Origin of the sequence: Mycobacterium colombiense, assembly GCF_003284975.1 — a bacterium.
GTDB lineage: Bacteria > Actinomycetota > Actinomycetes > Mycobacteriales > Mycobacteriaceae > Mycobacterium > Mycobacterium europaeum_A.
The window spans coordinates 55,208-111,938 of the sequence record NZ_QMEU01000004.1; the positions used below are offsets into that span (position 1 = coordinate 55,208).

56 protein-coding genes (2 of these 56 cut by a window edge) are annotated in these 56,731 nt (G+C 67.3%); 25 read left to right on the top strand and 31 right to left on the bottom strand.

Annotated features, from left to right (window positions below):
• The 9 genes from DQP58_RS02830 to DQP58_RS02865 all read right to left on the bottom strand — a co-directional run.
• Nucleotides 1-1,044, bottom strand: the beginning of a protein-coding gene (locus tag DQP58_RS02830; RefSeq protein WP_112706986.1) for an ATP-binding cassette domain-containing protein. The gene continues 1,839 nt to the left of window position 1, outside the view; the window shows 1,044 of its 2,883 coding nt (coding positions 1-1,044); the start codon lies at nt 1,042-1,044; the stop codon falls past the left edge of the window.
• A 46-nt stretch (nt 1,045-1,090) separates the two neighbouring features.
• Complete coding sequence (locus DQP58_RS02835; RefSeq protein WP_112706987.1) at nt 1,091-1,918, bottom strand: mycofactocin-coupled SDR family oxidoreductase; 828 nt, start codon at nt 1,916-1,918, stop codon at nt 1,091-1,093.
• A gap of 17 nt (nt 1,919-1,935) precedes the next feature.
• The gene (locus DQP58_RS02840; RefSeq protein ID WP_112706988.1) at nt 1,936-4,764 is read right to left on the bottom strand and encodes an RND family transporter; all 2,829 of its coding nucleotides are present in this window, start codon (nt 4,762-4,764) and stop codon (nt 1,936-1,938) included.
• Nucleotides 4,761-5,204, bottom strand: coding sequence for an MmpS family transport accessory protein (locus tag DQP58_RS02845; protein WP_197497969.1), 444 nt, complete (start codon nt 5,202-5,204; stop codon nt 4,761-4,763). Before DQP58_RS02845 ends, DQP58_RS02840 begins: the two co-directional genes overlap by 4 nt.
• Before the next feature lie 199 nt (nt 5,205-5,403).
• Entirely contained in the window at nt 5,404-5,829 is a 426-nt protein-coding gene (locus DQP58_RS02850; protein WP_112706989.1) for a hypothetical protein, read from the bottom strand.
• A 35-nt stretch (nt 5,830-5,864) separates the two neighbouring features.
• Nucleotides 5,865-6,038, bottom strand: coding sequence for a hypothetical protein (locus tag DQP58_RS26690; protein WP_165827779.1), 174 nt, complete (start codon nt 6,036-6,038; stop codon nt 5,865-5,867).
• A gap of 31 nt (nt 6,039-6,069) precedes the next feature.
• Nucleotides 6,070-7,560, bottom strand: coding sequence for a hypothetical protein (locus tag DQP58_RS02855; protein ID WP_112706990.1), 1,491 nt, complete (start codon nt 7,558-7,560; stop codon nt 6,070-6,072).
• Nucleotides 7,561-7,708: 148 nt separating this feature from the next.
• Nucleotides 7,709-10,144 (bottom strand): glycogen/starch/alpha-glucan phosphorylase, encoded by a 2,436-nt coding sequence (locus tag DQP58_RS02860; protein ID WP_112707052.1) that lies wholly within the window; start codon nt 10,142-10,144, stop codon nt 7,709-7,711.
• 254 nt (nt 10,145-10,398) lie between these two features.
• The gene (locus DQP58_RS02865) at nt 10,399-10,722 is read right to left on the bottom strand and encodes a DMT family transporter (protein WP_112706991.1); all 324 of its coding nucleotides are present in this window, start codon (nt 10,720-10,722) and stop codon (nt 10,399-10,401) included.
• Nucleotides 10,723-10,779: 57 nt separating this feature from the next.
• Here DQP58_RS02865 and DQP58_RS02870 point away from each other — a divergent pair, with 57 nt between their 5' ends.
• From DQP58_RS02870 to DQP58_RS02885, 4 genes are read left to right on the top strand one after another with little or no spacing between them, the layout of a single operon-like run.
• A complete protein-coding gene (locus DQP58_RS02870) occupies nt 10,780-11,697 on the top strand; it encodes an alpha/beta hydrolase (protein WP_112706992.1) in 918 nt (305 codons plus the stop codon).
• On the top strand, nt 11,694-12,131 hold the full coding sequence (locus DQP58_RS02875; RefSeq protein ID WP_112706993.1) for a DoxX family protein: 438 nt from the start codon (nt 11,694-11,696) through the stop codon (nt 12,129-12,131). The genes DQP58_RS02870 and DQP58_RS02875 overlap by 4 nt, the downstream gene beginning before the upstream one ends.
• A 60-nt stretch (nt 12,132-12,191) precedes the next feature.
• Complete coding sequence (locus DQP58_RS02880) at nt 12,192-12,998, top strand: SDR family NAD(P)-dependent oxidoreductase (RefSeq protein ID WP_112706994.1); 807 nt, start codon at nt 12,192-12,194, stop codon at nt 12,996-12,998.
• Entirely contained in the window at nt 12,995-13,960 is a 966-nt protein-coding gene (locus DQP58_RS02885) for a phosphotransferase family protein (protein ID WP_112706995.1), read from the top strand. Before DQP58_RS02880 ends, DQP58_RS02885 begins: the two co-directional genes overlap by 4 nt.
• Nucleotides 13,961-13,976: 16 nt before the next feature.
• Here DQP58_RS02885 and DQP58_RS02890 read toward each other — a convergent pair whose 3' ends face one another.
• Nucleotides 13,977-14,222 (bottom strand): hypothetical protein, encoded by a 246-nt coding sequence (locus tag DQP58_RS02890; RefSeq protein WP_112706996.1) that lies wholly within the window; start codon nt 14,220-14,222, stop codon nt 13,977-13,979.
• Nucleotides 14,223-14,393: 171 nt separating this feature from the next.
• On the opposite strand from DQP58_RS02890, the gene DQP58_RS02895 reads away from it, so the two are divergent.
• On the top strand, nt 14,394-15,077 hold the full coding sequence (locus tag DQP58_RS02895; RefSeq protein WP_112706997.1) for an MspA family porin: 684 nt from the start codon (nt 14,394-14,396) through the stop codon (nt 15,075-15,077).
• 13 nt (nt 15,078-15,090) lie between these two features.
• Here the strand turns inward: DQP58_RS02895 and DQP58_RS02900 are convergent, their stop codons facing one another.
• The 4 genes from DQP58_RS02900 to DQP58_RS02915 are packed head-to-tail and all read right to left on the bottom strand — an operon-like array spanning nt 15,091 to nt 19,534.
• Nucleotides 15,091-16,386, bottom strand: a complete 1,296-nt coding sequence (locus tag DQP58_RS02900) for an acyl-CoA dehydrogenase family protein (protein ID WP_112706998.1) — start codon at nt 16,384-16,386, stop codon at nt 15,091-15,093.
• 21 nt (nt 16,387-16,407) lie between these two features.
• The gene (locus tag DQP58_RS02905; protein WP_112707053.1) at nt 16,408-17,550 is read right to left on the bottom strand and encodes a CaiB/BaiF CoA transferase family protein; all 1,143 of its coding nucleotides are present in this window, start codon (nt 17,548-17,550) and stop codon (nt 16,408-16,410) included.
• Complete coding sequence (locus tag DQP58_RS02910) at nt 17,547-18,323, bottom strand: enoyl-CoA hydratase/isomerase family protein (RefSeq protein WP_112706999.1); 777 nt, start codon at nt 18,321-18,323, stop codon at nt 17,547-17,549. Before DQP58_RS02910 ends, DQP58_RS02905 begins: the two co-directional genes overlap by 4 nt.
• Before the next feature lie 2 nt (nt 18,324-18,325).
• Nucleotides 18,326-19,534, bottom strand: a complete 1,209-nt coding sequence (locus tag DQP58_RS02915) for an acetyl-CoA C-acetyltransferase (RefSeq protein ID WP_240629550.1) — start codon at nt 19,532-19,534, stop codon at nt 18,326-18,328.
• A gap of 402 nt (nt 19,535-19,936) precedes the next feature.
• Here DQP58_RS02915 and DQP58_RS02920 point away from each other — a divergent pair, with 402 nt between their 5' ends.
• The gene (locus DQP58_RS02920) at nt 19,937-20,893 is read left to right on the top strand and encodes an LLM class F420-dependent oxidoreductase (RefSeq protein WP_112707001.1); all 957 of its coding nucleotides are present in this window, start codon (nt 19,937-19,939) and stop codon (nt 20,891-20,893) included.
• Between the two features lie 17 nt (nt 20,894-20,910).
• Here the strand turns inward: DQP58_RS02920 and DQP58_RS02925 are convergent, their stop codons facing one another.
• From DQP58_RS02925 to DQP58_RS02945, 5 genes are all read right to left on the bottom strand, one after another.
• On the bottom strand, nt 20,911-21,570 hold the full coding sequence (locus DQP58_RS02925; RefSeq protein ID WP_112707002.1) for a nitroreductase family protein: 660 nt from the start codon (nt 21,568-21,570) through the stop codon (nt 20,911-20,913).
• A 14-nt stretch (nt 21,571-21,584) separates the two neighbouring features.
• A complete protein-coding gene (locus DQP58_RS02930; protein ID WP_112707003.1) occupies nt 21,585-23,102 on the bottom strand; it encodes an Hsp70 family protein in 1,518 nt (505 codons plus the stop codon).
• A gap of 183 nt (nt 23,103-23,285) precedes the next feature.
• Nucleotides 23,286-23,588, bottom strand: a complete 303-nt coding sequence (locus DQP58_RS02935) for a hypothetical protein (protein ID WP_133259335.1) — start codon at nt 23,586-23,588, stop codon at nt 23,286-23,288.
• 101 nt (nt 23,589-23,689) lie between these two features.
• Entirely contained in the window at nt 23,690-25,951 is a 2,262-nt protein-coding gene (locus DQP58_RS02940; RefSeq protein ID WP_112707005.1) for a carbon starvation CstA family protein, read from the bottom strand.
• A gap of 54 nt (nt 25,952-26,005) precedes the next feature.
• Nucleotides 26,006-27,535 carry an ATP-dependent DNA ligase gene (locus tag DQP58_RS02945; RefSeq protein WP_112707006.1) on the bottom strand — a complete coding sequence of 510 codons (1,530 nt, stop codon included), beginning with the start codon at nt 27,533-27,535 and terminating at the stop codon, nt 26,006-26,008.
• A 112-nt stretch (nt 27,536-27,647) separates the two neighbouring features.
• On the opposite strand from DQP58_RS02945, the gene DQP58_RS02950 reads away from it, so the two are divergent.
• Both DQP58_RS02950 and DQP58_RS02955 read left to right on the top strand, forming a co-directional pair.
• Nucleotides 27,648-28,415 (top strand): SDR family NAD(P)-dependent oxidoreductase, encoded by a 768-nt coding sequence (locus tag DQP58_RS02950; RefSeq protein WP_112707007.1) that lies wholly within the window; start codon nt 27,648-27,650, stop codon nt 28,413-28,415.
• A 132-nt stretch (nt 28,416-28,547) separates the two neighbouring features.
• Nucleotides 28,548-30,737, top strand: a complete 2,190-nt coding sequence (locus tag DQP58_RS02955) for an acyl-CoA dehydrogenase (RefSeq protein ID WP_112707008.1) — start codon at nt 28,548-28,550, stop codon at nt 30,735-30,737.
• 61 nt (nt 30,738-30,798) lie between these two features.
• Here the strand turns inward: DQP58_RS02955 and DQP58_RS02960 are convergent, their stop codons facing one another.
• A complete protein-coding gene (locus DQP58_RS02960; protein WP_112707009.1) occupies nt 30,799-31,134 on the bottom strand; it encodes a Zn-ribbon domain-containing OB-fold protein in 336 nt (111 codons plus the stop codon).
• A gap of 50 nt (nt 31,135-31,184) precedes the next feature.
• Between DQP58_RS02960 and DQP58_RS02965 the strand changes: the two genes are divergently transcribed.
• The 3 genes from DQP58_RS02965 to DQP58_RS02975 all read left to right on the top strand — a co-directional run bounded on the left by DQP58_RS02965 (nt 31,185) and on the right by DQP58_RS02975 (nt 34,992).
• Nucleotides 31,185-32,378, top strand: a complete 1,194-nt coding sequence (locus tag DQP58_RS02965) for a thiolase family protein (protein ID WP_112707010.1) — start codon at nt 31,185-31,187, stop codon at nt 32,376-32,378.
• 22 nt (nt 32,379-32,400) lie between these two features.
• A complete protein-coding gene (locus DQP58_RS02970) occupies nt 32,401-33,858 on the top strand; it encodes a FadR/GntR family transcriptional regulator (protein WP_112707011.1) in 1,458 nt (485 codons plus the stop codon).
• A 141-nt stretch (nt 33,859-33,999) separates the two neighbouring features.
• Entirely contained in the window at nt 34,000-34,992 is a 993-nt protein-coding gene (locus DQP58_RS02975) for a sensor histidine kinase (RefSeq protein ID WP_112707012.1), read from the top strand.
• A 67-nt stretch (nt 34,993-35,059) separates the two neighbouring features.
• Here the strand turns inward: DQP58_RS02975 and DQP58_RS02980 are convergent, their stop codons facing one another.
• Nucleotides 35,060-35,281 carry a hypothetical protein gene (locus DQP58_RS02980; protein ID WP_112707013.1) on the bottom strand — a complete coding sequence of 74 codons (222 nt, stop codon included), beginning with the start codon at nt 35,279-35,281 and terminating at the stop codon, nt 35,060-35,062.
• A gap of 358 nt (nt 35,282-35,639) precedes the next feature.
• A complete protein-coding gene (locus DQP58_RS02985; protein ID WP_205869318.1) occupies nt 35,640-35,891 on the bottom strand; it encodes a hypothetical protein in 252 nt (83 codons plus the stop codon).
• A gap of 248 nt (nt 35,892-36,139) precedes the next feature.
• Here DQP58_RS02985 and DQP58_RS02990 point away from each other — a divergent pair, with 248 nt between their 5' ends.
• Nucleotides 36,140-36,646 (top strand): homocitrate synthase, encoded by a 507-nt coding sequence (locus tag DQP58_RS02990; RefSeq protein ID WP_112707014.1) that lies wholly within the window; start codon nt 36,140-36,142, stop codon nt 36,644-36,646.
• 59 nt (nt 36,647-36,705) lie between these two features.
• Here DQP58_RS02990 and DQP58_RS02995 read toward each other — a convergent pair whose 3' ends face one another.
• Nucleotides 36,706-38,184, bottom strand: a complete 1,479-nt coding sequence (locus DQP58_RS02995; RefSeq protein ID WP_112707015.1) for a cytochrome P450 — start codon at nt 38,182-38,184, stop codon at nt 36,706-36,708.
• Nucleotides 38,185-38,297: 113 nt separating this feature from the next.
• Between DQP58_RS02995 and DQP58_RS03000 the strand changes: the two genes are divergently transcribed.
• On the top strand, nt 38,298-38,933 hold the full coding sequence (locus DQP58_RS03000; protein ID WP_112707016.1) for a TetR/AcrR family transcriptional regulator: 636 nt from the start codon (nt 38,298-38,300) through the stop codon (nt 38,931-38,933).
• 30 nt (nt 38,934-38,963) lie between these two features.
• Nucleotides 38,964-39,893: an SDR family oxidoreductase gene (locus DQP58_RS03005; RefSeq protein WP_112707017.1), complete on the top strand. Its 930-nt coding sequence runs from the start codon at nt 38,964-38,966 to the stop codon at nt 39,891-39,893.
• Here the strand turns inward: DQP58_RS03005 and DQP58_RS03010 are convergent.
• Nucleotides 39,828-40,865, bottom strand: a complete 1,038-nt coding sequence (locus DQP58_RS03010; protein ID WP_112707055.1) for a DNA polymerase IV — start codon at nt 40,863-40,865, stop codon at nt 39,828-39,830. The genes DQP58_RS03005 and DQP58_RS03010 overlap by 66 nt on opposite strands.
• Entirely contained in the window at nt 40,862-41,470 is a 609-nt protein-coding gene (locus tag DQP58_RS03015; protein WP_112707018.1) for a TetR/AcrR family transcriptional regulator, read from the bottom strand. The genes DQP58_RS03010 and DQP58_RS03015 overlap by 4 nt, the downstream gene beginning before the upstream one ends.
• A 59-nt stretch (nt 41,471-41,529) precedes the next feature.
• On the opposite strand from DQP58_RS03015, the gene DQP58_RS03020 reads away from it, so the two are divergent.
• From DQP58_RS03020 to nrdE, 4 genes are all read left to right on the top strand, one after another.
• Nucleotides 41,530-42,117 (top strand): NAD(P)H-dependent oxidoreductase, encoded by a 588-nt coding sequence (locus DQP58_RS03020; protein WP_112707019.1) that lies wholly within the window; start codon nt 41,530-41,532, stop codon nt 42,115-42,117.
• Between the two features lie 504 nt (nt 42,118-42,621).
• On the top strand, nt 42,622-42,861 hold the full coding sequence (locus DQP58_RS03025; RefSeq protein WP_083064357.1) for a redoxin NrdH: 240 nt from the start codon (nt 42,622-42,624) through the stop codon (nt 42,859-42,861).
• A gap of 31 nt (nt 42,862-42,892) precedes the next feature.
• The gene (gene nrdI, locus DQP58_RS03030; protein WP_112707020.1) at nt 42,893-43,345 is read left to right on the top strand and encodes a class Ib ribonucleoside-diphosphate reductase assembly flavoprotein NrdI; all 453 of its coding nucleotides are present in this window, start codon (nt 42,893-42,895) and stop codon (nt 43,343-43,345) included.
• A complete protein-coding gene (nrdE, locus tag DQP58_RS03035) occupies nt 43,315-45,492 on the top strand; it encodes a class 1b ribonucleoside-diphosphate reductase subunit alpha (RefSeq protein WP_112707021.1) in 2,178 nt (725 codons plus the stop codon). Before nrdI ends, nrdE begins: the two co-directional genes overlap by 31 nt.
• Nucleotides 45,493-45,504: 12 nt before the next feature.
• Here the strand turns inward: nrdE and DQP58_RS03040 are convergent, their stop codons facing one another.
• On the bottom strand, nt 45,505-45,972 hold the full coding sequence (locus tag DQP58_RS03040) for a VOC family protein (protein WP_112707022.1): 468 nt from the start codon (nt 45,970-45,972) through the stop codon (nt 45,505-45,507).
• Between the two features lie 27 nt (nt 45,973-45,999).
• Between DQP58_RS03040 and DQP58_RS03045 the strand changes: the two genes are divergently transcribed.
• From DQP58_RS03045 to DQP58_RS03055, 3 genes are all read left to right on the top strand, one after another.
• Entirely contained in the window at nt 46,000-46,830 is an 831-nt protein-coding gene (locus DQP58_RS03045; RefSeq protein WP_112707023.1) for an AraC family transcriptional regulator, read from the top strand.
• A 78-nt stretch (nt 46,831-46,908) separates the two neighbouring features.
• Complete coding sequence (locus tag DQP58_RS03050) at nt 46,909-47,637, top strand: TetR/AcrR family transcriptional regulator (protein ID WP_112707056.1); 729 nt, start codon at nt 46,909-46,911, stop codon at nt 47,635-47,637.
• 154 nt (nt 47,638-47,791) lie between these two features.
• Nucleotides 47,792-49,330, top strand: coding sequence for a flavin-containing monooxygenase (locus tag DQP58_RS03055; protein WP_112707024.1), 1,539 nt, complete (start codon nt 47,792-47,794; stop codon nt 49,328-49,330).
• Here the strand turns inward: DQP58_RS03055 and DQP58_RS03060 are convergent.
• On the bottom strand, nt 49,327-50,247 hold the full coding sequence (locus DQP58_RS03060; protein WP_112707025.1) for an SDR family NAD(P)-dependent oxidoreductase: 921 nt from the start codon (nt 50,245-50,247) through the stop codon (nt 49,327-49,329). The two genes, DQP58_RS03055 and DQP58_RS03060, sit on opposite strands and share 4 nt — an antisense overlap.
• Nucleotides 50,248-50,348: 101 nt before the next feature.
• On the opposite strand from DQP58_RS03060, the gene DQP58_RS03065 reads away from it, so the two are divergent.
• Nucleotides 50,349-50,921 carry a TetR/AcrR family transcriptional regulator gene (locus tag DQP58_RS03065; RefSeq protein ID WP_112707026.1) on the top strand — a complete coding sequence of 191 codons (573 nt, stop codon included), beginning with the start codon at nt 50,349-50,351 and terminating at the stop codon, nt 50,919-50,921.
• Here DQP58_RS03065 and DQP58_RS03070 read toward each other — a convergent pair.
• Both DQP58_RS03070 and DQP58_RS03075 read right to left on the bottom strand, forming a co-directional pair.
• The gene (locus DQP58_RS03070) at nt 50,893-51,438 is read right to left on the bottom strand and encodes a TetR/AcrR family transcriptional regulator (protein ID WP_112707027.1); all 546 of its coding nucleotides are present in this window, start codon (nt 51,436-51,438) and stop codon (nt 50,893-50,895) included. The genes DQP58_RS03065 and DQP58_RS03070 overlap by 29 nt on opposite strands.
• The gene (locus tag DQP58_RS03075; protein ID WP_112707028.1) at nt 51,422-51,868 is read right to left on the bottom strand and encodes an SRPBCC family protein; all 447 of its coding nucleotides are present in this window, start codon (nt 51,866-51,868) and stop codon (nt 51,422-51,424) included. Before DQP58_RS03075 ends, DQP58_RS03070 begins: the two co-directional genes overlap by 17 nt.
• A gap of 181 nt (nt 51,869-52,049) precedes the next feature.
• On the opposite strand from DQP58_RS03075, the gene nrdF reads away from it, so the two are divergent.
• The 3 genes from nrdF to DQP58_RS03085 all read left to right on the top strand — a co-directional run bounded on the left by nrdF (nt 52,050) and on the right by DQP58_RS03085 (nt 54,896).
• Nucleotides 52,050-53,024: a class 1b ribonucleoside-diphosphate reductase subunit beta gene (nrdF, locus tag DQP58_RS03080; RefSeq protein ID WP_205869319.1), complete on the top strand. Its 975-nt coding sequence runs from the start codon at nt 52,050-52,052 to the stop codon at nt 53,022-53,024.
• A gap of 244 nt (nt 53,025-53,268) precedes the next feature.
• On the top strand, nt 53,269-53,427 hold the full coding sequence (locus tag DQP58_RS26695; protein ID WP_165827780.1) for a hypothetical protein: 159 nt from the start codon (nt 53,269-53,271) through the stop codon (nt 53,425-53,427).
• Between the two features lie 1,043 nt (nt 53,428-54,470).
• The gene (locus DQP58_RS03085) at nt 54,471-54,896 is read left to right on the top strand and encodes a DUF3349 domain-containing protein (RefSeq protein WP_112707029.1); all 426 of its coding nucleotides are present in this window, start codon (nt 54,471-54,473) and stop codon (nt 54,894-54,896) included.
• Between the two features lie 19 nt (nt 54,897-54,915).
• On the opposite strand, the gene DQP58_RS03090 is transcribed toward DQP58_RS03085, so the two are convergent.
• Complete coding sequence (locus tag DQP58_RS03090; RefSeq protein WP_112707030.1) at nt 54,916-55,956, bottom strand: NAD(P)-dependent alcohol dehydrogenase; 1,041 nt, start codon at nt 55,954-55,956, stop codon at nt 54,916-54,918.
• Nucleotides 55,957-56,073: 117 nt separating this feature from the next.
• Nucleotides 56,074-56,731, bottom strand: the 3' portion of a protein-coding gene (locus tag DQP58_RS03095; RefSeq protein WP_112707031.1) for an iron-siderophore ABC transporter substrate-binding protein. Its footprint extends 437 nt past the window's final position; 658 of the gene's 1,095 nt are visible here — the last part of the coding sequence; its start codon lies off the right edge, out of view; its stop codon occupies nt 56,074-56,076.

The window sequence follows — 56,731 nt, forward strand, 5'->3', positions numbered from 1 at the left end:
CGCGCCCAAGCCGACCTCGCCGAGAAGCCGGGGGATGTCGGTGGTCTTGCCGGGCGGCAGTCCCCAGACCACGTCGTCGGCGACCCGCGTGCCCAGCACCTGGCTTTCCGGGTGCTGCATGATGACCGCGGTGCCGCCGAGCTCACCGAGCCCCACCGCCCCGGGACGCTCGACGACGCCCGATGTCGGTTCACGCCCGGCCAGGATCAACATCAGCGTGGTTTTCCCGGACCCGTTGGCCCCGGTGACCGCGATGTGCTCGCCCGTCCGCACGTCGAGGCTGACCGCTCGCAACGCGTCGTGGTCGGCGTGCGGGTAGCGCAGCCGCACCCGCTCCAGGCGCACCGGGACCGGCCGGATCGGGCCGCCGCCTGCCGGCGCGTCCAGCTTGTGCACGTCGGGAATCCCACGCAGTCGCTCCAGCACCCGCGACAGCGCCCACCAACCGACCAGCGAAGCACCCACGATGACGAAGACGGCGTAGCCCAGCACGAGCCACTGCCAGTAGTGCAGCGCCTCGGCGAAGAACTCCTTGAACTGTTGCGCCGGCGCGCGCAGCTGCGCGACCCGCGATACGACCGCGACGGCGCCGTCCACGGTGGCGCTGGCGGCGTGGAAGGCGAGCTGGCGGAAGCGGGTCAGGACGGTCAAGGCGGCGACCATGCCGGCGCCGACGACGACACCCGCGCCGAACGACACCGCGATCACCGTCGGTGTGCCGCGGCGGTGGCGCTTGACGGTTCCGGCCAGCCCACCGACATAGGCGCAGAGCGCGATCGCTCCTACGCCGCTCAGGCCGACGACCAGAAAGCCGATCACACCGGCGGCGACCGTCGCGGCGATCAGAACGCGGATCCGGTAGCGGTAGGCCAGCAGCCCGGTCGGCACGCTGCCGAGCAGGCCCAGCCCCCCGCCGTGCGGAAGGACGACCGCGATGATGGCGATCGCCGCGCATAACGCGCCCATCACCGATGCCTGCGCCAGCTCGCCGGGTCGCAGCGATCCGGCCCGCGTTTTCGGCATCGCAGCGCCGGGTGCCTTCACGACACGATTATGCCCGTCGCCGGCGGGGCGCCCGTTGCGTCTCTTATCAAATCTTCAGGTAGCCCTTGTCCGCGGGAATTTGCGCGGCCGTCACAAGCGACGAGGCGTCGCTGGCGAGCCACAACACGATGTCGGAGACCAGGTTCGGGTCGGCCAGCGAGTCGGTGGGCAGCGCGCCGGGCGAGAAGCTGTGGATGTAGGTCTGGTTGTCGGCGAAGAGCTGCCACATCGAGGGGTCGTTGCCCATGGGCGTGTCGGTGCCGTAGGGGTGCACCGAGTTGACCCGGATGCCGTATCCACCCAGTTCGACCGCCAGCGAGTTCGTCAGCCCGACCACGCCGAACTTGCTGGCGCAGTAATGACCGCAGCCCGGTACGGCCTTGATGCCCGCGGCCGAGCTGATGGTGATGATCGAGCCGCCGTTGCCCGCCTGAATCATCGCCGGCACAGTCGCTTTGATGGTGTTCCAGACTCCGGTCAGGTTGGTGTCGAGGACGTCCTGCCATTGCTGCGCCGAAATCTCCCACAGCCGGCCCCAATTGAGCACGCCGGCGTTGGCGACGACGATGTCCAGGCGGCCGAATTGGGTGATCGCGTCTTCGACGAGCCGTTGTTGCCCCGCCGCGTCGCGGACATCGACCTGCGCGGCCAGCATCTTGCGGCCTTCGCTTTCCACCAGGCTCGTCGTTTCGGCCAGGTCCTCCGGCGTCGAGGCCGGGTAGCCGTTGTTCGCCGCCACCGGGCCGCACGCGTCGATGGCGACGACGTCCGCCCCGGCCCGGGCCAGCCGCACGCAATGCGAACGGCCCTGTCCGCGCGCGGCGCCGGTGACGAACGCGACCCGGCCGGCCAACGGTTTGTCGTTGTCGCTCATGCTATCTCGGCCTTCCATTAACCCTGCGGCAGCGGGCGGGGACGCACCAGTGTCGGCCACCAGAACCACGGTCCCAGGATCCGCAGGATGGACGGCACGACGAACGAACGCACGATGAGGGTGTCGAGTAGCAGGCCGATGCACACGGTCGATCCCACCTGACCGATGGTCCTCAGATCGCTGGTGAGCATGGCCAGCATGGTGAAGGCGAACACCAGACCGGCCGAGGTCACCACGCCGCCGGTGCTGCCGAGCGCGCGGATGAGGCCGGTGTGGATCCCGCCGTGCAGCTCCTCTTTCACCCGGTTGATCAGCAGCAGGTTGTAGTCCGATCCGACGGCCACCAGGATGATGAACGTCAGCGGCAGCACGAGCCAGTGCAGATGCAGGCCGACGAGGTGCTGCCAGAAGAGGATGGACAGGCCGAACGCCCCGGCGTAGGAGAAGGCCACGGTGCCGGGAATCACCAAGGCCGCCACCAGGCTTCGCGTGATGAACAACATGATCAGGAAGATCAGCACGAAGGCCGCGATCGCCGCGATCAACAGGTCCGACATCGCGTATTGCTTGATGTCTTTGTCGTTGGACCCCGAGCCCCCGATATAGACCCGGGCGCCGGCCAGCGACGTCTCTTTGAGGATCGTCTTTATCGCGTCGGGGAACTGCTCGACGTGCTCGACCCCTTCGGGGCCCATCGCGTCACCCTCGTGGGTGACGATGAAACGAGCGGCTTTGCCGTCCGGCGACATCATCAGCTTCATGCCCGCCTTGAGGTCCTCGTTGTCGAAGGCCTCGTGCGGGATGTAGAAGTAGTCGTCGCTGCGGGACCTGTCGAAGTCGTTGCCGACGTTGATCGAATCGTCGAAGGTCTGCTCGGTCTGGATGGACTGCAGGTCGGCCGAGCCGTAACTGTTGACCAACTTCAGCTGCAGCGCCTCGGTGTCGTCGGCGGTGGCCTTCAGTTGGGCGATGATCTGCGGGAAGGCCTTGTCCACCTCCGCGAGGGAGATTTCGGCCTTGTCGATGTCTTCGGCCAAGTGGTCGATGTGATCGATGGTGTCCCACAGCGATCGGAACGCCCAGCAGATCGGAATGTCGAAACAGTGTTTCTCCCAATAGAAGTAGCTCTTGATGGGCCGGAAGAAATCGTCGAGGTTCGACACTTCCTCGTTCATCTCGTTGCTGACCCGTTTGAGGTCCTCGACGGTGAGCACCGTCTGGTGCAATTCGTCGGACACCTTCTGGAAGAAGCCGATCTCCCTGCGTAACACCGCCACGGAGTGCGCCTGGATCTCGGCCTGCGCATCGGTGTTGGAGTTCTGCTCCCTGTTGAACGGGAGTTGCTGACCGTTGCCGCTGCCCTGCGTGGTGAACAGGTAGGGAATGCTGGCGTGCTCGAGCGCCCGGCCTAACGGCCGCGTCATGCCCTGCACCATCGCCACGCCACGCAGCCGGATCAGCGCCCTGGCGACGCGGTCCAGCGAGATGAAGTCGGCCGAGTTGCGCATGTCGTGATCCGTCTCGACCATTAGCATCTCAGAGAACAGCTTGCTCTTGGGGAAGTGTCGATCGGCGGCCTGGAAACCGAGATTCGCAGGCGCACTGGCAGGTTGGTACTGGCGATCGTCGTAGTTCTGCCGGTAGCTCGGCACGAAGATCGCGCCGAGCATGACGACGGCGGAACTGGCCACCAGGATCGGCACCGGCCAGCGCACCACGCTCGCACCGATGCGCCGATAAAGCCGCCCGTGGACGGTGGTTCTCGGGTCGAACATCCCGAACAGGCTGCCCACGGTCAACACCGCCGGGCCCAGCGTCATCGCCGCCGCGATAGTGAACAGCATGGTGATCGCGACGGCCGGCCCCATGGTGTGGAAGTAGTTGAGCCGCGCGAACGTCAGGCAGTAACAGGCGCCTGCGATCGTCAGTCCGGAGCCGATGATGATGGGTGCCACGCCCTTGTAGGCGATGTAGAAACTGTCCTCCCGGCTCTCGCCGGCCTGGCGCGCCTCGTGATATCGGCCCATCAGGAAGATGCCGTAATCGGTCCCCGCCCCCAGGGTCAGCGCGATGACGATGTTCACCGCGAACGACGACAATTCGATGTACCCGTAATGCCCGAGGGTCGACACGATGCCCTTGGCGACAAGCATTTCGATGAGGACGCCGAGCAGGGGCACCAGCAGCGTCGACGGGGTCCGGTACACCAGCAGCAGCATCACGACGATGAGGATGATCGTGACGATCGTGACGTTGTTCAGGCTGGCATTGGCGATGGTGAGCGTGTCGGAGGCCAGCGGAGCCGCGCCGCTGACGTAGACCTTGAGGCCTGGCGGCGGCGTGTCCTTCTTGATGATGTCGCGGACGGCGTCCACGGACTGGTTGGCCTGGATCTGGCCGATGTCACCGGCGAGACGAAGGAGCACATAGGTGCACTTACCGTCGACGCTTTGCGCCCCGGCCGCGGTGAACGGTTTGCCCCACAAATCCATCACGTACTGGACGTGTTTGGTGTCGTTCTGCAGGCGGCGCATCAAATCGTCGTAGTACCGGTGATCCTGGTCGCCCAGTCGCCGGTTCGCCTCGAACACCACCATGGTCAGGTTCGTGGAGTTGGATTCGTGGAACTTTTCGCCGATGTGCAACAGCGCCCGCTGCGAGGGCGCGTAATGCGGGACCATCGGCCCGGCGAGCTCTTCGGCGACCCGTTCCACTTGGGGCATAAAGGTATTGGTGGTGACCGCGAGCAGGCCCCAGAAGAAGATGATCGGAATCGCCAGGGCGCGCACCATTTTCGGGATGAACGGACGCTTGACCCTGGGCTCCTCGAGGCGATGCTCGGTCATGCCGACTTGACCCTGCACTGGACGTCGGCGTCCTGATGGTCGCCGGATTGCTCGTCGCGGATGACGCCGTCCACCAACATCCGGCAACCGACCTGACCGCCGTGGACGTGCACCGAGATGCTGCCGGACGCCACCGTGAGCGTGGTCGTCTCCGTGTGGGACCACGGCAGGGTGGTGATGTCGACCTGATGCGGATGGCCGTCGATGTCGACGTAGACGAGTTTTCCGCCCTGGCCGGCGTCGCCGAACACCTCGTAGGTGATCCGCTTGATATTGAACTCCTCGGGTGCCTGCGGACCGTTGACGGTGATGACCGGCTCCGGTTCGGAGAACTGATGCACCTTGTACATGCAGAGCAGGCCCACGCCGACCGCGACCACGGCGACCAACGGCATCCAGGTTCGCGCGAGGACGGTCCGACCGACGAAACGAGGGCTCATTCGATCACCTCTCGCGACCCGGTCCGGACATCGTGATCGTGCCCCCCGCCCTCGTGCCCGCCAAATAGTAGACGGTCATGTGCTCAATTGACACATCATGGTGCAAAGACTCCGGACAGCGCAACCCGGACACGACCTCGAAGGCCAGCTGGCCCACCCGGGCGCCCGGTGGGCGCAGCACGCCCAGTCTCGTCGTGCGTCAGGCCAGCTTCTTCAGCCGCCGCCGCAGCCGCGCGCTGCGGCGAATCTGAATGGCCAGGTTTGTCGAGGTCAACATGGGGATCACCCCGAGGAATGTGCGCTCCGAGGGCGTCGCCCCATGCAGATGGTAGAGACTGCCGAAGACGAAAAAGCAGCCGAGCATGAACAACGCGCCCGGGATGCACAGGGTCATCAACGAACCGCGATCGGCAACGACCTGCTTGGCGTAGTCCACCTCGGCCGGGGACATCGATTCGCCTTTGCGGACCTTGTGCAAAACCGCTTTGGCGCTGCCGATCTCTTCACTGACCGGAGCAGTCGTTCGGCGCTCCAAGCGATTTACGTGCACGGCGGCGACGGCGGCCAGCGTCACGGCCAGGACGAGGGTGACCATGGTCAGCAGACCATAGAAGTACGTGCTCATTTTCAGTCCTTGCTCCGCTGTTGGACTTCCGAAGACTAATCTCGGTCCCTGATCACGTCCCGGATGACCAGTCCGAGCAGGACGATCAGGCCCAGCGGCACCAGGAGCTTGAAGACGACCGAGGCGTGGCTGTACAGCAAGCAGTAGGCGATCGTCCCGATCACCACCATGGTGAGCAGGATGGCGCGATTGATCTTGTCCGTACTCATTGCAGGAACCTAACTTCTCGGCGGCGAGACCTCAAAACCCGAAGTCGCCACCACCGCCGGAATCGGAACCGCCGCCGCCGAAGTCCGAACCGCCCCCGAAATCGGAGCCGCCGGAATCCCAGCCGCCGCCGGAATCCCAGCCACCGTCGAACCCCACGTCACCGCCGCCGGAGTAGGTGGCGTCGTTGCCCGCGAATCCGACGTCGGCGCCACCGGAGTCCTGGTAGCCGCCGGTGAACCCCACATCGGCCGGCGCGCTGTCGTAACCGGTTTGCTGTCCGCCGTCGTAGCCGTAGCTGTTCGCATCGGCGAACGCGGAGTCGCGGCCGGCCTCGAAGCCGCGCTCGTAGTTGCCGCCCCAATGATCGTCAAGCAGCGCGTCCATCAGCAGCACGTCGGTCAGCGCCCACGTCCAGCCGGGACCCCAGAACGCGTACGGGTAATAGCCGGGGTAGAAGAACATCCCGTTGTGGTAGCCACCGCCGTAGTAGTACGGGTAACCCGGCTGCGCGGTGGTGCTGTAGTTGTTGTTGTTGATCGTCACCGTTTCGCCGGTGTCGGGGTCCTTGGTGCGCACCGTGGCCTGCTTGCGGTCGTCGGCCGGGACCGAGGTCACTGCGGCGACGTCGGGCTGGCGTGGGTCGAGCTTCCGGTTGGCCTTGTTGACCGTGGACTCGACCACCCGCAAATGCGCCCGCGCGGCGCCGTAATCGCCTTTCTCGTAAGCCTTTCGGGCGTCGTACAGGCTTGCGTTGGCTTTGAGCGACTCGGCGCTGACGTCGACGCCGTCGGCGGTCAGCACCGCGTTGTCCAGGTCACTGACGTTCGACGTGGCCGTGATCAGTTCCTGCTTGATCTCCTCGCGCGCCTCGGAATCCTTGCGATGCTTACGGTTTCGGCTGACGGCGAACCAGAACAGGCCGGCCATGGCCAGCGCGATGCCGAAGATGACCAGCGTCACCTTCAACCACGCCCACTCGTCGTGCTTTTCATGCGCGACCGGCGACGTGGTCACCGGTCCGGCGGGGCCCGCGTTGGCACTCGCCAGCTTGCCGACGAAGGCGCTCGTGGCGCCGTACGGGTCGTTACGATGTTCCCTCGCCGACTGATTCATGAACTGGTCGACGTTGTCCGCGATCGCCTTGGGCACGTTGTAGGCGCGCACGTGGTAGCCGCGAGCGTCGATGACGAGGATGACGCCGCTGAATTCGGCGTTACGGCCCAGCATGGCGGTGTGTACGGCGTCGGCGGTGGTCACCCCGCTCTGCGCGGGCGACACTGCCGCGACCCACACCGGAGGGCCCGCACTCCACCTCCACGAGCTGGTGAGAATCTGCTCGTTCAGCCTGTCGGGGTGCTGCAGCGGTGGTCTGGCACCCGGATCGACCACCACATGCGTCTGGGCGTCGAACCTGCTCACCAGCTGGTCCGTGTAAGTGTCGGCCGAAGCGCTCGGCACCAACAGCACGGCCAGTGCCACGGTCAGCGGCACCAGGACAAGGCTGCGGAAGCGTAAGGTCACATCTCTCCTGCCACGAGTCGTTCTCTCGATCGCGGGGCCGCGACAACGTCCCAGTGCACCCTGCTCGTGAGCGCCCACCCTAGCCCGTTTCGGGCGGCTCTGCCGCGGGGCGGGTTGGGCCGGTCGCGACCGGACTACCCGGCCGGCGCTAGATCTTGACCGTCAGCGGCCAGACGTTCCAGATCTCGTCGCAGTACTCGGTGATGGCGCGATCGGACGAGAACTTGCCGCTGCGCGCGGTATTGAGGATCGACATCTTCGTCCACGACTCGCGATCCTGCCACGCCGCGCCGACCCGTTCCTGACAGTCCACATACGACGCGTAGTCGGCGCACACCAGGAACGGATCGTCGTAACGCAGGTTGTCCACGACGGGCTTGAACACCTCGGTGTCCCCGCGCGAAAACGTCCCCGCGGCAATCAGATCCAGCACAGCGCGCAGCTCGTCGTCGCCGTCGATGTAATCACCCGGGCGATACCCGTCGGCCTTGACCGCCCCGACTTGCTGCTCGGTGAGCCCGAACAGGAAAAAGTTCTCCGGCCCGACTTCGTCGCGCATCTCGACGTTCGCCCCGTCCAGCGTGCCGATGGTCAGGGCCCCGTTGATCATGAACTTCATGTTCCCGGTGCCCGAAGCCTCCTTGCCCGCGGTGGAGATCTGTTCGGACAGATCGGCCGCCGGGTAGATCAGGTGGGCGTTTTGCACGTTGAAGTTCGGCACGAAGGCCACCTTGAGGAACCGGTTCACGTCCGGGTCGGCGTTCACGGTTTTGGCGACCGCGTTGATGAGCTTGATGATCCGCTTGGCCAGGAAGTATCCGGGCGCGGCCTTGCCGCCGAAGATGAAGGCCCGCGGCGGGATCGACAGGCCCGGATTCTGCTTCAGGCGGTGATACAGCGCGACGACGTGCAGGACGTTCAGGTGCTGGCGCTTGTACTCGTGGATGCGCTTGACCTGGACGTCGAACATCCAGTCCGGGTTCAGTTCGACACCGGCCACCGAGTGGACGTATCTGGCCAGGCGGGACTTGTTGTTGCGCTTGATGTCGCGCCACTCGCGCCGGAAGGCCGCATCCTCGACGAACGGCTCGAGCCCGCGCAGCCGGCCCAGATCGGTCAACCAGCCGTCGCCGACCGTGCGGTCCAGCAGTTCGCGCAGCCCGGGGTTGGCCAGCGCGAGGAAGCGGCGCGGTGTCACGCCGTTCGTCTTGTTGCTGAACCGTTCTGGCCACATCTCGTAAAAGTCTTTCAGCACACTGCTTTTCAGCAGCTCCGAATGGAGGGCGGCGACGCCGTTGATGGCGTGGCTGCCGACGGTGGCCAGGTGCGCCATCCGGACATTCTTGCCGCCGTTCTCACCGATCAAGGACATCCGGGCAACGCGGTCCTCGTCGCCGGGGAAGCGGGCGCGCACCTCGTCGAGGAACCGGCGGTTGATCTCGTAGATGATCTCGAGGTGGCGCGGCAGCGACTCGGCGAACATCTCCAGCGGCCAGGTTTCCAGCGCCTCGGGCAGCAGGGTGTGGTTGGTGTATCCGAACGTCGCGACGGTGATGTCCCACGCCGCGTCCCAGTCCAGCTCGCGCTCGTCGACCAGCAACCGCATCAGCTCGGCGACCCCGATCGAGGGATGGGTGTCGTTGAGCTGCAGGGCAAACCGCTGCGGTAGTTCCTTGACGGACACGTCGGCGAGGTCGTCCATGATGTGCAGCACGTGTTGCAGCGAGCAGGACACGAAGAAGTACTGCTGCAGCAGGCGCAGCCGCTTGCCGGCCTCGGGCTCGTCATTGGGGTACAGCACCTTGGTGACCGTCTCGGACGTGACCTCGTCCTCGACCGCCTTGTAGTAGTCGCCGGTGTTGAAGGCATCCAACGCAAACGATTTGACGGCGCGCGCGCTCCACAGCGTCAGCACGTTGCAGGTGTTGACGCCGTAGCCCTGGATGGGTGTGTCGTAGGCGGTGCCTTTCAGTAGCCGTCCGGGCACCCAGCGGACGCGGTCGTGGCCGGCCTCATCGGTGTAGTGCTCGGCATAGCCGCCCCACTTGACCAGGAAGCTGACGTCGGGTTTGGCGATCTCCCAAGGGTTTCCGTTGTCCAGCCAGTTGTCGGTCTGCTCGACCTGCCAGCCGTCGTGGATTTCCTGATCGAAGATGCCGAATTCGTAGCGGATGCCGTAGCCGATCGCCGGGCGCTCCAGGGTGGCCAGCGAGTCCAGGTAGCACGCGGCGAGCCTGCCCAGGCCGCCGTTGCCGAGCCCGGGTTCCTCCTCGCAGGCCAGGACCGTGTCGAGGTTCTGGCCCATGGCCGCCAGAGCCTCGCGCGCGGCCCGCTCCATCTGGAGGTTCAGCAGGTTGTTGCCCAATTGCGGGCCCATCAGAAACTCGGCTGACAGGTAGCAGGTCACCTTGCGGCCGAGGTCCAGCGAGGTCTGCGTCGAGGCCACCCGGCGGTCCTGCATGCGATCACGGACGGCCAGGGCGAGCGCGCGGTAGTAGTGCTCGGGGCGCCGGGCCGCCGCCGGACGCCCGATCGAATAGCGCAGGTGGTCGTTGATCGCGCGCTGTAGTGCGGCCGCGCTCATCCCGGTGCGCGAGTGCTCGATCAGGTCGGCCCGGGTGGGGTTGCCGGGGGACAGGCCATCGGAGGGCGTCTGATCGACATCGGTCATGGTGAGTCCTACTCGCTAGGGGGTGGCGGGCAGCACCGCCCCGGGCCGCTGCAATGCCCGGTGGCGACAGACCGTCAGTCTTGCAGCGATGTTTGCACACCAGGCCCGCAATAGAGGTCGGAAACGTGAACGGGAGTCCACGGGCCGGCGACGAAACGGCCCCGCGGTCAGTGCGCGCCGGCCAGATTCAGCGTGACCACTCCGGCGATGATCAGGCCGACACCGGCGACCTTGGTCAGCGATACCGGCGAGCCCAGAAACAGCACCGCGATCAGCACGATCAGGGCCGTACCGATGGCCGACCACAGCGCGTAGGCGACGTCGGTCTGCATGCCGCGCGAGATCGACACCGCCAGCAGCGCGAAGGAGACGGCATAACCGACCAGGCAGACGAAGGTCGGCCACAGCCGGCTGAACCCCTCGGTGCTCTTGAGCAAGCTGGTCGCTATCACCTCTGCGAATATGGCGCCGAGGAGAAAGAGATAGGTCAAAACGCCTCCTTGCATACCCCTGTACACGTACGTGTTTACCTCCAAGGATTACGCCCTATGACCCGCACCCCGCGCTCATTGACGTTCGATGTCGGCGAGGTGACCGGGCAGCCAGCGTCGCTGGCGGCGACGTACTACCCCGCGCGCGACGCCGCGGTCGCGCTGCTGGTGTGTCTGCCGGGCGGCACCTACAGCCGCGACTACTGGGACCTGCACATTCCCGGCCACCACGGGTACAGCTTCGCCCGCTTCGCCACCGAGAACGGCTACGCCGTCGTGACCATCGACCCGCTGGGTACCGGCGAAAGCTCGCAGCCCACAGGTGATTTCGGCTTCAGCGATATCGCCGCCGCGCTGGCCCGAGCCGTCAGCGCGCTGCCGGACACCATCGGCATCCACGCGCCGCCGGTCGCCGTCGCGCATTCGCTGGGCGGGTACCTGGCCATCACCCAGCAAGCGCTGTTTCCCGGTTATGCCGGGCTGGCGGTGCTGGGTTGCACCAACCAGCACGTCGCGCCGTTGAACCTGGACGCGGCGTTCATCGCGCGTTGCGCCACGCCGCAAGGCCGGGCCGAGGCGGCCACCGAAATCCTGTCCGCGCTCGGTCGGCCGTATTTCGAGGGGCCGCGCGAGTACCTGCAGAGCTGGTTCCATCTCCCCGACGTTCCCGCCGACGTCGTCGCGGCCGACGCCAGCGCCGCCAAGTCGGTGGTACCGCGCGTGTTCGGCACGGCGATGGTCCCCGGCGTCGTCGCCGAGCATGCGGCGCGCATCGACGTCCCGGTGCTGGTCGGCTACGGCGTGGTCGACGTCTCGCCGGATCCGCGCGCCGAGGCCGGCCTGTACCGGAGCAGCCCGGACATCACCACCCTGGTGGTGGCCGGCAGCGCGCACTGCCACAACATGGCGTCGAGCCGGCATCGGCTGTGGCGGCGCCTGCTCGCCTGGGCGGCGACCGTAGCCTGTCCCTCGTGAGGAATGGTCTCGACGCTCGCCTGGCCCGGCACGCTCCGGCGGTGCTGAGCCTGTTTCGCCTCGTCTACGGTTTGCTCTTCGCCGCGTACGGTTCGCGGAGCCTGTTCAATTGGCCCGTCCGCTCGCCGGTTGTCGTCGAGTTCGGATCCTGGCCCGGCTGGTATGCCGCAGTGATCGAGATCGTCGCGGGCCTGCTGGTCGCCGGCGGGTTGTTCACCCGCGCCGCCGCGTTCGTCGCCTCGGGGGAGATGGCGATCGCCTACTTCTCGGTCCACCAACCCCAGGCGCTGTGGCCGGTCGCCGATCCGCCGGCCGGCAACGGGGGCGCGTTGGCCATCCTGTTCTGCTTTGCGTTTTTCCTGCTGGTTTTCACCGGCGGCGGCAGCTACTCCCTGGACGCGCGACGCCGAATGCTTCCCCTCCGCCGGCGATAATGGCATTCTCTGATAAGGAGAAGCCATTTCCGCAGGGCCGCCAGGCCGAGGAGGACGACGATGAGCGCGCAGCGGTGCGACGGCATGGTGGCCCTGGTCACCGGCAGCAGCCGGGGCCTGGGCAGGGCGATCGCCACACGGCTGGCCGAGCACGGAGCCACGGTGGCCCTGACCGCCCGCACCATGGACCCCGACCCCAAGTACCAGGGGTCGCTGAGCCAGACCCGCGACGAGATCGTCGCCGCGGGCGGGAAAGCCATTGCAGTCCAGGCGGATCTGTCCCAGACCGAAGACCGTGAACGGCTTTTCACCGAGGTGGCCGGCGCGGTCGGCGCACCCGACATCCTGGTCAACAACGCCGCCGTGACGTTCCTGCGGCCCCTCGACGGGTTTCCCGAGCGGCGAGCGCGGCTGATGATGGAGATGCATGTGCTCGGCCCCCTGCACCTGTGTCAGCTGGCGATACCCGCGATGCGCGAGCGCGGACGCGGCTGGATCCTGAACCTGACCTCGGTAGGCGGTGACCTGCCCCCCGGGCCGCCGTTCTCCGAGTTCGACCGCACGGCGGGCTTCGGCATCTACGGCACGGCCAAGGCCGCCCTCAACCGATTGACGAAAAGCCTCGCGGCCGAACTGTACGACGACGGAATCGCGGTCAACGCCGCCGCCCCGTCCAATCCCGTGGCCACGCCCGGCGCCGGCACCCTCGATTTGGCCAAGACCGACACCGAGGACATCGCGCTGATCACCGAGACGGCGTTGCGGCTGTGCACCGGCGATCCGAAGACCCTGACCGGGCGCATCGCGCACACCCAGCCCTTCCTCGCCGAGGTCGGCTGGACGAGGACCGGCCCGCTGACCGGATGAGCCGAGCCGAGCTCGATCCGACCGAGCTGCGCCGCCGACTCGACGGCGCGGGCGTCACCGACGTCGCCCCGCTGGCCGGGGGCGCCTCCAGCCTCACCTTCGCTGGCAGCAGGGATGGCCGGCGGGTGGTGATCAAGGTGGCCCCGCCGGGCGTCGCACCCGTCGCGCATCGCGACGTGCTCCGCCAGGCCCGCATCATCAAGGCGCTCAAGATAACTCACGTTCCGGTGCCGGAAGTGCTGTGGGAAGACGCGGGGGACCCGCCCGGCGCACCGCCGCTGTATGTGATGACACATGTCGAAGGCGACTGTGTGGAACCGCTGTTCGACCACTGCCCGCGCACCGACGGCCTGACCGATCGGTACCGGAATGCCTGCCGCGCGATGGCCGCGCTGCACAGGCTCGCGCCGGCGGACCTCGGGCTGGGCGATGAACCCGTGGTCGACCCGGTCGCCGAAGTCCACCGGTGGTCCGACACGCTGCGGACCGTCGACCCGGCGCTGGCCCCAGGCTGGCCGAAAGTGTATGACGCGCTGCTCGATTGCGCGCCGCGTGCCATGGCGGCGTGTGTGGTGCACGGCGACTTCCGGCTGGGCAACCTGCTCACGGCCGGATCGCGGATCAACGCGATCATCGACTGGGAGATCTGGTCGATCGGCGATCCGCGCATCGATGCCGGCTGGTTTCTGATCAACTGCGACCCGGACACCTACCGCCGGGTCGACGCGCCCGACGGTATGGTGCCGCCGATCGACGAACTCACCGAGCTCTATGCCTCCGAGTTAGGTTGCGAAATAACCGATTTGGCGTGGTTTACGGCGCTGGCGTGCTTCAAGTCGACGGCGACCTGGTCGCTGATCGTCAAGCACAATCGCCGCTGGGCGGCGCCGCGGGCCGAAGTGGAAGCGATGGCAACGATTTTGCCGAGGCTGCTCGACCGCGCCTTGACGTCGCTGGCTTGAGGCCCGCGGGGGAGTGTTACTGGCAGCGGACCAGAAGATTTTCGCAGATCATTCCGACGTCGCCCGTATCGTTCACGGGCTGGCCTTCATTGGACGGATTGATCCAGGTGGTGGGGAACGGACTGTAGACGTCGTCCATGCCCGGCGGCTGGGGGCGCGGATCGACATTCGGGTCCGCGTGGGCCACGCCGACGGCGCCCGCCAGGGCGATGGCCGTCGTCGCGCAGGCCAGCATTGCGCGAGCCCGGATGCGAAGCGTCATCGCCGCCTCCTCGGTTTCTGGCCGAATTGCTGGCTGGTGAAATGTTGATTCTACCGTTGACCGCATATCGCGTAACAGTTACAAACCCACAACGACTTCGGTGGGCCGCCCAGCAAATCTCGTGACTCGAAACGCCGGGTGCGTACGGTGTCGCCCGTGAGGCCGATTGCCGTGGTCATTCGTCGCGCCCTGGTGGCCGCCGTCTGCCTGGCCGTTTCGCTGCCCACGGCGCCGTCGACATGCGCGGATCCCGACGCCGCCCCGGTTGCTGCGGAAGCGGCGCCGGAGGCCGAGGGAGCGATTCCCTCGAATCCCCCCGCAGTCCTGCACACCCCCGATGGCTGGACCCTCGGTCTGGGCGCCCGCGACGAGCAGCAGGTTCCGGTGGCGCCGTTGACCACCGCGGTGTCGTCCCGCGAATACGTCGCCAGCGGGATATTCGTCGGCTCCCTCATCGGACCGGGACCGCCCCAGGGCGTCCTCGAGGTGGGATATGAGATCGGCTGTGGCATCGACATGAGCACGTCGGACGGCGTCACGATCGGTGGCACCGCCGGCATCACCCCGGGTGTGACCGGACCGGTGACCGGAGTGCCGGGAGACGTGCTTCCGTTGGTCGTCGCCCCGATCGCGGGCATCCTCAACGTGGGGCTCAAGCCGGGCCTGGTCGTCGTCGTGCCAGTGGTCAAGAAACAGTTCAGGGCTCCGAATCCCTGGGTGATGGTCAGCAACTTCCACGTCAAGATCGACGGTTGCGTGGGTGAGTCGTTCATCCGCTCCTACGCGGTGCTCAATCGAGTGACCGACCAATCCGATGTGGTGCTGTCCTACGTCGGCGTCACCAAGAAAGTCTGAGCGGGCTCGCCGTTCAGCCCCGGGGGATGCCCGCCAGCTTGTCGGCAAACTTGGCCTCGGCGGCCGCCCGCAACCGCAGCAGATGTTCGGAGGGAAACAGATCCGGCGCGGGTTCACGGTCCTTGAGCAAGAGCCGCGCGAGCGTGACCTTGTGCACCTCGGTGGGGCCGTCGGCCAGCCCGAGCACGAACGACTCGACCAGATACTGCACGAACGGCATCTCGTGGGTGGTGCCCAACGACCCGTGCAACTGAAGCGCCCGCGATGACACGTCGTGCAGCACCTTCTGCATCATCGCCTTGACCGCCGAGATGTCGGCACGCACGGCCTTGTAGTCGTTGAATTGATCGATCTTCCAAGCGGTTTGAAGCGTCAGCAGCCGGAACGCCTCGATCTCCATCCACGAGTCGGCGACCATCTCCTGCACCAGCTGCTTGTTGGCCAGCACCTCGCCCTGGGTGTAGCGCGACGCCGCCCGTTCGCAGATCATGTCGAAGATCCGCCGGACCAGGCCCACGGTGCGCATCGCGTGGTGAATCCGCCCGCCGCCCAGGCGGGTCTGCGCGACCACGAAGGCCCCGCCGCGCGGCCCCAGCATGTGGTCGGCGGGCACCCGGACGTTGTCGTAACGCACATAACCCTCACGCCCACCGCCGATCGGCTGGTAGCCCAGGCCGACGTCGCGCAGCACGTTGATGCCGGGGGTGTCGCCGGGAACGACGAACATCGAGTAGCGCTCGTACGGCGGCGCGTCGGGATCGGTCATCGCCATCACGATGAGGAACGACGCCATCGAGGCGAACGACGAAAACCACTTCTCCCCGTTGATGACCCAGTGATCACCGTCCTGCACGGCGGTGGTGCGGAACACCTTCGGGTCGGCCCCGCCCTGCGGCTCGGTCATCGAGAAACAAGAGATGATGCGGTTGTCCAGCAGCGGCTCCAGATAGCGCTCTTTGAGCTCGGGCGTGCCGTAGTGCGCCAGGATTTCGCTGTTGCCCGAATCGGGGGCCTGGGATCCGAAGACGATCGGCGCACATTCCGAGCGCCCCAGGATCTCGTTGAGCAGCGCCAATTTCACCTGCCCATAACCCGGACCGCCCAGGTGCGGGCCCAGGTGGGTCGCCCACAGCCCGCGCATTTTCACGATCTCCTGCAGCGGCGGGATCAGCGCCTGACGCACCGGGTCGCTGAGGTCGTGGGATTCGGTGACAATCAAGTCGATCGGCTCGCACTCCTCGCGCACGAAGCCTTCGACCCACTGCAGTTGTTCGGCCCACTGCGGGTCGGTGGAGAAGTCCCACGACATGTGTCGTCCTTCCTGGATCGGTCATTTTGCACTGTTCTGGGCCACCACGCCGGCATCCTCCAGCGCGGTGATGGCGTCGGCGGCCAGGCCCAGCTCGCGCAGCACCGCGCGGGTGTGATCGCCGGGAAGCGACGGACGCGCGGGCGTGGCCGGACGGGTCCGGGAGAAGCGCGGGGCCGGTGCGGGCTGGGTGACGCCGTCAAGCTCGACGAACGTGCGTCGCTCGACGTTGTGTGGATGCCGCGGCGCTTCGGACAGCGAAAGCACCGGTGTCGCACAGCATCCCGGCGTGTCGAGCAGGCGCTCCCACTCGGCGCGGGACTTCTCGGCAAAGCGCGCGGCCAGTGCGGCCCGGTGGCCGGCCCACGCCGTCGGATCGTCGTCGTCGTGGGGCACGTCCACGCCGAGTCGATCGCACAGTTCGGCGTAGAACTTCGGCTCCATGGCGCCGACGGCCATGTGGCCGCCGTCGGCCGTGGCGTAGGTGCCGTAAAAGTGCGCGGCGCCGTCGAGCAGATTGTCCTGGCGCCGGTCGCGCCACGTGCCCGCGGACAGCATGCCGAAATACGGTGCCAGCAGCGCGGCGACGCCGTCGACCATCGCCACGTCGAGGACCTGCCCCTGACCCGACTGCCGGGCCTCCAGGATCGCGCTGAGCAGCCCGACCGCCAATAGCATTGCGCCGCCGCCGTAATCGCCGACGAGGTTCAAGGGGGGCACCGGTGACGCCGCGGTGCCGATGGCGTGCAGGGCGCCCGTGAGCGCCAGGTAATTGATGTCGTGCCCGGCGTGACCGGCCAAGGGCCCGTCCTGTCCGTAGCCGGTCATGCGGGCATAGACCAGCCGGGGGTTGCGCTCCCGCAACGCATCCGGGCCGATGCCCAGGCGCTCGGCCACTCCCGGCCGATACACGTCCACGAAGGCGTCGGCGTCGGCGGTCAGGCGGTGGACGATGTCGCGCCCGCGCGGGTCCTTCACATCGACGGCCAGTGACCGCTGGCTGCGGCGGACCGTGTGGTCGACGGGCGGCGGACCGCCTACACCCGCCAGCGCGTCGACGCGGACGACTTCGGCACCCAAGTCGCCCAACAACATTCCGCACAACGGGGCGGGCCCCAGTCCGCCCATCATGACGATGCGCACGCCGCGCAGCGGACCGGTCATGACGACCACTTCTTGCGGCGCTGCGCCGCCTCGTCGGTCGCGTGGGAGATCACCTGGTTGCGGTTTTCCAGTTCCAGCGCCGCCGCCAGGCTCGCGGCGTCGGTGTTGATTTGAAGGGCGCGCTTGGTCAGTTGCGCGCCCAGCGGGGCGTGGCCGGCGATCAGCGACGCCAGCTCGACCGCGCGGTCGGCCAGTCGGTCCGGCTCGACGACCTCACTGACCAGCCCGCGACGGTCGGCCTCGGTGGCCGAAACGGTGCGACCGGACAGCATCCAGTCGGCGGCCACGCTGGTGCCGACGATGCGCGGCAGGTGGTAGCTCATGCCCATCTCGGCACCTGAGAGCCCGAGCAGGATGGCGGCATTGGCGAAAGATGCCGCCGCCGAACAAATTCGGATGTCGGCGGCCAGGCACAGCGCGAGTCCGGCGCCAACGCAGGGACCGTTGACCGCGGCGATGACGGGCTGCGGCAACGCGCGCACCGCCTGGGCGAGGGCGGCCATCCTTTCCTGAAAGCGCATCCGGTCCAACGCGGGTGCGCTCGATTCGAGCATCGAGGGACCGAAGTCGCGCACGTCGATGCCGGCACAGAACCCGCGTCCGGCACCGGTCAGCACCACGGCGTGTACGGCCGGGTCGGCGGCCAGATCGGCGAGCGCGTCGCGCAATTCGGTCTGCATCGCCTCGTTGATGGCGTTGAGCCGCTGCGGGCGATTCAGCCGCAGGATGGCCACCCCGGTGCAGGGCCGTTCGAGGGACACGGTGTCCGCCATGCTCACACCCGCTCGATGATCGTCGCCGTGCCCATCCCGCCGCCGGTGCACATGGTGACCAGACCCGTTGTCAGGTCACGACGTTCGAGCTCGTCCAGGACGGTGCCGATCAGCATGGCGCCGGTGGCGCCGATGGGGTGCCCGAGCGCGATCGCCCCGCCGTTGACGTTGACCACCTCGGGGTCGATGTCGAGGTCGCGCATCGTCTTGAGCGGGACGGCGGCAAAGGCCTCGTTGATCTCCCACAGATCGATGTCGGCCACGGTCATGCCCGCGCGCTGAAGACATCGCCGGGCCGCGGGGCCGGGGGCGGTCAGCATGATGATCGGTTCGCTGCCGATGGCCGCGGTGGCCCTGATCTGTGCGCGCGGCGTGACCCGGTGGGTGTGCATCCAGTTCGACGAGGCCAGCGCCACCGCCGCCGCGCCATCGACGACGCCGGACGAGTTGCCCGCATGGTGCACGTGATCGATGCGGTCGATGTCCGGGTAGCGCTGCAGGCAGATCTCGTCGAACGTGCGTTGCTCGCCGTCCGCGCACGCGGCGCCCAGCGCGGCGAAGGCCGGTTTGAGGCCGGCCAGCGACTCGATGGTGGTACCGGGGCGGGGATGCTCGTCGCGTTCGACGCGACCGTGCGGAGTCGGCATGTCGATCAGCGACCGCTCGAAGCGGCCCTGCTCGATGGCGGCGCCGGCGCGGCGCTGGCTCTGCGCGGCGTAGGCGTCGACGGTCTCGCGGTCGAATCCCTCCAGGGTGGCGATGAGGTCGGCCGAAATTCCCTGCGGGACAGTGGGATACAGCGCACGAAGATCCGCGTTGTTGCCGTCGATGGTCGGGACGCCCGCCGTGAGGTCCCAGCGTGACATGGACTCGACACCGCCGGCGATCATCAGATTCTCGCTGCCGGCGGCGATGGCCGAGGCCGCCACGGTCACCGCCTGCTGGCCCAACCCGCAGAATCGGCTCAGCGTCATCCCGGGCACGCTCTGCGGCCAGCCGGCCAGCAGCACCGACAGACGGGCGATGTCATCGCCGTGGTCTCCGGACAGGATGCCGTTGCCCGCGATCACGTCGTCGACGTCGGCCGGGTCGAAGCCGACCCGCTCGGCCAGTGCGGTCAGGCACCGCGCGAGCAGGGCCTGCGGGTGCACGCCGTGCAGTCCGCCGTCGGGGCGGCCGCGCCCGCGGGGCGTGCGGACCGCGTCGAGAATCCAGGCGTCAATGATGGACTCCGATCGTTGGGGTTCGGGCGGGACCGGCCCAGGTCACCCGCGATCGTAATCCGTCTCTCGGCATTGGAGAACTGCCTTCTCCAAATTAGCGAAGCTGTTCTCGTTCGGCGCCCCACTCGTCACGACGCCAGGTCGAGGGCCGCCCCGATCAACGCGAGGTGGCTGAGGCCCTGCGGCCACCAGCGCCACCGTGCGGCCGTCACCGATCGGCGCATAGCTGCTCAGCGCCGCGAAACCGGCTGTGCGGTAAGGGGATTCGGTCGGCGCCGAGGTCTCGGTATCAAGTTCTGGCGCCGGCACGTAGGCACGGGTCCCCCTACCCGACGCAGGTCAACGGCGCGGTGGGTGCATAACCGGGCGCTCAGCGGGTAGCCCGGCGCCATGACCAAGATCGGATACTTTCTCACCTGCGAGCAATTCGGCCCGAAGGAGCTCATCGACCAGGCCAAGCGGGCCGAGGACGCGGGATTCGAGGCGCTGTGGATCTCCGACCACTATCACCCCTGGAATGACGAGCAGGGACATAGCCCGTTCGTGTGGGGAGTGATCGGTGCGTTGTCGGAGGCGACGTCGTTACCGGTCAGCACCGCCGTCACCTGCCCGACCATCCGGATCCACCCGGCGATCATCGCGCAGGCCGCGGCCACCGCGGCCGTGCAGCTCGGTGGGCGCTTCGTGCTGGGGGTCGGCAGCGGCGAGGCGCTCAACGAGCACATCCTGGGCGATCCCTGGCCGTCGGCCGGTGTGCGGCTCGAGATGCTCGAGGAGGCGATCGATGTCATTCGCAAGCTGCACAAGGGGGGCGAGGTCAGCCACCACGGCAAGCACTACGAGGTGCAGGAGGCGCAGGTCTATACCCGGCCCGAGCAGCCGGTGCCGATCTACGTCTCAGCATTCGGCCCGCAGGCCGTGGAGCTGGCCGCCCGCATCGGCGACGGCTACAGCATCGCCATGCCCGACGGCGACCTGGTCAAGCAGTTCCGCGAGGCCGGGGGCGGCAACAAGCCGGTGCAGGGAGGAACGAAGGTGTGCTGGGACGCCGACGCCGACGCCGCGCTGAAAACCGCGCATCGGTTGTGGGCCAACGAGGGGTTGCCCGGCCAGACGTCGCAAATCCTGCCCCGGCCCAGGGATTTCGCCGCGCTGCAGTCGCTGGTGCCGCCGGAGACCGTCGGCGAGAGCGTGGCCTGCGGCCCGGACCCCGACAAGCACGTCGCGCAGGTGCGCGAGTACATCGACGCCGACGTCGACGAGATCTACGTGCAGCAGATCGGCCCCGACATGGACGGGTTCTTCGCGGCGTGGCAGCGTGACGTGCTGCCCCAGGTGCGCGGGTAGGGCTCAGCCGATCGCCCTCACCATGCCGGGCCGTCGAATCGATCACGAGTGATGAACTCCGCGACCGGCCGCCGGCGCAGCTTGGTCAACTGCCGCACCGGTTTTCCCAGCGGCACGACCGCGGCCACCGCATGCTGGTCGGGGATGCCCAGCAGGCGTCGGACTTGATCTTCGGCCGCGATGGCCATCGTCGTGATGGTGCCGCCGTAACCCTCGCTGCGCGCGGCGAGCAAGATGTTCCAGATCAGCGGGTAGACCGACGCGCCCCCGGCGATGCCGACGCGGTCCAGGTCCTGATCGATGGCCGCGACGACGGCCAGGTCCACCGAAACCACAAGGACAACAGGCGCTTTCGCGATCGGTGCCACGAACGTGTCCGGGATCTCGGTTGAGTCGATGACGTCTTGCGGCACCCCGCTGGGATGCACCGAGTTCCACGGGTTTTCGCCGGCCTGCAGCTGGGCGAAGTAACGACGGGCGGCGGGCTTGCCGAGTTCGGCCAGCCGCCGGCGGATCGCCTCGTCGCGCACCACGGTGACGTGGGCGCCCTGCCGGTTGCCGCCGCTGGGAGCGAACCGGGCGTGCTCGAAGATGCGGCTCAGCGCCTCGTCGGGCAGCGGGTCGTCGGTGAATTCCCGTGCCGCGAAGGTTGTTCGCATCACGTCGTACAGCTGCATGGCGGGATGGCTCATCAACTCGCGGACGCGCGCCGCTCCAGGCGGAAGGTGCGTTCGAACCCCGCCGGTTGCGTTGTCAGCGTCACCTCCACGGCACCGCTGGGGGCGATGACGTAGCGTTCCTCCACATCGGGTCCGTCCGTCCAGCGGCCGACCGGCTGACGCCGGAGGTCGTCGCGGTCGTGCAGGGCCGGGTCGAATGGAAACAGCACCGGGTCATACGGCGTGACGTCGCCGTCCGGCCGGCCGTTGACCAGGCGGCTGCACTCCACGAACCGGAAGTGCCCGATGTTGTGCGCCGCTCGGTACTTGCGCTTCACCACCAGCGGGGAACGCCCGTCGGCCGGCAGCGAAACGTCCTTGCACACGATGGGGTCGAAGACGACCCCGGCGCCCGCCTCGGCCTCCCGGAATACCCCGAAATTTCTCGAAAAGCGTTCGGAGAGCGCGAAACCGGACTCCTTGTCGAGGAAGACGGCCAGGCCGATGGCCGTGGCCGCGAAGGGATGCGGCGAGCGTTTCACCCGCTTCTCGCCGAAGGTGCTGCGCAGCATGCGCGACACCAGCGGGAAACCGCCTGCCCCGCCGACGACGTAGATGCCCGCCACCTCCGACCAGTCCACGTCCGTGCGTCCGCGCGCCGGATCGTGCAGGACCCGGCGCAACAGCGCCATCGTCTGGTCGACCAGCGGTGCGCACACGCCGTAGACGTCGTCAATGGGGCAGGAGAAGGGCGGCCGATCGAGCGGGGACAGGTCCACCAGGAAGCGGCGCGTCTGCGGCCCGACGGCCTCCTTGCGGGCGGCGCACTCCTCGGCCAGCAGGTCGCGCTGGGGCGCGTCGAGGCGGGGCAGGCCGGCGCCGGCCAGCACGAGCTCGACGATCGCGTCGTCGAAGTCGTCACCGCCGAGGCGCTGGATGCCCTCGCTGACGACCACCTCGTTGGCGTGTCCGGTCATCTTCAGCAGCGACGCGTCGAACGTGCCGCCACCGAGGTCGTAGATGAGCACGTATTCGCGCTTGGCGGTGATGGTCGAGCGGTACCGGTGGGCGTACTCCAGGCTGGCGGCCGACGGTTCGTTGAGCAGCGCGATGACCCGGAAACCGGCGGCCACGTAGGCGTCCAGGGTGAGCAGGCGCTGGGCGCTCGAGGCGTTGGCCGGCACGCTGATTGCGGCCTCGATGGCTTCGCCCGGGGACGGGGCGACGTTCGAGTTGCGCTGCAGATCGGTTTTCAGCTGAGACAGGAAGCCGGTGAGCAGGTCGGCCAGCCGATAGGCGCGGCCGGCCAGGCTGATTTCGGTCTGCGGTCCGGCGTCGTTGAGCAGGCGCTTGAACGAGCGCAGCACCGACCATGCCGGGTCGTGGCGGACGGCGGCCGCGGCCGGGCCGAAGCGCAACTGCCCGGCGGCGTCGGCGGCGATCAGCGATGGCCACGCATCTTCGCCCTCGAAAGAGACGACGGGATAGTTACCACGATCGACGGCCGCGACGACGGTGTGGGTGGTGCCGAAGTCGATGCCGACTCTCATCGCGCAAGTTTAGGACCGCGACGCGGGCTTGGGCACAACCTTTTTGCCCGGCGTGCCGTCCGCGTTGGAGTCAGTCCTCGAAATGGCGCTGGTAGTCGTTGCGCTCGAGCCACCACTGCAGGTTGTAGGTCCCCATCGCCAGCAGCACCATCAACGCGGCGCAGACGACGCTGATGGTTACGTTCACAGCCGGTCCATCGCGCGTGCCATGCGGGCGTCCTCGATGTAGCCGTAGTACCTCGGAGGGTGGGGATGGCGCGGCGTGTTCGCGTTGGCGGCCATCCGCCGCAGCGCGGCGCCGATGCGGCTGGCGAGGGGGGCACGACGCGCCCCCTGGACAACGGCGGCGCCGAAGAGCACCTGCTGGGTGGTGATCAGCACCTCGGCGGGGGCAGCCCCGACGGAGGGCGCCGCCGAGGACGGTGGCGCGGTGGGCTCGTTGGCGGTACGGGGTGAGGTCCGGAATCCCGTTAGCGTGACCAGCATTTCGTTCACCTTCTTCGCGCTGCGGCCGCATTGACCAGGTAGTTCGGCCGCTGATGCGGTTAACGTACGGTCGGTGCCCACCAGTACGCACGCGTAGTCGACTACCTGTCTGTGCGCGCCTCGCTCCCGCGCTTCGGCAGCTCGTCCCATTGCCGCTGTAATTCGCGCTCGGCGGCGGTGGGGATCAGACCCGAGGGGGCGAAGAACTTCGAAGGCACCGGGTCGTCCTCGGTCAGCGGCCGGCCGGGCCCGCGGATCGCCCCGAGAGCGACCACGGCCCCGGCGATCACGACGATGACGACGGCCACCGCGAACAGGATGGACAGCGTGCCCTGAATGAAGGTGTTGCGGATGACGTCGTCGAGCTGGTGCGCGTTCTTGGCCGAACCGAACACCGTCTTGCCCGCCTGCCTGGCCGCCAGGTACTTCGAGTGCTGCGTCCAGTAGCCGACGGCCGGGTCGGGAGAGAAGATCTTCTGCCACGACGCCGTCAGCGTGACCGCGAGATCCCATAGCAACGGGATACCGGGGATCCACACCCACTTGCGCAGGCCCTTCTTGATGACGATGACGGTGATGACGGTCAGCGCGATCGCGGCGAGCAACTGGTTGGCGATGCCGAACAGCGGAAACAGCGTGTTGATGCCGCCCAGCGGATCGGTCACCCCCATCAGCAGGATGCTGCCCCAGGCCGCGGCCACCGCCAGGCTGCACAGCCACACGCCCGGGCGCCAGCTCGGGTTGCGCAGCTTGGTCAGGGGTCCGCCGAGGTTTCCGAGGGTGTCGGAGAGCATGAAGCGGGCGACGCGGGTGCCGGCGTCGACGGCGGTGAGGATGAACAGCGCCTCGAACATGATCGCGAAGTGGTACCAGAACGCCTTGAGGCCGGCACCGCCGAACACCCGGTAGAGCACCTCGGACATGCCGACCGCCAGCGTCGGCGCCCCGCCGGTGCGTGACACGATCGACTTCTCGCCCACTCCGGCGGCGGCCGCGGTGAGCTGGTCCGCGGTCGTCGGGGCGCCGCGCAACCCGAGGCCGTTGACGTAGTGCGCGGCGGTGGCCGCGGTGCCGCCGGTCTGCGCGGCCGGTGCGTTGAGCGCGAAGTACACGTGCTGGTCCAGGACCGCCGCGCTGATCAGCGCCATGACCGCGACGAAAGATTCGGTCAGCATGCCGCCGTAGCCGATCAGCCGCATTTGGCTTTCCTTCTCCAGCAGCTTGGGCGTGGTCCCCGACGAGATCAGCGCGTGGAATCCGGACAGCGCCCCGCAGGCGATGGTGATGAACAGGAACGGGAACAGCGCGCCGGGGAACACCGGTCCGTCCCCGCGGGACGCGAACTGCGACACCGCGGGCGCCTGCATGACCGGCCGTGCGATGCAGATGCCGACCGCGAGCAGCGCGATGGCGCCGACCTTCATGAACGTCGACAGGTAGTCGCGCGGGGCCAGCAGCAACCACACCGGCAGCACCGACGCGACAAACCCGTAACCGATGATCAGCCAGGACACCGTGACCGCCGACAGGTTCAACCACGATGCGCCCCAAGGGGTTTCGGCGATCCAGGCGCCGGCGGCCACGGCCAGCAGCAGCAGCGCCACACCGATGAGGGAAACCTCGGCGACCCGGCCGGGGCGCAGGAACCGCAGGTAGCAGCCCATGAGCACGGCGATGGGAATGGTCATGGCGATGGAGAACACGCCCCAGGGGCTGCGGGCCAGCCCCCGCACCACCACCAGCGCGAGCACCGCGATGATGATCACCATGATGACGAACGCGCCGAGCAGCGCGGCCACCCCGCCGGTGGCGCCGAGTTCGTCGCGGGCCATCTGTCCCAGCGAGCGCCCGCGCCGCCGGGTGGAGATCCACAACACCAGGTAGTCCTGCACCGCGCCGGCGAACACCGCGCCCATCACGATCCAGATGCTGCACGGCAGGTAGCCCATCTGGGTGGCCAGCACCGGGCCGACGAGCGGTCCGGCCCCCGCGATGGCCGCGAAGTGGTGCCCGAACAGCACCCGGCGATCGGTCGGCACGTAATCGGTGCCGTCGTCGAGAACCTCGGCCGGCGTGGCGTGGTCGTCGCGCGGGCGGACGATCTTCATCTCGATCAGGCGGGCGTAGAACCGGAACCCGATGAGGTAGGTGCAGATCGCCGCGACGACGAACCACACCGCGTTGACCGTCTCGCCTCGCGTGAAGGCGATGATCGCCCAGGCGACGGCGCCGAGCACCGCGATGACCGCGAACACGATCTTGTGCCGCGCGGTGATCGGGGAGCGGTCGACGATCGCGACTGGTGGCAGGTCTGCGCCGGTGTGGATGTAGCGGACGTCGTTGTCGTGCCCTGTGATCGCCACGGACGCAGACCCTACGCGCGCAAAACGACCTGCGCCTGTCGGAAAGCGGCTCGTTCAGTACAGCGCGCGCACGGCGTCGATGGTGTCGGCCTCGGCGGGGCTTTTGTCGTCGCGATAGCGCACCACCCGGGCGAACCGCAGCGCCAGGCCGCCGGGGTAGCGCGACGACTTCTGCACGCCGTCCAGGGCGATCTCGACGACCTGCTCGGGCCGGACCTCGACGACGTAGCCGTCCGTGCCGTCGATGGCCAGTTCGCTGAACCGGGCGGTCTGCCACTCCAGCATGGCGTCGGTCATGCCCTTGAAAGTCTTTCCCACCATGATGAATTCACCGCTGCCCGGATCGCGGGCGCCCAAGTGGATGTTGGAGAGCTTGCCGCGGCGGCGCCCCGAGCCCCACTCCACCGCGAGCACCACCAGATCCAGCGTGTGCACCGGCTTGATCTTCAGCCAGCCGGCGCCGCGGCGCCCCGCCTGATACGGCGCGTCGGGCGCCTTGGCCATCACGCCCTCGTGCCCGGCGGCCAGCGTCGCGTCCAGGAAGGCGCCCGCCGCCGCGGGGTCGGCGGTGAGCAGCCGATCGACCCGCTGCGCCGGTGGCACCAACGCGTCCAGGGCGGCCAGCCGGTCGGCAGTCGGGGCGTCGAGCAGGTCGACGCCGTCGCGATGCAGGACGTCGAAGAAGAACACCGAAAGCCGTTGTGCGGCAAGGGCTGTGGCGATGTCGACGGAGCGGCCGAAGCGTGAGGCGGTGACCTGGAAGCGCTGCGGGGAGTTGTCGGGTCGCAGCGCGATCGCCTCAGCGTCGGCGATCAGGCGATCGACCGGCAGTGCCAGCGTGGCCTCCACCACCTCGGGCAGCCGGGCGGTGACGTCGTCCAGGCTCCTGGTGTAGACGGTGACCTCGTCACCGGCGCGGTGGATCTGTACCCGCGCCCCGTCCAGCTTGGCTTCGAAAATGGTTGGGCCGCCATGGCGTTCGATCGCGTCGGTTACGCTCGTCGCGGTCTGCGCCAGCATCGGACCGACCGGCCGGCCGACCCGCAGGGTGAACATGTCCAGCGCCGAGGGCGCACCGGACAAGGCGGCGGCGGCCACCGCCGGCAGGTCGCCGCCCAGCATCGCGGCGCGCTGCACCGCGGCGGCGGGCATCCCCGCGGCCCTGGCGACGGCGTCGGCCATGATCCCGGCCAGCGCGCCCTGGCGCAGTTCGCCGCCGAGCAGCCGCAGCAGGAAGGCCTGTTCGGTGTCGGTGGCGGCGGCGAACAACGCGTTCAGCAGGGCGGCGCGGCGCGCCTGCGCGCCCTTGCCCGACACGGCGCCGATGTCGGAGAAGGTGGCGTCGACCCCGCCGACGGTCAGCGAGGCGTGCGGGGCAGCGGGCGGCCGCGAGCGCAGCGCCGCCCAGCCCACGCCGATCTGACGCTGCCGCAACTCACCGGACAGCCACGACACGATGACGGTGACCAGCACGGCGTCCGGTGCGGCGCGGCGCAGCAGGTCGGCGATGTGGGCGACTTTGGTCAGCCGCGACGACGTGCTCGAGACGTCGGATGACGTCGTGGCCACGTCGAGAAGGAGCACGGTTGCCAGCTTGGCATGGCTCGGTGACAGGCCGGGAGTGCGGACACGCTAGCGTGCCTACGTAACGTTACAGATTGCACAGGATCTGACAACCCAAGAAGGAGACGTCCGGATGGAGATCAACGGGAAGAAGGTCGTCGTCATCGGCGGCGCATCGGGAATGGGACGTGCCAGCGCCGAGCTGCTGCATGAACGCGGCGCGGAAGTCGCCATCCTCGATCGCGAGGGCTCCGACGGGAAGACGGTCGCCGAGGGCGTCGGCGGTACCTTTTATCCCGTTGACGTCACCGACTTCACCGGCACCGAGGAGACGCTGCAGGCCGCGGTCGACAAGCTCGGCGGATTGCACGTCGTGATCACCACCGCGGGCGGCGGCATCGCCAAGCGGACGCTGACCAAGTCCGGTCCGCACGACCTCGAATCCTTCCAGTCCGTGATCGACCTCAACCTCGTCGCCACGTTCAACATCAGCCGGCTCGCCGCCGCGCACATGGCCAAGAACGAGCCCGAAGACCCGGACACCGGTGAGCGCGGCGTCATCATCAACACCGCTTCGATCGCGGCCTACGAGGGCCAGATCGGCCAGGTCGCCTACACCGCCGCCAAGGCGGGGATCGCCGGGATGTGCCTGACCATGGCACGCGACCTGGGCTCGGTGGGCATCCGGGTGCTGGCCATCGCCCCGAGCCTGTTCGCGACCGGTCTGACGCAGGGCATTCCGGACGAGTTCGCCACGCAGCTGACCAAGGACGCGGCCTTCCCCAAGCGCCTCGGCCGTCCCGAGGAGTACGCGAAGCTGGCCGCGGCCATCGTGGACAACCCGATGCTCAACGGACAGTGCCTGCGGCTGGACGCCGGGCAGCGGTTTGCACCCAAGTAACCCCCCGCAGGGACCCTCCCCGCATTAAGTACACTCTTTAGGCAGCCGCCCCGCTTCCCCTCGAAGCGGGGCAGGCCACCCAGCTTCTGGGGCGATCACACCCGGCTGGCATGCGGCGCGAGGAGGGCCCTCATGGGTATCGCAATAACCGACGACCATCGCGAACTGGCCGAGGTGGCCCGCGGGTTCTTGACCTCGCAGAAGGCGCGGTGGGCGGCCCGCTCGCTGCTCGACGCCTCGGACGAGCCGCGCCCCGGGTTCTGGCAGAACCTGGTCGAGCTGGGGTGGCTCGGCCTGCACGTCGAGGAGGAGTACGGCGGCTCCGGCTACGGGCTGCCCGAACTCGTCGTGGTGATCGAAGAGCTCGGCCGCGCGGTGGCACCGGGGCCGTTCGTACCCACCGTGATCGCGTCCGCGGTGATCGCCAAAGACGGTACCGCCGAACAGAAGTCGCGGCTGCTGTCCGGCCTGATCGACGGGACGGTCACCGCGGGCATCGGGCTGGACAGCCAGGTGCGGATCAACGACGGCTCGAACGGTCGGACAGCCGACGGTGAGGCCGGAATCGTGTTGGGCGCCGGGCTGGCCGAGCTGTTGCTGATCGCCGCGGGCGACGACGTGCTGGTGCTCGAGCGCGGCCGCGACGGTATCTCGGTCGAGGTGCCGGAGAACTTCGATCCGACGCGGCGATCCGGACGCGTCCGCCTGCGCGACGTGCGCGTCGGCGACGACGACATCCTAACGGGGGCAAGGCAATCGGCGCTGGCCCGGGCCCGCACCCTGCTGGCCGCCGAGGCCGTGGGTGGGGCATCGGACTGCGTCGACGCCGCCGTCGACTACGCCAAGGTGCGCCAGCAATTCGGCCGCACCATCGCCACCTTCCAAGCGGTCAAGCATCACTGCGCCAACATGCTGGTCGGTGCGGAGTCCGGGATCGCCGCCGTCTGGGACGCCGCCCGGGCGGCGTCCGAGGACTTATCGGAAAACGAAGCGCAATTCCGGTTGATCGCCGCGGTGGCCGCGGCGCTGGCCTTCCCGGCCTACGTCCGCAACGCCGAACTGAACATCCAGGTGCACGGCGGCATCGGCTTCACCTGGGAGCACGCCGCGCACCTGCACCTGCGCCGGGCGGTGGTGAGCGTGGCGCTGTTCGGCGGTGACGCGCCGGCCGCCGACGTCTTCGAGCGCACCGCCGCCGGTGCGGTTCGGGAGAACAGCCTCGACCTGCCGCCCGAAGCCGAGGAATTGCGCGCCGGCATCCGCGCCGACGCCGCCGAGATCGCCGGGCTGAGCAAGGAGGCCCAGCGCGACAAGCTGATCGAGACCGGCTACGTGATGCCGCACTGGCCCAAGCCGTGGGGACGTGCGGCCGACGCGGTGGCGCAGCTGGTGATCGAGGAGGAGTTCCGCACGGCCGGCATCAAGCGACCCGACTACGGGATCACCGGTTGGGTGATCCTGACCCTGATCCAGCACGGAACGCCTTGGCAGATCGAAAGGTTCGTGGAGAAGGCGCTGCGCAAGGACGAGATCTGGTGCCAGCTGTTCTCCGAGCCCGACGCCGGCTCGGACGCCGCGTCGATCAAGACGCGCGCCACCCGGGTGGACGGCGGCTGGAAGATCAACGGCCAGAAGGTGTGGACCAGCGGGGCGCACTACTGTGCGCGCGGCCTGGCCACGGTGCGCACCGACCCCGACGCCCCGAAGCACGCCGGCATCACCACGGTGATCGTGGACATGAAGGCGCCCGAGGTCGAGGTGCGGCCGCTGCGCCAGATCACTGGCGGTTCGGACTTCAACGAGGTCTTCTTCAACGACCTGTTCGTCCCCGACGAAGATGTCGTCGGGACGCCCAACTCCGGATGGACCGTCGCGCGGGCGACGCTGGGCAACGAGCGAGTCAGCATCGGCGGCAGCGGATCGTTCTACGAGGGGCTGGCCGACCAACTGGTGCAGCTGACCGAGCAGCGCCAGGATCGCTTGGCGGGCGGGCGGATTCGGGTTGGGTCGTACCTCGCCGAGGAAACCGCGCTGCGGCTGCTGAACCTGCGGCGCGCCGCGCGCAGCGTCGAAGGCGCGGGCCCCGGACCGGAAGGCAACGTCACCAAGCTGAAGCTGGCCGAGCATATGGTCGAAGGCGCCGCGATCATGGCGGCGCTGCTGGGTCCCGAGGTCGCACTGACCGACGGTCCCGGCGCCCTGGCCGGCCGGCTGATGATGGGAGCCCGCGGCATGGCGATCGCGGGCGGCACGTCGGAGGTGACGCGCAATCAGATCGCCGAGCGGATCCTCGGCATGCCGCGCGACCCGCTGATCAACTAGCGGCGATCGCGAGGGCGGCGTAGCCGGGTGAAGCGGGTCGCCGCCATCAGGACTATAGGGATCAAGCCGGCGCGAACTGCGCCGCGCCACCGCTGCCACGCTTTGGCCGCAGGTCGACGGGCATGCCGCAGGTCACCGAATCCGGTTCGCAGCCAACGATATTGGCGGCGACCCGCAGACCGCTCTGTTCGGCGAGCTCGACGATGGCGATGACGTAGGGGGTGGGGATCTCCGGGTTGTAGGGGTGATGGTTGACCGTGTAGGTGAACACGGTGCCCCGCCCGGAAACCGGCCGCGCCTGCAGCGAGCCCCCGCACTCGCGGCACACGCCGCTGGCCGGATGCACCCAGCGCGCACAGTCGTCGCAGTACTCGATGAGCAGCGGCCCGTCTGACACGACGAATACAGTACACTCTATTGATTCGTATGGTCTGACGGGCGGTGTGCATGACGCATTTCGAGAAAGACGCGATCCTGTCCGGCATCGGGATCTCCCGGATCGGCCGCCGCACCGGTATCCCCGGCCTGGACTTGACCATGGAGGCGGTGCGCGCCGCCATCGAGGACGCCGGACTGGCAGCGACCGACATCGACGGCATCGCGACCCTGGGCGACACGCCCGCCGCGGACGTCAACGCCGGGCTGCACATCGACGCCGCGGACTGCGGGGCGGGCTTCGGCACCGGCGGGCTGCTGTCGCCGGTGATGTCGGCCTGCCGCGCGGTCGCCGAGCGCCGGGCCCGCCACGTCGTCGTGTACCGGACGATACAAATGCTCGGCGGCACGGTGCCGGTCAAGCAGGAGGAGAACGCCGCGGCCCCGCCGCTGGCGCGGATGTTCGAAACCCCCGAGGGCGAGCCGAAGCCGGCCGTCGGTGCGATGGACGACGTCAACGATCTGGTTGCCGCGCATGCCTATTCGGCCGCCAACTGGTTGGCGCTCAACTGCCGCCGTCACATGGAGCTGTACGGGACCACCAAAGAACAGCTGGGCTGGATCGCCCTCAACGGCAGGCGTAACGCTGCGTTGAATTCCCTTGCGGTGTACCGGGATCCGATGACGATGGCCGACTACTTGGGCGCGCGATTGGTGTCCACCCCACTCGGGCTGCTGGACTGTGACGTCCCGGTCGACGGGTCGATCGCGGTAGTGGTGTCGCACGCACAGTACGCCGCCGACTGTCCGCACCGCGCGGTGAAGGTGGAGGCGATCGGCGGGTCCGACGGCGCCGGCGGCTGGTTTCACCGCGCCGACTACCCGAAGATGGCGATGTCGGATGCCGCGGCGCAGATGTGGTCGCGAACCGCGCTGAAGCCCGCCGACCTCCAAGTCGCCCAGCTCTACGACGGATTCACCTACCTCACCCTGGGCTGGCTGGAGGCGCTCGGCATCTGCGATGACGGCGAGGGTGGCCCGTTCGTCGAGGGCGGGGAGCGGATCGCCCGGGACGGGCAGCTGCCGCTGAACACCTACGGCGGCCAACTTTCAGCCGGCCGCATGCATGGCTACTGGGCGCTGCACGAAGGGTGTCTGCAGTTGCGCGGTGACGCGGGGGAGCGGCAGGTATCGCGACGCCCCGAGGTGGGCGTGGTCTCCGTCGGTGGTGGGCCCGTCGCCGGGTGCATGCTGCTGACCTGTTGAGCGCGAGCGTGATCGAGCCCGGATGAATGAGGAGCCCGCGACCGGCCAGGCGAACAAACTCGCTTCGCTGGTGGCCCGCGACATCGAGGCCGATATCGTCCGCCGCGGCTGGGCGGTCGGCGAGTCGCTGGGATCCGAACACGCCCTGCAGCAGCGCTTCGGGGTGAGCCGGTCGGTGTTGCGCGAGGCCGTGCGGCTGGTCGAACATCATCAGGTCGCGCGGATGCGCCGCGGACCCAATGGCGGCCTGTACATCTGCGAGCCGGACGCGGGACCCGCCGCCCGCGCGGTCGTCATCTATCTCGAATACCTCGGCACGACGCTGGGTGACTTGCTCAATGCGCGTCTGGTGCTCGAGCCGTTGGCGGCCTCGCTCGCCGCCGAGCGCATCGACGAGGCCGGGATCGCGCGGCTGCGTGCGGTGCTGCACGCCCAGCAGCAGTGGCGGCCCGGCTTACCGGCGCCGCGCGACGAGTTCCACATCGCGCTGGCCGAGCAATCCAAAAACCCGGTGCTGCAACTGTTTATCGACGTCCTGATGCGGCTCACCACCCGCTATGCCCTGGCGTCGCGAACGGATTCGGCAACCGAGGCCAGCGAAGCGGTCGACCATCTGCACGCCCACCACTCCGCGATCGTCGCCGCCGTCACGGCAGGCGATTCGGCGCGCGCCAAGACGCTGTCGGAGCGACACGTCGAGGCGGTGACCGGCTGGCTGCAGCGGCACCACGCCGGCGACGGAGGCCCGGGGCGTGCGACGCGCCGGCGGCTCGATTCCGACGTGCCCCGGGGCAAACTGGCCGAGCTGCTCGCGGCCACCATCGGTGACGACATCGCCGCCAGCGGCTGGCAGGTGGGTTCCGTGTTCGGCACCGAGACGGCCCTGCTGGAGCGCTATCGGGTGAGCCGCGCGGTGCTGCGCGAAGCGGTACGGCTGCTCGAATACCACTCGATAGCCCACATGCGCCGCGGCCCCGGCGGCGGGCTCGTCGTCGCCGAACCCGCGGCACAGGCCAGCATCGACACGATCGCGCTGTATTTGCAATACCGCGACCCGAGCCGCGAAGACCTGCGCTGCGTCCGCGACGCCATCGAGATCGACAACGTCACCAAGGTCGTCAAGCGGCTCGGCGAATCCGACGTCGCGGCGTTTCTGGCCACCCACCGGCACGGGTTGCCGGAAAACTCCCGACAGACGGCCGACGACGTGCGCCGGGCGATCGCGGAGGAGTTCGACTTCCACGTCGGCCTCGCACAACTCGCCGGCAACGCAATGCTGGATCTGTTCCTGCGGATCATCGTCGAGTTGTTCCGGCGGCACTGGTCGAGCACCGGACAGGCGCTGCCGACCTGGTCCGACGTGCTCGCCGTGCACCACGCCCACCTGCGGATCGTCGAGGCGGTCGAGGCCGCCGACGACAGCGTCGCCTGCTATCGCCTCCGCCGTCATCTCGACGCCGCCGCCTCCTGGTGGCTGTAGCCGCCGCGGCGGCGGCCGTCGAAACGGCCCCGCCAAATGAGGTGAACCTAAATGTGATTGGTTGCGCGGTATAGCGAAGGCCCGACTTGGGTACTGACACGAAGGAAAGGCGTCAGCCGATCCAGCAGGGGGTTGGCGTAAGTGATTGAAAGCGAGAGCGCTGAAGTGACGGCGGGTAACGAAACCAGACAATACGGTTTCGTCCACACCGCAGGGATTTACCACTCTCAGCAGGAGTTTGTGGACTTGGTGGGCCGCTTCGTCGGCGACGGCTTGGCGTTGGACGAGGCGGTGTTGCTTGCCGTGCCCCTCGAGACGCTCGAGGCGCTGCGCGACGCATTGTACGGCGGCGACCAGCTGCCCGCCGATGTGCGCATGGTCGACATCACTGAGGTGGCACGCAATCCGAGCCGGTTCATGGCGATGGAGGGCGCGTTCATCGACGAGCACCCGGAGCAGCGCGTGCGGATCGTCAGCCAGCTCGCGTGGCCCGGCCGCAGCGACGAGGAGTTCATCGCCTGCATCGAGCACGAGGCTCTGGTCAACGAGGCCATGGACGGCTACCCGGCGACCAGCCTGTGCCTGTACGACGCCACCCAGCTCGACGATGAGGTGCTGGCGGACGCGCGCGCGACCCATCCGCTGCTGTGGGAATCCGGTGCGCTGCAGCACAGCCCGGCGTATGCCCCCCGCGACGTCCTGGAACGCTGCAACCGGCCGCTGGCCGCCGGTGCCGGGGCCGTTACCTACATGGTCCGCAAATCGGCGGACCTTCGGCCCGCCCGGTCCTTTGCCGTCGACTACGCGGGCTGGATGGGGCTGTCCCAGGAAAGCATCGAAGATCTGCAACTGGTCGCCACCGAGTTGGCCACCAACAGCCTGATGTACACCGGGGGCGCCTGTCGGTTGGCGTTCTGGAAAGACGACGGCCATCTGGTCTGCGAGGCGCGCGACTCCGGACGACTCGACGACCCGCTGGTGGGCCGCCTGGACCCCGGCCCCTGCGGTCCCGCGAGTCGCGGTCTGTACCTCGTCAACGCCATCTCGGATCTGGTGCGCACCCACACCACCCGGACCGGCACGACGATCCAGGCGTATCTGCGGTTCGAGCCCGCCGCAGGGCCGGCCGGCTAGCCGTAGCGGCCCAGGAAATAAGCGACCCGCCGAGACGTCAGTCCCAGCGGGTCGCTCGTCTTTTGGGTCAGAGGCCGCCGAGCGCACCGGTGATACCGCCCACCACGCCGCCGATGGTGCCGCCGAGCGTGCCGCCGACCGTCCCGCCGGTGGTGCCGCCCAGCGTGCCGCCCGTGGTGGCATCGGTGGTCCCCGTCACCAAACATCCGGTCGGTGCGAACAACACCACGACAAATCCCGCGGCGGCCGCGGCAACTTTGAGGGCCTTCTTTGTCCCCGTTGAATTCATCATCACATCCTTTCGTCTGGAGGGCATAGCCCCGCAGGTGAACCGCCCAACTGATCGGATGTTATAACGGCTATTCAACACGCGTAAAGAGGCAATTAACGGTTAATTTGTTATGTGGGGCGCACGCCGGCGCACGGCAAATACCCACTGCAGCAACAAGATTAGCGGGACGTCCGGCGCGCGCGAAAGGGCGCGGTGACGTCGCGACGCCCGATGAATTACCGGCCTAATTGCAGCATCGATAAAGCATTCATCAATGCGCGGAATGGCGATAACCAGCCCGGTCGGGCGTGGCTCAGTATGGAAATAGCGTCCCGCCGAGAAGGGCGGTCCCCGGCGGGACGCTAGCCCAATCGGATTAAAGGCCGATACTGCCGAGAATGCCACCGAGACCGCCGACACCGGCGCCGCCGGCGCCGCCGATGAGGCCCGAGCCCCCAGCGCCGCCGGTGACCGTTGTCGCGCACCCCGGTACTGCTAACACCATGGCCACCCCGAGGGCCGCGACGGCAGCTTTGAGGGTTTTCTCGGTGCTCTTCGCCTTCATGATCGTGCCTTCCATGTGAGGGGTAGTTGAACAGCCGTCTAATTGACTGTCGATCGCCGTCATACCCCCTGTTAAACGCGGGTAAACCAAACTTTTAGGATTAGTTTCTATATTTTTTTGTACGGTGCGTTTGTGGTGGGGCGGGAGTTGCAGCTGCGGCGCTCGGAGGTCTAATGTCAACGCTCGTGCGTCTTTTCGAGCGTTTGGTAGTAGCTAGCACCCGCAGCGGGGTCTGATCCTGACCGACCCCCCGCTGTGGGTCGGAAGCTACTGCCGTCGGTCGCTCCAGCAGACCAGAAAAGACCGGCACGATGACTTTTCCCGAGCGCAATCACCTCCCCTCTTTCCACCCCGCCAGCGCGTGGTTCGGCGAACGCTTCGGCGTCGCGTTGCCCCGCGGCCTGCGCGAACAGGCCGACACCATGTCCTGGGAGGGCTTCGTCGCGACCTACGGACCCAACACCGGCCCACTGCGGCTCGGCCACTGGGAATGCGCCGACGCAGATCGCGTCGCGACCCGGCTGGGCCCGCAGGCCCGTGACTTCCGGGCGGTGATCGCCGTGGGCGATCGCATCAGCACCCTCACCGCCGCCGCCGCTGGGCCGATCGCGGCGCTGACCGCGATGCTGCATGGGTGCGGGATGACGGTCGAGATCGTCCGATTCCATCAGATGCGGTCGGCGACCGGCATCGCCACGTTCATCCGTGGCGGCGACGGGGCGCGCACCGAGTGGGCGATGGGCTGGTCGGACGATGCGACGCAGTCCGCGCTGCGCGCGGTGATCGCTTGCGCCAACCGGCTTTTCGCTCTCGCGTGAGGCGACCGCTCTCGGCGATCGCTCCGTCCCTACCCGACGGCGGCGACCGCCGGGACGCTCTACAGCGGGCGCAGCACAATCGGCATGCCGTCCATCGGAATCGGCATGCCGCCGTAATCCCAGTGCGGCTGGTAGCCGGGCCGGGTCAGCTCCATGCGGTAGCGGCGCAGCAGCCGGTGCACGACGGTCTTGACTTCCAGCTGACCGAACACCATGCCGATGCACTTGTGCGCGCCACCGCCGAACGGCGCGAACGCATACCGGTGCTTCTTGTGCTCCGAGCGTGGTTCGGCGAACCTCTCCGGGGCGAATTTATCTGGCTCCGTCCACAATTCGGACAGCCGGTGGTTCATGCCGGGCCAGATGGTGATGTTGGTTCCGGCAGGGATGTAGTGGCCCAGCAACTCGGTGTCGCGCACCGCCATCCGCATGTTGAACGGCAGCGGCGTCACCATGCGCAGCGACTCGTTCATGATGAGTTCGAGCGTTTCCAGCTTCTCCAGCGACTCGATGTCCAGCGGGCCGTCGCCGAGGCGGGCCGACTCCTCGCGCGCCCGCTCCTGCCACTCCGGATTGGCGGCCATGTTGTAGACCATCGTGGTGGTCGTCGAGGTGGACGTGTCGTGGGCGGCCATCATCAAGAAGATCATGTGGTTGACGATGTCGGAGTCGGTGAAGCTGTTGCCGTCGTCATCCTCGGTGTGGCACAGCACCGTGAGCATGTCGTTGCCGGTGGCGTTGCGGCGATCTCGCACCCGCTCGACGAAGTAGTCCTCCAGCAACTTGCGGGCCTTCAGACCCCGCCACCATTTGAAGGGCGGGATCGGCCGGCGGATGATGGCGCCGCCGGCGCGCGTCGTCGTGGTGAACGCCTGATTGACCTTGGTGACCAGGTCGTGGTCGGACCCCGGCTCGTGACCCATGAACACCAGCGACGCGATGTCGAGGGTGAGCTCCTTCATCGCCGGGTGGAACAGGAACCGCGCGTCATTGGTCGGCCAGTTGGCGACGATGTCGGTCGCCACCCGATCGATGTGCTCGACATATCCGGTCAGCCGGCTGCGGGTGAAGGCCTCCTGCATGATCCGGCGGTGGTACATGTGCTCGTCGAAGTCGAGCATCATCAGGCCGCGGTTGAAGAACGGCCCGATTACCGGGTGCCAGCCCTTCTGCGAGAAGTCCTTGTTCCTGTTGGAGAAGACGGCCTGGGTGGCGTCGGGTCCCAGCGCGGTGACCGCCGGCATGATCGGCGAGTCCAGATAGATCAGCGGGCCGTGGTTTCGATAGAGGTGCAACGCATAGTCCGGGCCGCCGCGGAACAGCTCGATGATGTGGCCGAGAATCGGCAGCCCGGCGTCGCCCAGCACGGGTTTGAGGTCGCTGCCCGCCGGCGGTTCGGCCAGGATCTTGGTCTGCCACTCGTGGGCCAGCAGACGCTTCTCGATCGCCCCCATCCCCGGGATGGTCTGCAGGGTCGGGGTGAACCGGCGCCGCGCCTGATCCAACAGGTACTGCGGGGTGCTGATGGTGGCGGTCATAAACGCTCCTTTGCGTGCCCTCCCGTGACGGCCGTCACTGATTCATAACCTTCTCTGAAAAACTTGACGGCTGTCAAGTTTGCTTTTCGAGCGGCGTGGTGCAAGGTCAGGGAGTGACCAGCGAACCCGCCACTCCCGAGCCGGGCGCCCGACGGCGTGGCGACAAGCAACGCCAGGCGATCGTGGCTGCGGTGCGCGAATTGCTGCAGGAAAAGCCTTTTGCGGAGTTGTCGGTCAGCACCATCAGCCTGCGGGCCGGGGTGGCCCGGTCCGGCTTCTACTTCTATTTCGACTCCAAATACGCGGTGCTGGCGCAGCTGATGGCCGAAGCCACCGAAGAACTCGAAGAGCTCACGCAGTACTTCGCGCCGCGCCAGCCGGGGGAGTCGCCCGAGGAGTTCGCCAAGCGGATGGTCGGCAGCGCGGCCGCGGTGTACGCGCACAACGACCCGCTGATGACCGCCTGCAACGAGGCCCGCCACACCGACGTCGAGATCCGCGACCTGCTGGACCAGCAGTTCGAGGTGGTGTTGGGCCAGATCGTCGCGATTGTGGAGGCCGAGATGCAGGCCGGAACCGCCAATCCGATCAGCGACGACCTGCCGACCCTGATCCGCACCCTGGCCGGCACCACCGCGCTGATGTTGACCGGCGACCCGGTGCTAGCCGGCGCCGACAGCGATCGGGACCGGCGGGTGCGCGTGCTCGAGCGGCTGTGGTTGCACGCGCTGTGGGCGGGCCGTCCTTAGCGCGGTGGTACCGCCGGTATCGTCACGGCCATGGCGCAGAGGGGATCCGGGCGGTCTTTCGCGGGGAAGCGGTGCCTGGTCACCGGTGCGGCCAGCGGCATCGGGCGTGCCACGGCGTTACGGCTGGCCGCGCAGGGCGCCGAACTCTATCTGACCGACCGGGACCGCGACGGCCTGGAGCAGACGGTCGCCGACGCGCGCGCCCTGGGCGGTCAGGTCCCCGAGCATCGGGCCCTGGACATCGCCGACTACGAGCAGGTGGCGGCGTTCGCCGCCGACATCCACGCCGCACATCCCAGCATGGACGTCGTGCTGAACATCGCCGGCGTCTCGGCGTGGGGCACGGTCGACCGGCTCACCCACGAGCAGTGGAGCAAGATGATCGCCATCAACCTGATGGGCCCGATCCACGTCATCGAGACGTTCGTCCCGCCGATGGTGGCGGCCAAGCGCGGCGGCCATCTGGTCAACGTGTCCTCGGCGGCCGGGCTGGTGGCCCTGCCCTGGCATGCCGCCTACAGCGCCAGCAAGTACGGGCTGCGCGGCCTGTCGGAGGTGCTGCGCTTCGACCTGGCCCGGCACCGGATAGGCGTGTCGGTGGTGGTGCCGGGCGCGGTGAACACCCCGCTGGTGAACACCGTGGAGATCGCGGGCGTGGACCGCGAAGACCCCAACGTCGCGCGGTGGGTGCGCCGGTTCGCCGGCCATGCCGTATCGCCGGAGAAGGCCGCCGACAAGATCCTGGCCGGGGTGGCCAAGAACCGATACCTGATCTACACCTCGGCCGACATCCGCGCGTTCTACGCGTTCAAAAGGCTTGCGTGGTGGCCCTATAGCGTGGCGATGCGCCAGGTGAACGTGATCTTCACCAAGGCGCTGCGGCCCGGCCCGCCGCTAGTCCGGCATGACCAGCTCGAGGCGCACCCCCAGCAGGCGGACCGGCCGGTCGAGCTCGAATAGGTCGAGCACCCGCAGGGCCGCGGCGATGATCACGTCGCGGTCGATGCTGGGCGCGTCGAGCTTGCGAATCTTGGTGCGCGTGTAGAAGGTCGCGGTCCGTACGGTGACCGCCACCCGGGTCACGACCCGGCCCGCCGCCAGCACGTCCGTCAGCGCTTGTTCGGCCAAATCGGCTACGGCCGTGTCCATTTCGGGGCGATCGGTGAGGTCGCGCGGGAAGGTGACGACGTGGCTGCGCGAGCGCGGCACCCACGGTTCGGCGCTGACGTGGCTGTCGCCACCGCCCTTGGCCAACAGCAGCAGCCACAGCCCGGTGCGCGGGCCGAACGCCGCCGTCAGCAGCTCGGCTTCGCAGTGGGCCAGCTGCCAGACCGTCGTAATGTCAAGTTCGGCAAGCTTTTTCGCCGTCTTGGGGCCCACGCCCCATAACGCGTCGACGGGGTTCTCGGCCATCACCGGCATCCAGTTCGCATCGGTCAGCGCAAAGATGCCGCCCGGTTTCGCGAACCCGGTGGCGACCTTGGCGCGCTGCTTGTTGTCGCTGATGCCGACCGAGCAGGACAGCCCGGTTTCCGAGGAGATGACGCTGCGGATCTGCTCGGCGGCCTCGACGGGGTCCTGTGCCGTCACCGCGACATAGGCCTCGTCCCAGCCCCACACTTCGACCGGATGGCCCAGATCGCGGAGTACCCCCATCACCTGACCGGACGCCGCGTCGTAGGCGGCCGGATCCGACGGCAGGAAGGTGGCCTCGGGGCAGCGGCGGGCGGCCGCGCGCAGCGGCATGCCCGCCCGCACCCCGAACTCCCGGGCCTCGTACGAGGCGCAGGTGACGACCTTGCGCGGTTCGTTCGGGTCGCCGCTGCCGCCGACGATGACTGGCAGCCCGGCCAATTCGGGGTGGCGGCGCAACTCGACCGCGGCCAGGAACTGATCGAGGTCGACGTGCAGGACCCAACCCGGGGCGTTCACCGCCCACACAGCTTGCGCGCCAAGCTCTCCCACGCGTCGCCCAACGTCGCCAGCGTGTGACCGCCCTCCGCCAGTTGATGTTCGACGTAATCGACGTCCAGCAGCGCGAGCAGTGCGTCGGTCTGGGCATCGAGGTCGCCGGCGGAATCGGCCGCCTTGAGCAGCATCCGCACGTGCGTGCGCGACACCATGGCCGGCGCACTGTGCCGGTTCTGCGGGTCGCGATTGGCCGCGGACAGCAGTTCGCAGTGGTCGTGAGCGAAACGGATCCGCTCGCGGCCGAACGCGACCAGCCGGTCCGTCGGGGGCGCGCCGGGGCCCAGGGGCGGCGGACCGAACAGGAACGCCTGCTGAAGGGCCTGTTCGTCCTCGTCGAGCAGCACCATCATCAGGCCGGCCCGGCTGCCGAAGCGGCGGAAAAGCGTGCCCTTGCCGACCCCGGCGGCAGCGGCGATGTCGTCGGTGGTGACGGCGTCGGCGCCGCGCTCGGCGACCAGGTTTCGGGCAGCCTCAAGGAGCAGGGCGCGGTTGCGTGCCGCGTCACCCCGTTCCTGGTGCACCACCTGGGGCGCGAACACGTGCAACTCACCGGACCGCTCGCTCACCCCTGCACTTTAACGCCGCCGGAATAAAACGGACTATAGTCCGGTTGGGCCGTGCGAGGATGTACGCAACGATCGAAGGGAACCTGGAAACAGTGGCAATCAAAATCTTGGCGTTAGTGGGAAGTCTGCGTGCCGCGTCGATCAACCGCCAGATCGCCGAACTGGCGCGGGAGGTCGCCGCCGACGACGTGACCGTCACGATCTTCGAAGGCCTCGCGGAATTGCCCTTCTATAACGAAGAGATCGACGACGCGATGAACACCGACGCGCCGCCGCTGGCCCCGGTGGCCGCGCTGCGCGCCGCGGCCGCCGATGCCGACGCCGCCCTGGTGGTGACTCCCGAGTACAACGGCAGCTACCCGGCCGTCGTCAAGAACGCGATCGACTGGCTGTCGCGCCCGTTCGGTGACGGCGCGCTGAAAGGCAAGCCCCTGGCGGTCATCGGGGGATCCTTCGGCCAGTACGGCGGGGTGTGGGCGCACGACGACACCCGCAAGTCCTTCGGCATCGCCGGCGCGCGGGTGGTCGAAGCGATCAAACTGTCGGTGCCGTTCAAGACCTTGGCGGGTAAGGCGCCCGGCGAGCACCCCGAGCTGTCGGCGAACGTGCGCGACGTGGTCGGCAAGCTGGCCGCCGAAGTCGACTGATTGGCAGAAGTCAACAAGCCGCTCGCCGGGCGACCAGCGCGGTTGCCCTAACCGAATAGCAGAAGCCGCCAGGTCCGCCTGGCGGCTTTGCTGGCTGCGGATGGGTTCGTCGCCGCCAGCGGTGTTGTCGGTGGCCGCTGCTATACCAATCCTTATCGGAACCCCCGCCCCGGCGTGTGATCTGCGACACGCCGAGCGGGTGTCCAAATTTTCCGCGACAGGGCTCACGACCAGGGAATTTCAAAATTGTTATTCAGAACATCTTGTATCTCGACAACTTGTCACCCACTAGGTGTAGTGTTTCGAGCACCGGCAGATCCCCGGGCCGCCAAGCCAGCCAGGCTCGGCGAACCCCCCGAAATCGGCACCCACAGGTCGTTCGACCTCGACCGCCGTGCGACGGGAATCAGGGGGCCTGGCGGATCGCTGAACCTAGCAAAGACGCAGTCCAAAAGTAGTTGCCAGTCCATTGGGTCCCCCTCTTCCGCAAAGGAGCGGCATTCTATGAGCATCACCGTGTACACCAAGCCGGCATGCGTGCAGTGCAGCGCCACCTATAAGGCGCTGGACAAGCAGGGCATCGCGTACGAGAAGGTCGACATCTCGCTGGACGCCGAGGCGCGTGATTACGTGATGGCCCTGGGATACCTGCAGGCTCCCGTCGTGGTGGCCGGCAACGAGCACTGGTCGGGTTTCCGGCCGGACCGCATCAAGGCGCTATCGGCGGCGGAACTGAGCGCGTAGGCAAGACGTCAAGTAAGGAGGTTGCGGTGCCATGGACGTCAGGGGGCGCAACCTGGTCTATTTCTCCTCCGTGTCGGAGAACACCCACCGCTTCGTGGAGAAGCTGGGGATCCCCGCCACGCGGATTCCCCTGCATGGCCGCATCGAGGTAGACCAGCCCTACGTCCTCGTCCTGCCCACCTACGGCGGCGGCCGGGCCACCCCCGACCTCAACGCCGGCGGTTACGTCCCCAAGCAGGTCATCGCCTTTTTGAACAACGAGCACAACCGGTCGTTGATCCGCGGCGTCATCGCCGCGGGCAACAACAACTTCGGCGCCGAATTCGCCTATGCGGGCAACGTGATCTCGCGCAAGTGCGGCGTTCCGTACCTCTACCGCTTCGAACTTATGGGAACCCAGGACGACGTGGATGCCGTCCGCGCGGGCTTAGCCAATTTTTGGAAGGAACAGACGTGTCACCAACCGTCGCTGCAGAGCCTGTAACCACCGGAGCCCACGCCCACTATCCTGGGGGGCCGGGGGAGACGGATTACCACGCGCTCAACGCGATGCTGAATCTGTACGACGCGGACGGCAAGATTCAGTTCGACAAGGACCGCGAGGCCGCACATCAATATTTCCTGCAGCACGTCAACCAGAACACGGTGTTCTTCCACAATCAGGACGAGAAGCTCGACTACCTGATCAAGGAGAACTATTACGAGCGCGAGGTTCTCGACCAGTACAGCCGCAATTTCGTCAAGACGCTGCTGGATCGGGCCTATGCCAAGAAGTTCCGGTTCCCGACGTTTCTGGGCGCATTCAAGTACTACACCTCCTACACGCTGAAGACGTTCGACGGGAAGCGCTACCTGGAGCGCTTCGAGGACCGCGTGGTCATGGTGGCGCTGACGCTGGCCGCCGGCGACACCGTGCTGGCCGAAAAGTTGGTCGACGAGATCATCGACGGGCGATTCCAGCCGGCCACCCCGACGTTTTTGAACTCGGGCAAAAAGCAGCGCGGCGAGCCGGTGAGCTGCTTTCTGCTGCGCATCGAAGACAACATGGAGTCGATCGGGCGATCGATCAACTCCGCGCTGCAGCTGTCCAAGCGTGGCGGGGGAGTTGCCTTGCTGCTGAGCAACATTCGCGAGCACGGCGCGCCGATCAAGAACATCGAGAACCAGTCCTCGGGCGTCATCCCGATCATGAAGCTGCTCGAGGACTCCTTCTCCTACGCCAACCAGCTCGGCGCGCGGCAGGGTGCCGGCGCGGTGTACCTGCATGCGCACCACCCGGACATCTACCGGTTCCTGGACACCAAGCGCGAGAACGCCGACGAGAAGATCCGCATCAAGACGCTGAGCCTGGGCGTGGTGATTCCCGACATCACCTTCGAGCTGGCCAAGAAGAACGAGGACATGTACCTGTTCTCGCCGTACGACGTCGAGCGGGTCTACGGGTTGCCGTTCGCCGACATCTCGGTCACCGAGAAGTACTACGAGATGGTCGACGACGCCCGCATCCGCAAGACCAAGATCAAGGCGCGGGAGTTCTTCCAGACGCTGGCCGAGCTGCAGTTCGAATCCGGCTACCCCTACATCATGTTCGAGGACACGGTGAACCGGGCGAACCCTATCGACGGCAAGATCACCCACTCGAACCTGTGCTCGGAGATCCTGCAGGTCTCCACGCCGTCGGTGTTCAACGATGACTTGTCGTATGCCAAAGTGGGCAAGGACATCTCGTGCAACCTGGGGTCGCTGAACATCGCCAAGACGATGGACTCGCCCGACTTCGCGCAGACCATCGAGGTCGCGATCCGGGCGCTGACGGCGGTGAGCGATCAGACCCACATCACCTCGGTGCCCTCAATCGAGCAGGGCAACAACGAGTCCCACGCGATCGGCCTCGGCCAGATGAACCTGCACGGCTACCTGGCCCGCGAGCGCATCCACTATGGCTCCGAAGAAGGCATCGACTTCACCAACATCTACTTCTACACGGTGCTCTACCACGCGCTGCGCGCGTCGAACCGCATCGCGATCGAGCGGGGCAGCAGGTTCGGCGGCTTCGAGAAGTCGAAGTACGCCTCGGGTGAGTTCTTCGACAAGTACACCGAGCGGGTGTGGGAGCCGGCCACTCCGCGGGTGCGCGAGATCTTCGCCGAGGCGCGCATTCGCATTCCCACCCAAGAGGATTGGCAGCGGCTCAAGGAGTCGGTGCAGGCGCACGGCATTTACAACCAGAACCTGCAGGCCGTCCCGCCGACGGGATCGATCAGCTACATCAACCACTCGACCAGCTCGATCCACCCGGTGGCCAGCAAGATCGAGATCCGCAAGGAAGGCAAGATCGGCCGCGTCTACTACCCGGCGCCGTACCTGACCAACGACAACCTGGAGTACTACCAGGACGCCTACGAGATCGGTTACGAGAAGATCATCGACACCTATGCCGCGGCCACCCAGCACGTGGACCAGGGCCTGTCGCTCACGCTGTTCTTCAAGGACACCGCCACCACCCGCGACGTGAACAAGGCGCAGATCTATGCCTGGCGCAAGGGAATCAAGACGCTGTACTACATCCGCCTGCGCCAGATGGCTTTGGAGGGAACAGAGGTCGAGGGCTGCGTGTCCTGCATGCTCTAGGACTTCGATCGATCACAGGTTCTCGGCGCCCCAGTCGGCCAGCCGGCGCTCGCGTTCGGTTGAGTCGATGTCTTCGACCCGCGTCATGATCGACCACCGCTGCCCGAACGGGTCTGTGATGGACCCGAACCGGTCGCCGGTGACGAAGGTCTGGGCCGCCTCGCGCAGTGTCGCCCCCGCGTTCTGGGCCCGCGCCAGCACGGCGTCGACATCCGCGCAGTAGAGCGCGATCGAGTGGGTGACCGCCTCAGTACGGCTCGGGGCTTCAAGCTGATAGCTGGGGTTGGGGTCGGACAGCTGCAACCTGCCGCGCCCGAAGTCCAACTCCGCGTGCGCGACCGTGCCATCGGGCCCGGGCATCTTCTCGACGAGCGCCGCGCCGAAGACGTCGGTGTAGAACTCGATGGCGGCTGCGGCTCCGTCGACAACGAGAAAAGGGGTCAAACTCGTGTAGCCCTCGGGGATCGGTTCGGGATTCATGTCGTTCAGCTTGGCTAGATTCGTCGCGTGGAAGCTTGTAAAAACGCGCCAGCGGCGGGAGCGCCAGAGCCCGGTGTGGTCGGGCGGGCTGCTACCGGTTCGATATTCGAGCTCGATCGCGCGGTGCCCTCGGCGGCGGCTGCCGAATTCGTCGAGCATTTCTGGTCGGTGCGCTGGGACCTGACCGGGCGGACCCCGCAGGAAAGCTTGGTCATCGCTTTCCCATCGATCAATCTCACCCATGAGTGGGGCACCGACTCACCCCGCCATGGGTTCAACCTGCCGGCCACCTTGCTGCACGGCGTGGTTCAGCGGATCTTCGCCATCGAGCTGTCGGGACGCGGCGCGGTGGTCGGCGCGCGCTTCCGGCCAGGCGGATTCACCGCCCGATTCCGACGCGATGCAAGCGTGCTGACCGGCCGGGTTGTGTGCGTCGATGACGACTTATTCGACAGCCCAGCGCTTTTCGACGATGATATCGATGGCGCGACCGCGCAACTGGACGCCATGATCGGGGCACGTACCGACCCCGACCCGACCTATAGGTCACTCACCGCGCTGCTAGCCCGGATCCGTGACGACGACGCCATCCAGCGAGTACAGCACGTGATGGCGTGCTCGCCGTGGAGCGCGCGAACCACCCAGCGGGTCTTCCGGCACTACGTCGGGGTTCCGGTCAAATGGGTCCTGTGCCGTTACCGCCTGCAGCAGGCGGCGTTGGCAATCGAGACCGATCGATCCGTCGATCTGGCCGATCTGGCGGTTCGATTCGGCTGGTATGACCAAGCCCACTTCACCAACGACTTCCGGTCGATGCTCGGCTGCAGTCCCGGTGAGTACGCCCAGCGATACGCCTGAACGGGCACGCCCCGCCGTTCGAACGCAGTCTGCCCAGGTCAGCGCCTGTCGCGCGGTACAGTGCTTGATGTGGTGAGAATTCCTCGGCCCCCTCGGCCCCACCCGGCTGTCAAGCCTGGGGCCAAGGTCGACGCGCGCAGCGAGCGCTGGCGCGAGCACCGCAAGAAAGTGCGCAGCGAGATCGTCGACGCGGCCTTCCGCGCCATCGACCGGCTCGGCCCCGAACTGTCCGTGCGGGAAATCGCCGAGGAGGCCGGCACCGCCAAGCCGAAGATTTACCGGCACTTCCACGACAAGTCCGACCTGTTCCAGGCGATCGGGGAGCGGCTGCGCGACATGCTGTGGGCGGCGATCTTCGCGTCCATCGACCTGAAGACCGACTCGGCCCGTGAGGTGATCCGGCGCAGCGTCGAGGAGTACGTGATCCTGGTCGACAAGCACCCCAACGTGCTGCGCGTCTTCATCCAGGGCCGCTCGGCGGCCAGCCCCCAGATCCTCGACGAGGGACGCGGCATCACCCTGGCCGTGGCCGACATGTTCGACAACGAGCTGCGCGAGATGGAACTCGACCACGCGGCGGTCGAACTGGCCGGCAACGCGGCGTTCGGCTGCGCCGCGTCGGCCACGGAGTGGTGGCTGGGCCCCGAGCCGGACAGCCCCCGGCTGATGTCGCGCGAGCAGTTCGTCGCGCACCTGACCACCATCATGATGGGGGTCATCGTCGGTACCGCTGAGGCGCTGGGCATCACGATGGATCCTGACCTGCCGATTCACGACATGGTGACCGTCAAGCCGGCCGTGGGCTGAGCGCGGTTCCGCGTTGACAACCGCCTCGGCCATCGATAACACTCGTCCCAAGCCGATACCCTGGGTACTGGGTATCGGCGTCGGCGGGGGCCGCAGCCGAGAACGCCGACTGGCGCCGACCCGCGACACGCCTGGATAGAAGGACCGATCGACCGTGACCGACGTCGTGACACAAACCGAGACAACCCCCGCGGCCACCGCCACGAAGCCGGTGCACACGCGTGCCGTCATTATCGGGACCGGGTTCTCCGGTCTGGGGATGGCGATCGCGCTGCAAAAGCAGGGCGTCGGCTTCGTGATCCTGGAAAAGGCCGGCGACATCGGCGGCACCTGGCGGGACAACAGCTATCCCGGGTGCGCCTGCGACATCCCGTCGCACCTGTATTCGTTCTCGTTCGAGCCCAAGCCCGACTGGAAGAACCCGTTCTCCTTCCAGCCCGAGATCTGGGATTACCTCAAGGGCGTCACCGAGAAGTACGGCCTGCGCCGCTACATCGAGTTCGACTCGCTGGTCGATCGGGCCCACTGGGACGATGACGAGAACCGCTGGCACGTGTTCACCGCCGACGGGCGCGAATACGTCGCCCAGTTCCTGATCTCGGGTGCGGGCGCGCTGCACATCCCGTCCATGCCCGACATCGAAGGCCGCGATGAGTTTGCGGGCGCCGCTTTCCATTCCGCCGAGTGGGACCACAGCGTCGACCTGACCGGCAAGCGGGTGGCCGTCATCGGGACCGGCGCCAGTGCGATCCAGATCGTGCCGGAGATCGTGGGGAAGGTCGCCGAACTTCAGCTCTACCAACGCACTCCGCCGTGGGTGGTGCCGCGCTCGAACCCCGAGATTCCGCCGGCGGTGCGCCGGGCCATGGAGAACGTGCCCGGGCTGCGCGCGCTGGTGCGACTCGCGATCTACTGGGGGCAGGAAGCGCTGGCCTTCGGCATGACCAAACGGCCGAACCTGCTCAAGTTCATCGAATCCTACTGCAAATACAACATTCGCCGGGCGGTCAAGGATAAGGAGTTGCGGCGCAAGCTGATCCCGAATTACCGCATCGGGTGCAAGCGAATCCTGAACTCCTCCACCTACTACGGCGCGGTCGCGGACCCGAAGACCGAACTGGTCACCGACCACATCGCGCGAATCACCGCCGACGGCATCGACACCGTCGACGGCACCCATCGCCAGGCCGACGTGATCGTGTACGCCACCGGTTTCCACGTCACCGACTCCTACACCTACGTCCAGATCAAGGGGCTGCACGGCGAGGACCTGGTGGACCGCTGGAACCGCGAGGGCATCGGCGCGCATCGCGGCATCACCGTCGCCGACGTGCCCAACCTGTTCTTCCTGCTGGGACCCAACACCGGCCTGGGACACAACTCGGTGGTGTTCATGATCGAATCCCAAATCCGTTACGTCGCAGACGCGATCGCGACCTGCGACAAGCTGGGCGCCCAGGCGCTGGCCCCCACCCGCGCCGCCCAGGACAAGTTCAACGACGAGCTGCAGCGCAGGCTGGGCCCCTCGGTGTGGAACAGCGGTGGCTGCAGCAGCTGGTATCTGGATGAGCACGGCAAGAACACCGTGCTCTGGGGTGGCTACACCTGGGAGTATTGGCGGGCGACCCGTTCGGTCAAGCCGGACGAATACCAGTTCTACGGCGTGAACACGGGCGCGCAGGCGGCGGTCTAAGAGCCGACCAAAGATGTTGCGGCGCTGCGCGGTTCGCGGGCCTGCGACTTCTTGGCGAACGAGCGCAGGTTCTGGCGCATGATGCGGTCCAGCACCCGGTCGGACACCACGCGGTTGACCCACAACAGGATCGCCGCGTCGCGCCCGATGCTATAGCGCGTGCGCGGGCGTGATGCGGTCGCGGCCTTGGCAACCACCTTCGCGGCGTGTTCGGCCGAAACGCCGTCCTCGCCGAACGACCGGGCTTGCGCCGTGACGGCCGCGATCAGATCGGCGTAGCGGGCGAGTTGGGCATCGGTCAGGTCGGCCATCAGTGCCTCGGCGGTGTTGATACCCCGCTCGGCCATCTCGGTTTTGACTGCGCCCGGCTCGACGACTACCACCTTGATGCCGAGTTCGGCGACCTCACGCCGCAACGCGTCACTGGCGGCTTCCAGGGCGAACTTCGAACCGGCATATGCGCCATACGTCGGCAACACCACCTTGCCGCCGACGGAGCTGATGTTGACGACGGTGCCTCCGCTGAGGAGCAGGGCCGGCAGCAGCGCCTGGGTCATCGCGATGTGGCCGAACAGATTTACCTCGAATTGCCGGCGCCACTGGTCGATTGGCAGCGTTTCGACCGGAGAGTTGACCGCGATCCCGGCGTTGTTGACCAGCGCGCGCAGGGGACGGCGCAGCGGATCGCGCGCGATGCGGTCGGCGATGGCGGCCACGTCGGTGCCCATCGTGATGTCCAGGATTTGCGGCTCGATGTTCTCCGCGCGCAGCGCGTCGGCGTCGGCCTCGCGGCGCACACCGGCCAGGACGTGAAAACCCTTGTGGGCCAGTTCTCGAGCGCTGGCCGCGCCGATGCCCGTCGAGGCACCGGTGACGACGATCAGCTCATTACGGGCGGCGCGACTCGACGACATCATGGGGTTCTCCAATCGAGGGGAGCTAGTTTGAGTTGACGCTGTCATCTCAAACTAGCAGTTGAGTTGACATTGTCAACCCAAGGCCGGCTTATGCTCTGCGGGTGACGACAAGAGCCGAGAGCGCGGCGGCCACCCGCCGTTCATTGGTCGAGGCGGCGGGGGCGTTGCTCGACCTCGGCGGCGTCGACGCGGTGACGCTGCGCGAGGTCGGCGCCCGCAGCGGGGTATCGCGCTCGGCCGCTTATCGCCACTTTGCCGATAAGGAGTCGTTGCTCGCCGAGCTCGCCACCAACGCGTTGCGCGAATTGGGTGACGCGCTCGAAGCGTTGGCGGGAAGCGAAGGTTCGCCGGAGGAATGTCTGCGATCGGCCCTACTGTCGCTGATCGCCATCGGCCGCACCCGCCCGCATCTGTACCGCCTGATGTTCACCCCGCCGGCGGGCGACCCGACCGCGGCGATGCGGGCGGCCCAACGTACGCAGGGACTGTTTTTGGAGATGGTGGGTCGTATCACCGGTCCGCAGCAGGCCCCACGCTATGGAGCGCTCATTTTGACGAGCGCACACGGCATCACGGGCTTGGACTTGAGTGGCCACATGGATCTGGACAAGTGGCACACCAGCGCCGAGGAACTCGTCGACACGCTCATCTCGGTGTTGCCAAAAGCCGGATGAAAGCCTGCGCCGCCGCGTCCACGCCGGCGTCGTCGTCGGTCGCGACGAGATCGAGCAGCAGGCCGCGCGCGACGGCCAACCCGAGCCGGGCCAAGGCGGGGTCGACCGGAGCCTCGGCGACCGCGTCGACCTCGGCCAGCCAGTCCGTGACGGCCCCGGGAAGCATTCGGGCATAAGGCTTTTCGCCCTGGGCGGCGCGGGCGTAGCACTCGAAGAACAAGCGCTCGGCTTGGCGCAGTCCGGGGCGACGCAGGTCGGCCCACATCGCCGCGAAGCCCTCGGCCGGGTCGGTCGGCAGTTCGGACAGCACGCCCATCTGCCGGCGCTCGACCGCCTCGACGATCGCCAGGAGCAGGTCTTCGCGAGAGCCGAAGTAGTGCAACAGCATTCGGTGGCTGGTGCCCACCGCGGCGGCCACCTCGCGCAGGGACCGGTCGCCGATGCCGCCGGTGGCGAACTCGGCGACGAGTGCATCGAGGAGCTGTTGGCGCCGCCCGGTGTCAGGGGTGCGCGCCATCGGCGCGGCTGAGCTGCTCGGCGCGGGCCTTGAGGCCTTGGGCTTCCTGGTCGAGGAAGCGCTTGGTCTTCCTGGCCATCAACCACCCGACCGGGGCACCGAGCACGCCGTTCTGGTCGAGTCGCTGTCGCACCAGGGTGCGCCCGCCGGGCTGGGCGATGACGTCGTGCCGGGCGGTCACCCGCACGCCGGGGGAGCGCTGCACCCAGGTCCAGGACCTGCCGGGCTCGAGCTCGGTGACCCGCCACACCAGCTTCGACATGCCGGGCTGCTTGATGGCGAAGCGCCTGCCGACGGCGAGGGCCGCGCCGTCCAGCCCGGTCAGGGAGGTGACCGAGGCGGTCCAGTCCGGCCAGTGCTCGACATCGGTGAAGACGTCCCAGACGAGTTGGGGCGGTGCGTCGATCGCGACGCTGTCGTCGGTAATCATGTACCAAATGGTACATCCCCGGCGCGCGATACTGGAGAACGGAATGGAACCGATGGTGCGCCTGGGCGCGCTTGCGACACGCAAACACAAGTTGTTGTGTTGCCGTCGCTTGTCGCACCCCAGGGGTAGTGTCTGGAGCCTGAGATTCATCCGGCAAAACGGCGTGTGAAGTGGGGTTCTGGTGTCCGAAAACATGAAGCTGATCGACCGCGTTTCGGCGATCAACTGGAACCGGCTGCAAGACGAAAAGGACGCCGAGGTCTGGGACCGGCTGACCGGTAACTTCTGGCTGCCGGAGAAGGTGCCGGTGTCGAACGACCTGCCGTCGTGGGGCACCCTGACGGCCCACGAGAAGCAGATGACCATGCGGGTGTTCACCGGCCTGACCCTGTTGGACACCATCCAGGGCACGGTCGGGGCGGTCAGCCTCATCCCCGACGCGCTGACCCCGCACGAGGAAGCGGTGTACACCAACATCGCGTTCATGGAGTCGGTGCACGCCCGCAGCTACAGCAACATCTTCTCCACGCTGTGCTCGACCGCAGAGATCGACGACGCCTTCCGCTGGTCGGAGGAGAACCCCAACCTGCAGCGCAAGGCCGAGATCGTCATGCAGTACTACAAGGGCGACGAGCCGCTCAAGCGCAAGGTCGCCTCCACGCTGCTGGAGAGCTTCCTGTTCTACTCCGGCTTCTACCTGCCGATGTACTGGTCGAGCCGGGCCAAGCTGACCAACACCGCCGACATGATCCGGCTGATCATCCGCGACGAGGCTGTGCACGGCTACTACATCGGCTACAAGTTCCAGCGCGGCCTGGCCCTGGTGGACGACGCGCGCAAGCAGGAGCTCAAGGACTACACCTACGAGCTGCTCTTCGAGCTCTACGACAACGAGGTGGAGTACACCCAGGACCTCTACGACGAGGTCGGGCTGACCGAGGACGTCAAGAAGTTCCTGCGCTACAACGCCAACAAGGCGCTGATGAACCTCGGCTACGAGGCGCTGTTCCCGCGCGACGAGACCGACGTCAACCCGGCGATCCTGTCGGCGCTGTCGCCCAACGCCGACGAGAACCACGACTTCTTCTCCGGCTCGGGCTCCTCGTACGTGATCGGCAAGGCCGTGGTCACCGAGGACGAGGACTGGGACTTCTAGCGACGCTGGCATAGCTAGTCGTCCTGCACGTCGGCCGGCCGGAGCCGTTTGGTTCGCTCGGCTGCTCCATACGCGGCGCCGGAGTTTTTACAAACCCAGTTGTGATTAGACGCGGGAGCGATTACGCTGCCATCGACGAATCGGGACACGTCGCCAAACATCGGGGTCGCCTACAAGGGGGAAGTTTGGGAAGTATGTTGTTCCGCGTAGCCCGCGTCACCGCAAACATCGTCACTGCCGCCTTATGACCGTCGCATTGCTGACCCAGCATCTCTACGAGTTTGCCGTCGAATTGCGCCGATTGGCTTACACCATGCCCGGTGGATACGAAGACCCGCTGATCCAGCTGAGCGAGCGGATGGTCCACTGCGCCACCGAGCAGAGCTCGGAAGGTGTCGGCTAGCTTCAGCCGATCACTGTCGCCTCTTTGGAACTTCTACGAGCGACTGCAAATGCGCATTGGGTTTCCCGCGATCTGCTTTCTCACGATTGCGGATGCCATCCAATTATTGACTCGACCGCTAATAAGCCCGAAGCGGAAAATACCCGTTCACCCGATTTACCGTGGCCTCCGATGTCGCTTTGTAGCCAGCACTGCTTGCCTTGCCGCGCGATTGCTCGCATTTGCCGCCAGCGGCACGTCGGCTAGATCCGCCGTGGCGTTCTCATGCACGTTCCTCGACGCCAGGACCAGGACCGGGACTGCTGAGCGCTTCGGCCGCAGCGCTCCGTTTCCCGCATGGCCGGCCCGGGTATCTGGCACGCGAAATCATTTCTGGACGGGAGAGCCACGTGACCACCGCCGAACAGCCGCCGCCAGAGGGCGACGAACAACCGCCCCAAGCCACCGACGACGAAGAGGGCTCCGACGTGGAGTCCACGGAGCCCTCTCGATCCGCGGGAAGTGAAGCTCCAACCGCGGACGAATGAGGCGCCGCCAGCCGATATGAGCGCGCGGCCCGACGGCTATGCCTCTGCCGGTGCTGCTGGCGGGTCTGGTTAACGAGATTGATGCCAACAGCGGCGCCGCCCAATATTGCTGCGGGAAGGGCGATTTCGAGTTGTCCTGTGGATCGTCCGATTGCTCGTACAAATCCCCGCATACCCAATCGTCGCGTCGCTCCGAAGGCCATCGCATGAACCGGATCCGCTTGATTCGGTGGGCTGGGCTCCGGCCGCCGCCGGCGTGACCTGCGCCGATCGTCGAGCACCCCGGCGGCTCGAAGCCGGGATCGGCTGCCGCCGGCCACGCCCTGCGGGCGGCACAGCTTCGCATATTGGCCTTTGCAGGAACGCCATGGTTCGTGTCGTGACTGTCGCTGTGGATCCGTCCGCCGCGCGCTTTTTGGTGGCGGACATGTTCGAGTAATGAACGGCGTGTGAATTGTGCGCGCGCCGCTTTTCACCCGCTGGCGCGGGTGACACGACAGCCCTGACACTGGTGGGGTGACGAATACCGCCGCCTCTGCCACCGCCAACTTCTGCCGTTCGGTACTTCGCTGGCTGCGCGCCGGCTACCCCGAGGGCGTCCCCGGGCCCGACCGGGTGCCGTTGCTGGCGCTGCTGCGCAGCACCCCGTTGACCGAGGAGCAGATCGCCGAGGTGGTGCGCAACATCACCGCGGACGGATCCCCGGCGATCGCCGACGGCGTGATCGAGCGCGACGAGATCGCCCATTTCATCTCCGACATGACGCACTACGACGCCGGGCCGGAAAACATCATCCGGGTGGCGACCACGCTGGCGGCCGTCGGGTGGCCGCTGGCCGGCATCGACGTCAGCGAGGTCATCCCCGGCGACGAATGGGGAGAGGCCGCCGAAATCGCCGCGCGCAGTGCGGCTTCCGAGAACGCGCCGGGCTTTTCCCGCTAGGCGCTTTAGCGCCCGCGCCCTACAGCTTCGAGATGTCGATGACGAAGCGGTAGCGCACGTCGCTGGCCAAGACGCGCTCGTAGGCCTCGTTGATGTAGTCGGGCTCGATCAGCTCGATTTCCGGCGTCACGTTGTGCGCGGCGCAGAAGTCCAGCATCTCCTGGGTTTCGGCGATGCCGCCGATGTTCGACCCGGACAGGCTGCGGCGCGCCAGCGCCAGCGAGAACGCGCCCACCTCCATGGGGTGCTCGGGAATGCCCAACTCGACGAGCGTGCCGTCGACGTCGAGCAGGCTCAAATAGTCGTTGAGGTTCAGGTTCGCCGAGACGGTGTTCAGGATCAGGTCGAAGCTGTTGCGCAGCTCCTTGAAGGTCTCCCGCTCGGCGGTGGCGTAGTAGTGCTTGGCACCGAGTCGCAGACCGTCTTCCATCTTCTTCAGCGACTGCGACAGCACCGTCACCTCGGCGCCCATCGCCGCGCCGAGCTTGACGCCCATGTGGCCCAGCCCGCCCAGGCCGATGATCGCCAGGCGGGTGTCCGGGCCGACCTTCCAGTGCCGCAGCGGCGAGAACAGCGTGATGCCCGCGCACAGCAGCGGCGCCGCCTTGTCCAGCGGCAATGAGTCGGGGATGTGCAGGACGAAGTTCTCGTCGACGACGATCGCCTGGCTGTAACCGCCCTGGGTGATCGTGCCGTCCTTGTCGGTGGCGTTGTAGGTGAAGGTCGTGCCCCGGCTGCAGTACTGCTCCAGGCCGGCCTGACAACTGCGGCACTGACCGCAGGAGTTCACCATGCAGCCCACCCCGACGTGGTCGCCCACCTTGTGCTTGGTGACCGCGGAGCCCACCGCGGTGACTACGCCGGCGATCTCGTGGCCGACGACCAGCGGGTAACTTGGTGTGCCCCATTCGCCTTTGGCCGTGTGGATGTCGGAGTGGCAGATTCCGGCGAACTTGATGTCGATCGCCACGTCGTGCGGACCCGGCTCACGCCGCTCGATTGTTGTCTTGGTCAGCGGTGCGGTCGGCGAGGTGGCCGCGTACGCCGAAACTGTGCTCATGAAAGTCCCTCTTCGATTCGATACGTCATCAAGAAGTTTAGCTAGGGTAATAGTTCTTCCGCCATCCGAGGCGGCGAACATCACCTTATGGCGAGGAGTGCGTACCGCCGGTCGCCGTCAGTTGATCGGGGCGTTCACCAGGCGCAGGTCATCGACGATACCGCGGGCCGCGATCAGGCCCTCACCGGTTTGCCAGATCTCGTCGTTGACGACGTAGACCCGGTTGTCGTGGTTGGCCGACAGCTTGCGCCACGGGTTGCTGTCCAGGATCGTCGCGGCCCGGTCGGCGGCGGCCGGGGTGGCGCAGGACACGTACACCACGTCGGCGTCGGCGACCGAAAGGTCCGGATTCTTCGCCAGGTCCGCGTCGGAGGAGCCGATCTCGATGTAGGGCTGGTCGGTGAACCGCTGCGAGGCGGGCCGGTCGACGCCGACCGCGCCGAGCACGCTGGCCGGGAAGTTGTTGGCGCCGTAGACCCGGATGGTGCCGGCCGTCAGCTGCACGATCGACGCCTGATAGTGGGAGGCGTCGTGGCGCGCGCCGACCTCGGTCGTCCGCTGCGAGAACCCGGTGATCAGCCCGTCCGCCGCGCCGCCGCGGCCGGTGGCGGCTCCGACGGCGCGCAGGTTGTCCCGCCAGGCCGCGCCCGGTGCGGCGGTGAACACCGTCGGGGCGATCGGGGCCAGCTGCGGATACAGCGTCGGGGTCAACGCCTGCGAGCCCAGGATCAGATCGGGGTGGGCGGCCGTGATCGCCTGCACGTCCGGGTGGGAG

Excerpts from the sequence above, each read along its gene's own strand:
- DQP58_RS02835 (WP_112706987.1), bottom strand. The coding sequence starts at position 1,918 with ATGAGCGACAACGACAAACCGTTGGCCGGCCGGGTCGCGTTCGTCACC.
- DQP58_RS02840 (WP_112706988.1), bottom strand. The coding sequence starts at position 4,764 with ATGACCGAGCATCGCCTCGAGGAGCCCAGGGTCAAGCGTCCGTTCATC.
- DQP58_RS02845 (WP_197497969.1), bottom strand. The coding sequence starts at position 5,204 with ATGAGCCCTCGTTTCGTCGGTCGGACCGTCCTCGCGCGAACCTGGATG.
- DQP58_RS02850 (WP_112706989.1), bottom strand. The coding sequence starts at position 5,829 with ATGAGCACGTACTTCTATGGTCTGCTGACCATGGTCACCCTCGTCCTG.
- DQP58_RS26690 (WP_165827779.1), bottom strand. The coding sequence starts at position 6,038 with ATGAGTACGGACAAGATCAATCGCGCCATCCTGCTCACCATGGTGGTG.
- DQP58_RS02860 (WP_112707052.1), bottom strand. The coding sequence starts at position 10,144 with ATGAGCGCGGCCGCACTACAGCGCGCGATCAACGACCACCTGCGCTAT.
- DQP58_RS02870 (WP_112706992.1), top strand. The coding sequence starts at position 10,780 with ATGACCCGCACCCCGCGCTCATTGACGTTCGATGTCGGCGAGGTGACC.
- DQP58_RS02880 (WP_112706994.1), top strand. The coding sequence starts at position 12,192 with ATGAGCGCGCAGCGGTGCGACGGCATGGTGGCCCTGGTCACCGGCAGC.
- DQP58_RS02885 (WP_112706995.1), top strand. The coding sequence starts at position 12,995 with ATGAGCCGAGCCGAGCTCGATCCGACCGAGCTGCGCCGCCGACTCGAC.
- DQP58_RS02890 (WP_112706996.1), bottom strand. The coding sequence starts at position 14,222 with ATGACGCTTCGCATCCGGGCTCGCGCAATGCTGGCCTGCGCGACGACG.
- DQP58_RS02900 (WP_112706998.1), bottom strand. The coding sequence starts at position 16,386 with ATGTCGTGGGACTTCTCCACCGACCCGCAGTGGGCCGAACAACTGCAG.
- DQP58_RS02905 (WP_112707053.1), bottom strand. The coding sequence starts at position 17,550 with ATGACCGGTCCGCTGCGCGGCGTGCGCATCGTCATGATGGGCGGACTG.
- DQP58_RS02910 (WP_112706999.1), bottom strand. The coding sequence starts at position 18,323 with ATGGCGGACACCGTGTCCCTCGAACGGCCCTGCACCGGGGTGGCCATC.
- DQP58_RS02920 (WP_112707001.1), top strand. The coding sequence starts at position 19,937 with ATGACCAAGATCGGATACTTTCTCACCTGCGAGCAATTCGGCCCGAAG.
- DQP58_RS02925 (WP_112707002.1), bottom strand. The coding sequence starts at position 21,570 with ATGCAGCTGTACGACGTGATGCGAACAACCTTCGCGGCACGGGAATTC.
- DQP58_RS02930 (WP_112707003.1), bottom strand. The coding sequence starts at position 23,102 with ATGAGAGTCGGCATCGACTTCGGCACCACCCACACCGTCGTCGCGGCC.
- DQP58_RS02935 (WP_133259335.1), bottom strand. The coding sequence starts at position 23,588 with ATGCTGGTCACGCTAACGGGATTCCGGACCTCACCCCGTACCGCCAAC.
- DQP58_RS02950 (WP_112707007.1), top strand. The coding sequence starts at position 27,648 with ATGGAGATCAACGGGAAGAAGGTCGTCGTCATCGGCGGCGCATCGGGA.
- DQP58_RS02955 (WP_112707008.1), top strand. The coding sequence starts at position 28,548 with ATGGGTATCGCAATAACCGACGACCATCGCGAACTGGCCGAGGTGGCC.
- DQP58_RS02965 (WP_112707010.1), top strand. The coding sequence starts at position 31,185 with ATGACGCATTTCGAGAAAGACGCGATCCTGTCCGGCATCGGGATCTCC.
- DQP58_RS02970 (WP_112707011.1), top strand. The coding sequence starts at position 32,401 with ATGAATGAGGAGCCCGCGACCGGCCAGGCGAACAAACTCGCTTCGCTG.
- DQP58_RS02980 (WP_112707013.1), bottom strand. The coding sequence starts at position 35,281 with ATGAATTCAACGGGGACAAAGAAGGCCCTCAAAGTTGCCGCGGCCGCC.
- DQP58_RS02985 (WP_205869318.1), bottom strand. The coding sequence starts at position 35,891 with ATGACGGCGATCGACAGTCAATTAGACGGCTGTTCAACTACCCCTCAC.
- DQP58_RS02990 (WP_112707014.1), top strand. The coding sequence starts at position 36,140 with ATGACTTTTCCCGAGCGCAATCACCTCCCCTCTTTCCACCCCGCCAGC.
- DQP58_RS02995 (WP_112707015.1), bottom strand. The coding sequence starts at position 38,184 with ATGACCGCCACCATCAGCACCCCGCAGTACCTGTTGGATCAGGCGCGG.
- DQP58_RS03005 (WP_112707017.1), top strand. The coding sequence starts at position 38,964 with ATGGCGCAGAGGGGATCCGGGCGGTCTTTCGCGGGGAAGCGGTGCCTG.
- DQP58_RS03020 (WP_112707019.1), top strand. The coding sequence starts at position 41,530 with ATGTACGCAACGATCGAAGGGAACCTGGAAACAGTGGCAATCAAAATC.
- DQP58_RS03025 (WP_083064357.1), top strand. The coding sequence starts at position 42,622 with ATGAGCATCACCGTGTACACCAAGCCGGCATGCGTGCAGTGCAGCGCC.
- nrdI (WP_112707020.1), top strand. The coding sequence starts at position 42,893 with ATGGACGTCAGGGGGCGCAACCTGGTCTATTTCTCCTCCGTGTCGGAG.
- DQP58_RS03040 (WP_112707022.1), bottom strand. The coding sequence starts at position 45,972 with ATGAATCCCGAACCGATCCCCGAGGGCTACACGAGTTTGACCCCTTTT.
- DQP58_RS03060 (WP_112707025.1), bottom strand. The coding sequence starts at position 50,247 with ATGATGTCGTCGAGTCGCGCCGCCCGTAATGAGCTGATCGTCGTCACC.
- DQP58_RS03070 (WP_112707027.1), bottom strand. The coding sequence starts at position 51,438 with ATGGCGCGCACCCCTGACACCGGGCGGCGCCAACAGCTCCTCGATGCA.
- DQP58_RS03075 (WP_112707028.1), bottom strand. The coding sequence starts at position 51,868 with ATGATTACCGACGACAGCGTCGCGATCGACGCACCGCCCCAACTCGTC.
- DQP58_RS26695 (WP_165827780.1), top strand. The coding sequence starts at position 53,269 with ATGACCGTCGCATTGCTGACCCAGCATCTCTACGAGTTTGCCGTCGAA.
- DQP58_RS03090 (WP_112707030.1), bottom strand. The coding sequence starts at position 55,956 with ATGAGCACAGTTTCGGCGTACGCGGCCACCTCGCCGACCGCACCGCTG.